We start from the raw sequence: 54,686 nt of genomic DNA, 5'->3' as shown, positions 1-54,686 counted from the left end.
ACCGGACCGATCGAAGTCGTGGCTTACTTGCTGGACGCCCTGTCGCATCAGCCGTCCGCGCTGGCGGTGGACCTGATGCTTTGCGTCGGTAATATCGGCGCCATCCGCGCCGGCAAGCGCTTCATCGACGCGGACCTGAATCGCATGTTCCGCGAAAAGCGCGGCACGCTGGAAGGCACGGCGGAAGCTGCACGCGCCGACGTGATGATCGCCGCCACCACCGCGTTCTTCCAGAACGCCGGCCCGGCGCGCTGGCATCTCGACCTGCATACCGCGATCCGGCCATCCGTTTATCCCACCTTCGCCATCGTGCCGGAATTGATTGCCGATCAACCGCGCGCGCAACTGATCGACTGGCTGGGACTTGCGGGTATCGGCGCCATCATCATGAACCCGGCCTCGGTGGGTACTTACAGCTACTACTCGGCCGAGCACCATGCGGCGGCCGGCACCACCATTGAACTGGGCCGCATCGGCACGCTGGGTCAGAATGACCTGGCGCAGTTCAAGGACGCATCGCAGGCGCTCGATGACCTGCTGCGCGGCGCGGCCAGGCGTGACGGCACGCAGCGGCCGCACATCTTCAATACCGCGCGCCAGATCATCAAGTTGAGCGACCAGTTCCAGATGGCGTTCGGCAAAGAGACGCATAACTTCACCGCCATGAAACAAGGAGAAGAGATTGCGCGTGATGGCGACACCGTCTACACCGTGCAGCATGCGGAAGAACTGGTGGTATTCCCCAATCCCGATGTGCGTGTCGGCTTGCGGGCAGGGCTGATGGTGGTGCGCGTCGATTGATCTTTACCCGTCTTTACACTCTGCGGGGTCATGGATACATGGTTTAGTTCGTTAATAGAATAGCGTCCTTAACCACGGAGTAAGAACCATGAGCACAGCAATCAGCAGCGTTTCCAGCAGCACCACCACCGCCCCAACTTTCGATCCAGCCAAAGGCGCAGCGCGTCTGGCGACCAAGATGTTCGACGATATGGATGCCGACACCGACGGTTCGGTCAGCAAAGACGAGTTCGTCAAGGGCCTGGAATCCAAAGGCGTCTCGTCCGACGACGCCACCAAGCAGTTCGACGCCATCGACAAAGAAGGCACCGGCTCGATCACCAAGGATGACCTGACCTCGGCCATCAAGAGCGGCGACTTCAAACCGCCGCGTCCGCAGGGCGGCGGTGAGGGCGGCTCGCAGGGCGCGAGTGGCGTCAGCGGCGCCGGCGGCGCAAAAGGCGCTGGCGGCGCAGGTGGCGCCAGCGCGGCCGGTGGCAGCAGCAGCGCCACCAAAACCTACGACGCAGCCGACAAGAACGAAGACGGCACCGTGACCCAGCAAGAGCAACTGGTCTACGACATCGCGCAAGCCAGCAAAGCCGCCGCCGCCAGCAATACCAGCCAGATCGGCAATAACATCGACGCATTGGCCTGACCGCCGGCAGCCTTCAAGCCGTTGCGCTACACTCGGAGTTTTCTTTCGGGGAGATGATGATGGCGCTATCGATGGATCAATTGACGGTGCCCGCGTTCGTGCGCGGGTTGAAAGTGTTGTCGGCGTTGCTGAAGAAGGCGGAAGCACACGTCGAGCAGCAGGGCTCGGTACCGGATGCGATGATTTCGGCGCGGCTGGCCGATGATATGTTGCCGCTGACGGGCCAGGTGCAGCGCGCCAGCGATACGTCGAAGATGACGGTGGAACGCCTGACCGGCGTGCCGGCGCCTAAGTTTGAAGATAACGAAACGTCATTCGATCAGCTGCAACAGCGGATCGCCAACACCATCGCCTTCCTGGAAAGCGTGACGCCGGAGCAGTTCGCCGACAGCGAAGAACGCACTATCCGCCTCAATTTCGGCGGCTTCCCGGACTTTACCGGCGCCAGCTACCTGCTGACCTTCGCGCTGCCCAATTTCTACTTCCATGTCGCCACCGCGCACGACATCCTGCGCAATCAGGGTGTCAAGATCGGCAAGCTCGACTATCTGGGCGCTTTCGCTTAGTGGTGGATGATCAGCGCCGTCAGGGTAATGGCCAGGCCAAGCAGGACCATGGCGGCGCCGGTCACGGCGGCGGGATGGATGCGGCGAGATACGGTAGGGATCTTTTGAATCGGCATGGCTGGCTCTCCTTCTTGGCTTTGAGTAACACTTGCCTCAAGAGTAAGCCATCGCCTGTTTGCAATCTATACATGCCCCTGTATCAAAAGTAAGCACTTGTAACGCAGGCCATATGGCGTAAGGGTCAAAGTTGTATTTGTGGCACAAAATACCTGTAGGGGAGCCGGACGGAAAGCCCTATAATCGCTGTGTTTTTGCCCCGACATCATCTCCCACAAGGATAGCCTGTGAACCAAACGCTGGTCCAGAAACTGACCCGTACCAAGCTGGTCAACCATCAAAAAGCAGAAGACCCAAGCAGCAGCAACAGTTTGCACCGCTCTGTAGGCCTGTTCCCCCTGACGATGATCGGTGTCGGCGCCACGATCGGCACCGGCATCTTCTTTACGATGGTTGAGGCCGTACCCAAGGCTGGCCCATCCGTCATCCTGTCGTTCCTGATCGCCGCCATTACCGCCGGCCTGACCGCGCTGTGCTATGCCGAGCTGTCGTTCCGCATTCCGGCCTCCGGCTCGTCGTATTCGTTCGCTTACGCCACCGTGGGTGAGTTCCTGGCCTTCATCATGGCCGCCTGTTTGCTGCTGGAATATGGCCTGGCCGCCAGCGCGGTGGCGATCGGCTGGTCGGACTACTTGAATAATTTCCTGAATAACGCGATCGGCTGGCATATTCCAGAGATGCTGCGCTCGCCGACCATCGTCTCGACCGCGCACGGGATCGAAGTGCATGGCGGCCACATCAATTTGCCGCCGATCATCCTGGTGTGCCTGTGCTGCCTGCTGCTGATCCGCGGCGCCAAGGAATCGGCCACCACCAACGCCATCATGGTGATGATCAAGCTGGCGATCCTGATCTTCTTCGTGGTGATCGCCTTCAGCGGTTTCGACATCAACAACTTCCACCCGTTCTTCAGCCCGGACGGCGGCGTGCACACCACCGGCATGGCCGGCGTGACGGCGGCGGCGGCGACCGTGTTCTTCTCCTTCATCGGCCTGGACACTGTGGCCACTGCCGGCGAAGAAGTGCGCAATCCTACCCGTAATGTGCCGATCGGCATCCTGTCCGCGCTGGTGATTGTGACCGTGTTCTACATGCTGGTGGCGGTGGCCGCGATGGGCGCGCAGCCGGCGGCCAAGTTCGCCGGGCAGGAAGCCGGCCTGGCCGTGATCCTGCAAAACGTCACCGGCAAGACCTGGCCGGCGCTGGTGCTGGCGGCGGGCGCCGTGATTTCGGTATTCAGCGTAACGCTGGTGACCATCTACGGCCAGACCCGCATCCTGTACGCGATTTCCAAGGATGGCCTGATTTCACCGGCGTTCCAGAAAGTCAGCCCGCGCACCGGTTCGCCGGTGCACAACACGCTGATCGTCTGCATCGTGGTGGGCCTGGTGGCCGGTTTTGTCGATGCGACCTTCCTGTGGGATATGGTCAGCATGGGTACGCTGACGGCGTTCAGCGTGGTGTCGGTGGCGGTGCCGGTGATGCGTCGCAAGGAAGGCCCATCGGCCGTCAAAGGCTTCCGCGTGCCGGGTGGTCCTTACCTGGTGCCGGGCCTGAGCATCGCGGCCTGCCTGTACCTGATGTTTGGCCTGTCGATGACGACCTACACCATCTTCGGTATCTGGATCACCGCCACGGTGCTGACCTACTTCCTGTACGGCATGCGCAACTCGCGCCTCAACCGTCAGTAATACGGTAGCCAATTAAAAAGCCCCGGCCGCTTGCGCGTGCCGGGGCTTTTGCCATTTTGACGGTGTAACTTATTCAGCGCTGTTGTTTTCAGGCTTGTTGCCCAGGTACAGGCGCAGCACCAGGCCGGACAGAGCGATTGCAGCAGGCAGGTTTTCGATAATGGTCAGCATAGTATTTCTCCTTGAGTGAATTCGATTAACCGCGCGATGCGAAGAAGCGCAGCTCGGCGGACAGGCTAGGGGAGTGGCGCTCGCAGTCATTCGCCATGCGAGTGAGCCACCAGATGGTTTCTTCTTTGTTGCGCTGCGACATACCCGGTTGTACGGCGAACACGGCTGCGAACAGCTGGCGTACTGCGGTGGCAACATTGGCGAAGTAGCCAGTGTCATTGGTCGTGGTGTAGGTCATTGCGCTCATCGGAAACTCCATCAATATTCGTTTGTTGCGTTGCAGTATGCGCGCATTTCAGTAATAAGAAAACTTTCGATTTATGATACGAGCCATAAGCAATGTATATAACTTGGGATTTTCCCTATGAAGAGGTGGTGCTTTGGAGTAAGTTGAAGTAGTGTAATTTTTTTGTGTAGCCGCTGCCTTCAGGTATGATTACTGTCCTTTTAGCAATAATCTGATGGGGTGGGAATGTCTCTGCGCACGAAATTCATGCTGGCGTTGCTGTTGACCGGACTGGCTGCCGTGGCGATGGTAGGCGGCCTGGCCTATGCCGGCATGACCAAGAAGGTCGACGGCATGCGGCGCGAGCGAGCGGCCGAGCATTTTCATGAGTCCGTCACCGCCTATCTGGCGCAATATGGCAGCTGGGAGGCCAATCACGGCAAGGAAGGGTTCGACGCCTTCATGCAGAGCCGCAGGCCGTCCGCCGGGGATCGTCCGCCGCCGCCGGCGGATGACCGCGAGCGTCCGCCACCGCCGCCCGGCGAGGGCCGGCCGGAGCATCGCGGCGAGCCGCCGTATCACTTCATTCTGGCCGACCAGGATTACCGCGTGCTGCTCGGCGCCGGCGTCTACAAGCATGGCGAACTGCTGTCGGAGGCGGCGCGCAAGGATGCGCGGGCAGTCGAGGTGCACGGCCGCGTGGTGGCGTATGTGTCGCCGGAAGGCGTGATCACGCCGAGCAGGCAGGAACTGCAATATCTGGCGGCAATGCGCGATGCGCTCTGGTTTGGTGTCAGCGGCGCGGCGGTGCTGGCGCTGGTGCTCGGCGTGCTGCTCAGCCGTGGACTGGGCCGCACGCTGGGCCATCTAACCGGCGCGGTGCGCGCCATGCATGGCGGATCGCTGTTGCAGCGGGTGCCGGTCGAGGGCAAGGACGAAGTGGCCGAACTGGCTGCCGCATTCAACGCCATGAGTGAAAAGCTGGCGCGCACGCACGAGGAGTTGAGCGAATCGCACCAGACCATTCTGGCGCAGGCGGAGCAGATGCGCGAGCTGAGCGTGCGCGACGCGCTGACTAAGCTGCATAACCGCCGCCATTTCGATGAACAGGCTTGTACCTTGTTCAGCCACGCGGTGCGCCACAAGCGGCCGCTCAGCGTGGTGATCGGCGATATCGATTTCTTCAAGAAGATCAACGACCAGTTCTCGCACGCCACCGGCGACACGGTGCTGCGCCAGGTCGGTGAGATCCTGCGCAGCCATATGCGCCTGAGCGATCTGGTGGCGCGCTATGGCGGCGAGGAATTCGTCATCGCGTTTCCGGAGACTGAACTGCCGCAGGCCGCCGCACTGTGCGACAAGCTGCGCGCGATGATCGAGGCCTTCCCGTGGCATCAGGTGCATCCGGAACTGAAGGTGACCATGAGCATGGGCGTGTACGCCGACCTGGCGGCCGGCACGGCGGAAGCGATGCTGCAAAAGGCCGATGCACTGCTGTACCGCGCCAAGGAGACGGGCCGCAACCGCGTCTGCTTCGCCGGCTGATCAGGCCTGGCGGTCCAGCCAGCGGCCGCCGAACATGGTGCAGACCAGCGCCGCGACAATCAAGGCGGTGCCGGCCCACTGCCACGCGCCGATGGTATCGCCGAGCATCAGCATGCCGGAGGCGATGCCCACCACCGGTACGCCCAAACTGAACGGCGCCACGCGGTTGACCGGATGGCGCTTCAGCAAACGGGTCCACATCGCGTAGCCGGCGATGGTGGAAATCCAGCCGATGTACGCGACCGCCACCCAGGTGACCGGCGGCGCAGCCATCCAGATCCAGCGGGTGGAAGGAGCGTCAAACGCCAACGACAGCAGCACGAAGGGAATAATCGGCACCGCGCCGCACCAGACGATAAAACTGATGACGTCAAAGTTGGGCGTGGCCTTCTGCGCGCGGCGCACAACGATATTCGACACGGCCCACATCGCGGCACCGGCCAGGCATAGCACGAAGCCGCCTGGCGTGATGTCGATGGCGTGGCCCGATTGCATGGCGCTGGTGGCGAAGCAGCCCAGGCCCACGGCCGCCAGCAGCAGCCCGGCCATCAGCGCGCGGCTGGTGTGCTCTTTCAGCAGCATGAAGCTGAAGATGGCGGTGAAGAAGACCTGCGTCTGCAAAATCACCGAGGCCAACGAGGCCGACATGCCGACCTTGAGCGACAGGAACAGCAGTCCGAATTGCCCCACGCCCTGGCTCAAGCCATAGGCGATCACCCACTTGGGCGCCAGCTTGGGCGGGCGCACGAAGAAGATCAGCGGCAGGATGGCGAAGACATAACGCGCGGCGCCCAACTGGAACGGCGTCAGGTCGCGCAGACCGACCTTCATCGCGACAAAGTTGGTGCCCCAGATGATAACGACCAGGAGGGCGGACAGCAGGTCGCGGGTGGTGAAGGCGGAGATGTTCATCCGCCCATACTAGCAGGTGCGCTAGGCGATGTCTCGCAGGATGGCTTCGCGGTGGACGATGATTTTGACGGCGTCCGCTTGCAGCAGCCGGATGCGGCGCTGGACCAGCGGCCAGCCGGACCACGGCACGCTGCTGGTATCGGCAGCGATTGGCGTCATCAACGGCGCCTGGTCGGCCTTGTGCGGATCGAGCGCGCGCGTGAGCGTCTCTACCACCTGGTCATGGCTGTCGGCCAGCATGGCGTTGACCGGTTCCGCCGGCAGCTCCCTGGTATGCCGGCGCAGGATCGCGCGCAGCGCCGCCACGTGCGCCACCAGCAGGTAATTCTGCACGATGAACAGGTTGATATCCTCCACCGCGCGCTGCTTGCTGGACGGTTCGTCGAGCATGCGCACCAGCGCGGAACTGAGCATGGCCAGGCTGTCCATCAGGCGTTTGCGTTCAATGCGGTAGGCGAAATCATCCTTGCCTTTGCCTTGCAGCAGATCGAAGCTGGCCTGCATGTAGCGCAGGTTAACCGCCAGCACTTCCCGCACCAGGCGCGGCAAGGTCTGGTACTCCCAGCTGGCCAGCACGAAGCTGAACACCGTTGCCACCGCCGCGCCGATGAAGGTGTCGATCAGACGCTCCATGATCAGGTTATGGTTGCCCGGTGCGATCAGGTGCATCTGCAGCAGGATCATGATCGACACCGCAATCGCCGCGTAGCGGTACCGCAGGTAAATGAAGGTGGGCGTGGCCACCGTCGACAGCACCAGGATGGCGAGAATCAGCGCCGGATAGTTGAGGAACTTGATGACCAGCGCCGTGATCACGCAGCCGATGATGGTGCCGATGATGCGGTCGCTGCGGCGCTGCTTGGTCATGCTGAACGATGGCTTGAGGATGATCACAATCGTCAGCACGATCCAGTAGCTGTGTGCCGCATACGGCAGCAGCGCCGCCACCGCCAGGCCGACCGCAATCGCCATCGCCACCCGCAGCGAGAAGCGGAAGATCGGCGAATCGAGCCGCAGGTGCGACAGGATCATGCGGAATTCGTACTTCTGCTGCGACAGGAACGGCCCCATGTCGGCATCGACCCAGAACGGCGTGGTGTCGTAGGCCTTCTGGCTGGCCTGATGCAGTTCGCCGATCATCTTGATGATGGCGCGGATCTTGTTGCGCTGTGCGCGCAGCACCGCCAGCGCTTCGTGCTGCGGCTTGCCGTCGTCGATGCGCTGCTGGATGGCGGCCAGCTCCGCTTCGATCGCATCCAGCTCGGGCTCGTAGCTGATCTCCGGATAGGACGACTTCTTGCGCGTGACGTCGTAGGCCACCGATTCGATATCGCGTGCGGCCTTGTAGGCCAGGTCGTGCAGCGTGGTCATCACCGGCGAGTCGGCCAAGTGCGCGCGCAGCAGCGCGTAGTCGGTGTGGGTGGACAGGATCAGTTCATACAGGTCCAGCATGCAGACGTGGACCTGCACCACAATGGCGTCGCGGGCGTTGTTATGCGCACGCAGGATCAGGTCACGCGAGGCTTGCTGACGATCGGCCAGCAGGCTTTGATGGCGGATCAGTTTATTGAATTGTTCGGTGAGGTTGTGGCGCGTATCGTAGAAGTCGGCCTTGATGTCGATGTAGGCCGCCAGTTCGAACAGCGCTTCGGCCAGCACCTGCTGCTTGATGCGGTGACGCAGTATCCACGAGATGCCCATGGCGTAGGCCAGATAAGCCACGGCGCCGAGCGTGAACAGGCCGGTGTGGATGAAGGACTGGCGCACCGTCATGTCGTGTTCCATCGACATGGTCATGATGAACAGCGTGGCCAGTTGCAGCGGCATCGACTTCTTGCCGTAGACGACCATCATGCAGGCGCCGAAGCTGACCACCACCAGCATGATCATCAGCAGCCAATGCAGTGGCGCGCACAGGCTGATTAACAGGGTGACGGCGCTGCACAGCAGCACCGAGGCGCTCATCTCGTTGAACTTGTGGCGCAGGGGGCTGGGCATGTCCATCAGCGCGGTGCACAGCGCGCCGATACAGACCGTCATGGCGGTGGCCATGTCGGCAAATTGCAGCGTGATCAGGGTAACGCCAACCAGGCCGGCGGCAAAACGCAGGCCAAGATAAAAGTAGTGGCTGTAAAAGAAGGTGCGCAGATTGAGTGCGTAATGCATGGCTATGGCCTTGTGGGCAGCTTGCATGCGCACCGCAGGATCGCCACGGTGCGCATGTTGAATGACGCGGTTTAAATTCTAGAAGACGGACAGCACCGGGTAGCGGCGCCACTCCGGCTCCGCATGGCGCTTGCCGTTGGCGAAGATGAAGCCCAGCACCGCATCCTGATCCGACAGCAGCGCCGGATTGGCCGCCTTCCACGCTTCAAATTTGGCTTTCAGTTCCGGTTCGGTTTCCAGCATTTCCAGTGCCAGGTCTTCGAACACGTAGTCCGAGTAAGCTTCTTTCTTTTCCAGCACGCTGTTGAAGAAGCCCCAGCGGAAGAAGGAGTCGTGGCCTTGCGGTTCCAGCGTCTCGACGGCGTAGCGGGCGTTGCCCTGCTTGAGCGGGATGAACCAGTCGCCCGGCTGCACGGTGAAGCTGGCGGTGCGCGCTTCCAGCTGCACATCGTCATGGTACATATGGCCTTCGTAGGCGTTGGTGCGCGAGGTCACGGAGGCGATGTGATAGTACTGCGCTTCCACCGTCTGTGCTTCGTCGAAGCGCGCCATCTCCACGCCGTTCCATTGCAGGCGTTCGATCACTTCGCGCCAGGCTTGCGGCACGATGTAGCCTTTTGGCGCTGGTACCGTCACGGCCGGAACAAAGCTGTTGTAGTAGGCGATGTCCTTTTCCCACGGCTTGCTGCGGTCGTACGACAGGCGCTGGTAGTTACCCAGCAGGCTGGCGCTGCGTTGCGCTTCGTAGCCTTTGAAGCGGAAGGTGGATGGATTGGTTTCGTCCATCTTCCAGTTGACGGTCCACTCTTGCGCGTTGGCCGCCTGCTCTTTGGCGTCGGCGCGCAGTTGCTGGATTTGCTCGCCATGCGACACGGTGAAGGCCATGGTCACGTCCAGCAGGGCGCGCATCGAATCGTAGCGGTCCTTGAAGGGCTTGAGCATGTGCGTCTCCGGCATGAAGCCGATCACGTGGTGCAGGGCGGCGAAGCCGGTCGAGAAGCGCGGCACTTCGAGGAATTCGGCCAGGCCGTCGTCCGGCGTGTCCTTGACCGGATTGACGTATGGGCAGGTCGGCCAGCCTTTGGCGTCCATCTCTTTGTAGATGTGCGGCAGCATGGTCTCGCGCAGGAAGGGGCCGAGGCCGTAACCCAGCTTGTCCGCTTGCGTGTGGATCAGCGTCATGGTGTATGGATAGTCGGCGCCGTTGGAGGTGTGGGTGTCCACCATCACGTCCGGGTCCCAACTGGTCAGCAGCTGGTTGAACAGTTGGGCGTTATATGTGTCGCATTTGATGAAGTCGCGGTTCAGGTCGAGGTGGCGGCTGTTGCCGCGGAAGCCGAACAGCTCCGGGCCGTCCTGGTTGACGCGCGAGGTGTTGGCGCGGTTCAGCGCGCCGTCGACGTTGTACAGCGGGACGAACAGCAGCACGGTCTTGCCCAGTGCGGCCAGCTTGGCCGGATCGAAGCACAGGTCGCGCACGATGGCCATGCAGGCATCCACGCCTTCGGGTTCGCCGGGGTGGATGCCGTTGTTGTTGAAGAACACCGGACGGCCTTCGGCCTTGATCTGGCTGCGGTCATGCACGCCATCGGCGCTGACCACGCCGGCGTGCAGCGGAACGCCGCCGTCGGACAGGCCGATCTGCTCAAAGCGCAGCACCTGCGGGAAGCGCTGGGCTAGCTCTTCGTAGAAAGCGATGCATTCGCTCCACGTCGTGGTTTGATTTTGGTTGCCTTTTTCATAAGGCGTCGGCATGTCAGCGTGCATGGTCTTCTGGATCTCAGCGGGATAGGGTAATAGGGTGCCAGGATGAGCGCAGGCTGGGTAAGCCTGCGGTCGAGGGCAGAATTGTATCATCGTGCCCGTTTTTTGAGCGCCCGCAGGCCGGGCATTGAGTTGCTTCAAGGTAAATCCACGCGGCCGGTGATCTACTGGACTTCTGATCTTCGAAGGGAGGCTGCGATGCGCAACAACTATGGTTTGCGGGCGGTAGGCGTGGTGTTGCTGATGGCGCTGGGCTGCCGCTGGGGCGTGGCGCAGGTCGGGCCGCGCTATGTGATCGAGCTAAACGGGAAGGGTGGCAGCAGCATTGCGCAGGGGCGCATGCAGCCGGTCGGCAGGGGCATGGTGCTGATCAGCTTTCAGGGCCTAACGGTGTTGACGGTCGATGCGGATGCCGAGGCTTACAGCCAGGATCTGGTCAGCAATTGGCCGGCGGCCGATCTGCTGCTGGTGACGCCGGCGACTGCGGGTCGCTATGACGGGCTGGCGCCGTTGCATGCGCTGCGTGACGGTTTGCCGGTGGTGGTGGCGGAGCCCAGCGACAGCGGCGTGCCGCCCAGAACCGGCGGGCCGACGCTGTATCCTATGCAGCCGTGGAATGCGCTGGAGCTGCGCAAGCAGAAAACGCGGCTGCGGGTGACCGCCATGCCGGGCAGCTCCGGCACGACGGCGGTGGCCGGCTACTTGCTCGACATCGGCGACAGCCGCGCTTCGTACCGTGTATATCTCAGCCGGGCAGGAACGTCGGACGGCGCGTTGCAACTGGCGCAGCGCCTGCCTGGCGCCGATGTCGCGCTGCTGCCGGGCCGCGACGGCCCGCACCTGCTGGCGCTGAACCGTGGCGCGCCGCGCGCGTGGATGCCGGCCGCGCTGAAGGAGAACGGCTATGCCTTCACGGCGATCCGGCGCTGATTACTTCTTCTTGCCGTTGGTTTCGACCCAGGCGGCGTAGGTGTCGATGAACTTCTTCAGGAATTCCTTGGTGCTGTCGTTGTTGAGCTTACCGTCGTCGCCCAGCAGCTTGGCGGCGCCGCCGATGTAGGCTTCCGGCTGCAGCAGCGTCGGCATGTCGAGGAACACCAGCGACTGGCGCAGATGGTGGTTGGCGCCGAAGCCGCCGGTGGCGCCCGGCGACACGCTGACGATGCCGGCCGGTTTGCCACTCCACACGCTGCTGCCGTAAGGGCGCGAACCGACGTCGAGCGCATTCTTCAGCGCGGCGGTGGTTGAGCGGTTGTATTCCGGCGTGAAGAACAGCACGCCTTCATATTCCTTGAGGCGGTCGCGGAACTGCGTCCATGCCTGCGGCGGCGTCGCGTCCTTGGCGTCCAGATCCTCGTTATAGATCGGCAACTCGCCGATCTCGACGATGTCCAAGGCCAGCGAGGCTGGCGCCAGTTCCATCACGGCGTGGGCGAATTTACGGTTGAGCGAATCCTTGCGCAGGCTGCCGATGATTACGGCGATTTTCTTCGCGGACATGGAATCTCCTTACAGTGGTTACGTTGATTCTTACTGTACCTGATTCTTCTTCCGCGTGGCACTTGCTACAACTTTCGGTGGGAGGCGCTGTAGCTCTATACGGGTCTTTTTAATCCTCGCCTGCCCTTTGCGCTCCGCTTCCAATGTATCCAATGCTTCCATCAGTTCACTGAACAGATCACGTTTCTTCATCTTTTTGCCCCCGTTCCTGGAGTTCATATTTGAGGCGGTTTCGCAGTATCTTTAGCTGTTCAGGAGAAAGGTTCATTGCCTCGTCTTTTCCATAGATAGAAAACAACCAGAACTCATGTGCAGACAGGCGCCAAAAATAGATGACACGGATGCCGCCACGTTTTCCTCTGCTCTTGGCCGGATTGATGTGGCGTAATTTCCTTAGCCCACCGCTGCCACGGATGACCGCGCCAATCGTCGGGTTACTCATCATTTCGATCTGCAATACGCGATACTCATCGTCGTCGAGATACTTTTCCCGATAGCGGGCAAAGGATGGTAGCTCCCAGAACACTGCGTGCATTTGAGTATGCTCTTGATGAAGACCGCTTGCAATTGGATTTCCCCGGCTCTTATCCTAAGCAGGCTGCCCTCCAGGCAGCATCGGCTACATCAACTACCGGCGAAAAAAAACCACGCCGCTTTACAGGGGCGTGGCTTCCGGCTTAAGGATGAGGCGCTTATTCGGCGTTCATTTCTTTCAGCAGGTTGTCGGCGTGGTCCACGTATTTCATGTTCCACAGGATGTAGCGCAGGTCGACCTGGATGTCGCGGGTCATCTTCTTGTTGAAGTCCCAGTCGGAGATGATGGAATCCAGCGTGCCGTCAAACGCCAGGCCGATCCACTCGCCCTTGGCGTTCAGCGCGGCCGAACCGGAGTTGCCGCCCGTGATGTCCAGCGTGGCCAGGTAAGCCACCGGCACCGATTTCAGCTTCGGATCCATGTACTTGCCGTATTCCTTGGCCTTGATGGCTTTCAACTGCGCGGCTGGTGCGTTGAACTCGCCCTGGCCGGTGGCCTTGGCGGCCACGCCTTCGACCGTGGTGAAGGCCTTCCAGGTGGTGCCGTCGGCGCCCGGATCGCGGCCGGCGATTTTGCCGAAGGTGACGCGCAGGGTGCTGTTGGCGTCAGGATAAACCGCCTGGCCCTTGCTGTGCATGTAGGCGATCTTGGCCTTCATGTAGTTGGCGTAGGCTTGTTGCAGCTTGCCGCCCAGCTCTTCCTCTTGCGCTTCGTCTTTCAGGTCCGGTTCGTACAGCGCCACGGCGGCCTTGATGAAGGCGTCGTCGCTGGCCTTGAAGTCGGCCGGCTTGCGGTCCAGCCAGGCTTTACGCTCGGCCAGGTCGCCCAGCTTGCTGCCGGCGTACAGCTTGTCCAGCGCGGCTTGCAGGTCGGCTTTGCTCATGCCGTCCTTGATGCCGACCACCGAGTCAAACGCGGCGTTGCGTTCGGCTGCCGGCTGCGCGGCGTACTTGATCAGGCTGTTCAGCACCAGCGCCTTGTCGACCTTTTCGTCGTAGTTGCGCACCAGCGCGTCCACCGACGATTTCAGGCGCGGCACGTCGCGTACCTGGTAGCCGGCTTTGCGGTCGGCGTCCGGCTTGGTGTTTTCGTTGGCCAGGCGGTACAACATGCGCGCGGTGTTCAGCAGGCGCGGTTTCGACGAACCGAAGTAGTAGTCACGCTTGATTTCTGCATCGCGCTGGGCGATCAGTTTTTCCACCAGCTCGATGTCGCTGGCGTACTCGGCCTTGCGCTTGGCGTCGGCGTTGATCCACTGCTTCAGCGCTTCGTGCTCGGCGGTCTTACGCTGCAGCATATCGCTGCCGGCGTAGGAATCCAGCATGCCCTGGCGGTTCTTGTAGTAGTTGTTGATGCCGGCCACTTGCGACGCATACTTCAGCGCGGTGTCCTTGTTGTCCTTGGTGGTGTCGGCAATGATGGCCAGGCTCTCGGCCGATTGCTTCACAAACGCCGGATAGTTCCAGTCGAAGGTGAAACCGACTTCCGACGGCAGGCGGTGACGGTTGGTGCGGCCCGGGTAGCCCAGCACCATGATGAAGTCGCCTTCCTTGACGCCTTCCTTGGCCAGCTTCAGGTAGTGCTGCGGCACGTAAGGGACGTTGTCCTTGCTGTAGTCGGCGGCCTTGCCGTCCTTGCTGACGTAGGCGCGATAGAAGCCGTAGTCGCCGGTGTGGCGCGGCCACATCCAGTTGTCGGTGTCGCCGCCAAACTTGCCCACGCCTTCCGGTGGTGCGTGCACCAGGCGGACGTCGCGGATTTCCAGTTGCTTGATCAGGTAGTACTCCAGGCCGCCGTAGTAGGACGATACGGTGCAGCGGTGGCCGGCGTCTTTTTCGCACTCGGCCTGGATGGATTTCTGGTTCTTCTCGATCGCGTCGACGCGCGCCTTGCCGCTCAGCTTGGCCACTTCCGGCGTCACCACTTGCTTGCTGACGTCGGTCACGGCCTTGGTTACCCAGATGCGGCTGCCCGGCGAGGCCGGCAGTTCTTCGCCCAGGTTGTGGGCCAGGAAACCGTTGGCCAGCAGATTGCGTTCCGGCGTCGAATTATGGGCGACGCTGCCGTACACGCAGTGGTGGTTGGTGGCGACCAGGCCTTGCGGCGATACGAAGGATGCCGAGCAGCCGCCCAGGCTGACGATGGCGCCCATCGGGAACTCGGTCAGCTTGGTGAGGGTGGCGGGATCCAGCTTGAGGCCGGCGGCTTTCAGTTCCTTGGCTACTTGTGGCAGCTGTTGTGGCATCCACATGCCTTCGTCCGCATAGGCGGAGGTGCTCAGGATGGCGAGCGCGATCAAAGTTTTTTTCATGTCTCTTCTTGAAGTGGTTGAACGGCGCTCAAGAGTATAACAATGAAATCCCATAAAAAAACCGGGGTTGCCCCCGGTTTTTTTAGTCAGCCTTGATGGCTTCGATCTGGATCGCCAGCTTCACTTCCGGCGAGAAGTTGGGGAGACCGTAGTTGAGACCGAAGTCGCTGCGCTTGAACTCGGCGCTGGCGTCGGCGCCGCACGCTTCCTTCTTGTAGCGCGGGTGCATGATGCACTTGAACTTGTTGACCTTCAGCGTCACCGGCTTGGTCACGCCCAGCATGGTCAGTTCGCCGTCCACCGCCACCAGCTGGTCGCCGTCAAACTTGAACGACTTGCTGGTGTAGGTGATGGTCGGGAACTTGGTCACGTTGAACATGTCCTCGCCACGGGCGTGCTTGTTCATCGCTTCCAGGCCGAAGTCGATCGAGGCCGGGTCGATCTTGATGTCGAGACCGCCGGTTTTGGCCGCGCGATCCATGGTCACCGTGCCGCTGGTTTTGTCGAACTTGCCGCGCCATACCGACAGGCCCATGTGATCGGCCTCGAAGCTCGGGTACGTGTGCGTCGGGTCGATGTTATAGGTGGCGGCGATGGCCGATGTGGCCGAGGCGGCCAGCAGCGTGGCGATCAGGATCTGTGCTTTCATCTTCGGTGGTCTCCGTGGGTAAAATTATTGTGCTGCGACGACGTGGAACTTGATGGCGACATCATCGGCCACCATGCTGGTGTCTTTCCATTCGCCTTCGCCGATGTTGTAGGTCAGGCGTTTGATCGGCAGCACGCCGTCAAACACCTGGTTCTTGCCGTCGGCCTTGACGGTCAGCGGGAAGCTGACGTCGGTGGCCTTGCCCTTGATGGTCAGCTTGCCGGTCACGGTCAGCTTGCCGGCGCCGGCGCTCTTGATCGACGACGACACGAAGGTCGCTTTCGGGAACTGGGCGGCGTTGAACCATTCTTTCTTGGTCACTTCCTTGTTGTACTCCGGATCGCCCAGGTCCATGCTGCCGGTTTCGACTTCCACGGTGGCTTTGGCGGCGTCCGGCTTGGCGGCGTCGTAGTCGATGTTGGCGGTGAATTTCTTGAACTTGGCATCGACCGGCACGTTCATTTGCTTGAAGGTGGCGGTAACAGTGCTCTTGGCCGGATCGGTTTTGAGGGCGGCGGCGCTGGCGGCAAAGGCGATACCCAGCATGGATACGAGGGCGATTTTTTTAATGGTGTTCATGTAAGGCTCCAGTGGATGAATGGGATTACAGCGGCAACATGCGTTTTAGCGTCACGTCGCGGTCGATGAAGTGATGCTTCAGTGCGGCCAGGGCATGAGCGACCACCGCGGCCGCCATGGTCATGGTCAAAATATAATGGACATTTTGTAAGACTGGCTTAAGTTCGGGATTGGCTGCCATCACGGCCGGCATCTGCCACAGGCCCAGGTACACCACCGGCACGCCGGCCGCATAGGTGTAGAAGTAGCCCGACAGCGGCACCGCGAAGATCAGGAAGTACAGCAGGTAATGCATGCCTTCGGCGATCATGTGCTGCCAGTCCGGAATCGACGCCAGCTTGGCTGGCGGCTTGTGCGTGACGCGCCACAGCACGCGCAGCACCGCCAGCGCAAACACCGTCACACCCATCCATTTGTGCCAGGAGAAGTATTTGAGCTTGGTCGGCGAAAAGCCGTGGATCGCGACCATGGACAGGCCGAGGAAGAAGGTAGCGATGATGAGCAAGGCGACCAGCCAGTGCAGCAACATTGCGGTTTTGGTATAGCGTGGCATAAAGCGGCTCCGAGGAAATAGTACGTGTTAGGACTAAATATACCAAAGAAATCCGATGTGCGCTTGACCAGGGTAAAAAAAAGCCCCGCGACGTGGAAGCCGGCGGGGCTAGTGTAGAACAAATTTCCTATCTACATCAGATGGCTTTGGCCAGAGCTGCGGCGATGCCGATGTAGTTGGCCGGGGTCATGGCCAGCATCAGGTCCTTGGCTTCCTGCGGCACGGCCAGGCCGTTGATGAACTCCTGCAGCGCCACTTTCGAAATGCCTTTGCCGCGGGTCAGCTCTTTCAGCTGCTCGTACGGGTTTCCGATGCCGTAGCGGCGCATCACGGTCTGCACCGGCTCGGCCAGCACTTCCCAGTTGGCGTCCAGGTCGGCTTCCAGGCGGGCCGGATTGACTTCCAGCTTGTTCAGGCCGCGCAGGCAGCTGTCGTAGGCCAGCAGCGTGTAGCCGAAGCCGACGCCGATGTTGCGCAGCACGGTCGAGTCGGTCAGGTCGCGTTGCAGGCGCGATACCGGCAGTTTTTCCGACAGGTGCTTCAGCACGGCGTTGGCCAGGCCCAGGTTGCCTTCCGAGTTTTCGAAGTCGATCGGGTTGACCTTGTGCGGCATGGTCGACGAACCGATCTCGCCGGCCTTCAGCTTCTGCTTGAAGTAGCCCAGCGAGACGTAGCTCCAGATGTCGCGGTTCAGGTCCAGCAGGATGGTGTTGGCGCGCGCGAAGGCGTCGAACAGTTCGGCCATGTAATCGTGCGGTTCGATCTGGATGGTGTATGGATTGAACACCAGGCCCAGGCGCTGCTCGATCACGGCCTTGGAGAACGCCGGCCAGTCGAACGATGGATAGGCCGACAGGTGGGCGTTGTAGTTGCCGACCGCGCCGTTCATCTTGCCGAGGATCTCGACTTGCTCGATGCGCACGATGGCGCGCTGCAGGCGGGCCACAACGTTGGCCATTTCCTTGCCCAGGGTGGTCGGGCTGGCGGTCTGGCCGTGGGTGCGCGACAGCATCGGCAGCTCCGCGTTGGCGTGGGCGATCTCGGTCAGGCGGGCGATCACTTTGCGTAGCGACGGCAGCATGACGGTGTCGCGCGCGGCCTTCAGCATCATGCCGTGCGAGGTGTTGTTGATGTCTTCCGAGGTGCAGGCGAAGTGGATGAACTCCGACGCGGCCACCAGTTCCGGCACATCCTTGACTTGCTCCTTCAGCCAGTACTCTACCGCCTTGACGTCGTGGTTGGTGACGGCTTCGATTTCCTTGATGCGGGCAGCGTCGTTTTCGGTGAACTCGGCGGCGATCTTGTCCAGCAGCGCGGTGCCTGCGGCCGAGAACGGCTTGATTTCGTCGAAGCCGGCCAGCGACAGCGCTTGCAGCCAGGAGATTTCTACTTTGACGCGGTGGTGCATGAAGCCGGATTCGGACAGGATCGGGCGCAGCAGATCGGTTTTACCGGCGTAGCGGCCGTCCAGCGGCGACAGCGCCGACAGCGTGGAGTAAGGAGTAGTGGTCATGATGGAAAGAGCGAAGTTGAAAAAGCAGAGACCGTGATTTTACCATTGGCGGCCGCCCAAGCCGCCGATGTTATACTGAAGCCTGTTCTTCCTCTATAAGTGTCTATGAAACTCATCGGTTCCCTCGCCAGCCCTTATGTCCGCAAGGTTCGTGTCGTGCTCGCGGAAAAAAAGCTCGATTGCCAGTTCGAACTGGAGAATGTGTGGGCGGCCGACACCATCATCAACCAGTTTAATCCGCTGGGCAAAGTGCCGAGCCTGATCATGGAAGACGGCACGGTGATGATCGATTCGCGCGTGATGGTCGAGTATCTCGATACGCTGACGCCGGTCTGCAAGCTGCTGCCGCCGAACGGCCGCGACCGCGCCGACGTCAAGTGCTGGGAAGCGCTGGCCGATGGCATGCTGGACGCCGCCGTCAGCGTGCGCCTGGAGCGCACCATGCGGCCGCCGGAGCAGCAGAGCGAAGAGTGGATGGCGCGCCAGATGCGCAAGGTCGAACTGGGCCTGAAGACGCTGTCCGACAAGCTGGGCGAGCAGGCTTACTGCAACGGCATCCATTATTCGCTGGCCGACGTGGCGGTCGGCTGCACCTTGGGCTGGCTGTCGTTCCGCTTCCCGGACATCGCCTGGCGCGACGATTACGCCAACCTGGCCAAGCTGTATGACAAGCTGTCCGAACGCCAGTCGTTCAAGGACACTGTCCCTCAATAAGCAAAACGCCCCGCGAGGGGCGTTTTCATTTTCAGTCGTCGACGCTCATCTGGCTTTGCAGGTAGTTCTGGATGCCCACTTTGCCGATCAGGTCCAGCTGGGTTTCCAGCCAGTCGATGTGTTCTTCGGTGTCTTCCAGGATCATCAGCAGCAGGTCGCGCGACACGTAGTCGGCGGCTTTCTCGGCTGCGGCGATGCCTTCCTTGACGGTGATCTGTGCGCCTTTTTCCAGCTTCAGGTCGCAGTTCAGCATCTCTTCGGTGTTCTCGCCGACCATGACTTTGTGCATGGCTTGCAGGTTCGGCAGGCCATCCAGCATCAGGATGCGGTCGATCAGTTTATCGGCATGCTTCATCTCGCCGATCGATTCTTCGTACTCTTTCTTGCCAATCTTTTCCAGGCCCCAGTGCTTGTACATCTTGGCGTGCAGGAAGTACTGGTTGATCGCGGTGAGTTCGTTGGTCAGCTGTGCGTTGAGCAAGCGGATGACTTCTTGGTCGCCCTTCATGGCATGTCTTTCTGTGATGATTGCGAATGGCGCCATTGTGCCACGAATTGTCGATTGATGTGAGGTGAATGTCTGATAATTTCGGCGAAATACCCACTAAGTTCGGTGATTGAGAGCACTGGCGCAAATGAAAACTATTAGCATTCGTAGTAGGGGCAGTGTGCGGCATCTCACGGTGCCGGCGCGCCGTCGCCGCTACCATGGAAGCTCAACCTTCAGGAGCTAAGCCATGGATTCCATCAACGCCAATCAACCCGAAAATAATCATCAAGACCTGATCGGCGAAGACGCCGTTCACAAGATCCGCGACTTCGTCGACAGCACGCCCGGCTGCTTCTTCTGCACCAACGATGGCGACGGCGGTCCCGGCGACGCGCGGCCGATGACGGCGCTGCAGGTCGATGAGCTGGGCAATCTGTGGTTTATCTCCGCCAGCGACAGCCTGAAGAACCAGGAGCTGGCAGCCGATCCGTCGGCCACGCTGTACTTCCAGGGCTCGGCGCATTCCGAGTTCATGCACCTGGAGGGCATCGCCACGGTGTCGCGCGATCCGGTGAAAATCAAGGAGCTGTGGAGTTTTACGATGAAGACCTGGTTCACCGGCGGCGAGGATGATCCGCGCGTGACGTTGATCAAGTTTGCGCCGACCTACGGCTACTACTGGGATACCAAGCACGGCAAGGCGGTGGCCAGCGTCAAAATGCTGATCGGCGCCGTGATCGGCAAAACCCTCGATGACTCCATCGAGGGCCGGCTGGATCTGTAAAGCCTAGCCGAGCTGGAAGTTAATCGGCACCAGCACGTACACGGGGACGGCCTTGCCGTCCTCGATAAACGGCTTGTACAGCGCGCGCAGCACGGCCTGGCGGCCGGCTTCATCCAGATTGCTGGAACCGGATGATTTCTGCACCGTCACCTGTTCCGCATTGCCTTTTTCCCCAATCAGCACGCGCAGCATCACGGTACCGGTCTCGCCCATGCGGCGCGACATGCTCGGGTACACCGGTGACGGCGCGCGGACGTATTCCACGCCCGATACAGTCTTCGGCGTCGATGGCGCTGGCGGCGCCGGCGGCGCGACCTGTGCGGTGGTTGGCGCGGCGTGCGCCGTGGTCGGTTCTGCCGGACGCGGTTGCGGCGGCGGCAGCGTGATGGTCGGCTCGGTCTGCACGATATTCACCAGCGGCAGCGGCGGCACAAAAGTTTGCTTCGGCTGCACCAGCGGCACTTCCTTCGGCTGCGGTTGCGCTTTCAGCGGCTCTGGCGAGGCCACGAACGTCACCGTCACCACCTGCGGCATGATCGCATGCGTCACCGACCGCAGCATGCCGGAATACGCCAGATAAAACACGACAACATGACCCAGCACAATCGCGGCGAGCGGGGTGAGCTTGCGGGTGCGGCGCTTGAATTCCTGCACGCGGCCGTTGTCATCCGCGGACAGCGGCGACGCCGTCCGGCTGTAGGTCATTGTATTCATGATTAGTTAGAGAAGACCGGGCGTTTCAGCACAGTTTCCTGGAGGTTGGCGGCAGCGGCTTGCGCAGCCAGTTGTTCGGTGAGGATTTCTTCCGCGCAGGAGAAGCATTGGCCGCAGCAGGTGGCTACGCCCAGCGCGTCGCGCAGTTCGTCCATCGAAGTGATTCCCAATTCCATTGCTTGACGGATTTCGCGATCGGAGATGTTGTTGCAGACACAAACAATCATTGATGCACCTTCTGGCTAGGCTATAAAAATCGAATAAGGCTTGATTAAGACTTTTCTGACATGATTGCCAGCAACTTAATGCGAATCATTATCATTAAACGTATACTGCCCGATTTTTCTACAGTATGCAAGCTAAATAGAAGTCATTCGCATTACCGTTTATAATGCTAGTATCTGATTCCGGCAGGAACGCAACGTTGCGGCCTTGCCGGTCGCGCCGCAGCCACCTTGCCAGCGGCCTCTCGACTGGACTTTGCCATGACGCACGCTGTTTCCCTGACTACCCTCGACACCCTGACGGTCGGCGCCACCGCCACCGTGGTGCATGTCTCTGCCGGCGCGGACGCCGATGGCGGCGCCGCCCTGTCGCGCCGCCTGATGGAACTGGGCTTTGTGCCCGGCGAAAAAATCCGCATGCTCAAGCGCGGCATGCCGGGCGGCGAACCGCTGGCGATCAAAGTCGGCAACTCCACATTTGCATTGCGCCGCTTTGAAGCCGCGCTGGTCTCGATTCAACCGGAATAAAAACATGGGTGCAGTAGATAAGCAGGTGTCGCAGGCGCCGATCACGGCGCGCACGCCGATGGTGGCCTTGCTGGGCAATCCAAATTGCGGCAAGACCGCCTTGTTCAACCGGCTGACCGGCGCGCGCCAGAAAGTGGCCAACTACGCCGGCGTGACGATCGAACGCAAGGAAGGCGCGTTCACCACCACCGCCGGCAACGCCTTCCGCGTGCTGGACTTGCCGGGCGCTTACAGCCTGAACGCCCACACGCCGGACGAGGAAATCACCCGTGACGTGGTGGCCGGCCTGCGCAAGGGCGACGCCGCGCCGGACGTGGTGGTGTGCGTGGTCAACGCCACCAACCTGCGCCTGAACCTGCGCCTGGTATTGGAAATCAAACGACTCGGCCTGCCGATGATCCTGGCGCTGAATATGGTGGACGTGGCCAAGAAGCGCGGCGTCATCATCGACGCCGACCGCCTGGCGCAGGAACTGGGCATGACGGTGGTGGAAACCGTGGCGGTGCAGGCGGGCGGCGAGAAGTCGCTGCTGCGCGCGCTGGACCAGATGCTGCCACTGGCGGTCGGCACGCCGCAGCCACTGTCGGCCATCGACGCCGTCAGCGTGGAAGACACGCAGCGCGAAGTGCGCCGCATCCTCGACCTGACCGTCAAGGCGCCGGCCGCCACCGACGATGCGCTGTCCGAGAAGCTGGACAACGTAGTGCTCCACCCCGTGCTCGGCCCGATCATTCTGGCGGTGCTGATGTTCCTGGTGTTCCAGGCGGTGTTCACCTGGGCCACGCCGGTAATGGACCTGATCAAGGACAGCGTCGACCAGCTGGGCGCCGTGGTGCGCGAGGCGATGCCGGACGGCGTGCTGCGCGGCCTGCTGGTGGACGGCATATTGAGTGGCGCCGGCAGCGTACTGGTGTTCCTGCCGCAGATTCTGATCTTGTTCTTCTTTATTCTTGTGCTGGAAGACTGCGGCTACCTGCCGCGCGCGGCCTTCCTGCTGGACCGCCTGATGGGCGGCGTCGGCCTGTCGGGCCGCGCCTTCATTCCGCTGCTGTCCAGCTTTGCCTGCGCGATTCCGGGCGTGATGGCGGCGCGCACGATTCAGAATCCGCGCGACCGCCTGGTCACCATCATGATCGCGCCGCTGATGACGTGCTCGGCGCGGCTGCCGGTGTATGCGCTGATCATCGCCGCCTTCATTCCCGAGCGCGAAGTGTACGGTTTCCTCAGCCTGCAAGGGCTGGTGCTGTTCGTGCTGTACTTCGCCGGCATCTTCTCGGCGATGGCGGTGGCTTACTTCTTCAAGCGCACGCTGGGCGCCAACCAGCAGCAGCCGCTGATGCTGGAACTGCCGGCTTACCACTGGCCGCATTTGCAGAACCTGGCGCTGGGCCTGTGGGAGCGCGCCAAGATCTTCCTGACCCGCGTCGGCACCGTGATTTTGACGCTGATGGTGCTGCTGTGGTTCCTGAGCTCCTTCCCGGGCGCACCGGAAGGCGCGACCCATCCGCCGATCTACTACAGCCTGGCCGGCCTGCTGGGCCGCGGCCTCGAATATATTTTTGCGCCGATCGGCTTTAACTGGCAGATCTGCATCGCGCTGGTGCCGGGTCTGGCTGCGCGGGAAGTGGCGGTCGGCGCGCTGGGCACGGTGTACGCGCTGTCGCAGAGCGGCGAGGCGCTGGCGCAGTCGCTGGAGCCGATCATCTCGGCCTCGTGGACCTTGCCGACCGCGTTGTCGCTGCTGGCCTGGTACGTGTTTGCGCCGCAGTGTCTGTCGACGCTGTCGGTGGTGCGGCGCGAGACCGGCAGCACCCGTTACGCGCTGCTGATGGCCGGCTATATGTTCGCGCTGGCGTACATCGCATCGTTCCTGACTTACCGGATTTCGCTGGCGCTCCTGGGAGGCTAATATGTGGCAAGAGATGACTGTGGCGTTGATCGTGGCGGCAGCGCTGCTGCATTTCAGCACCAAGTACCTGCCGGTGGCGTGGCGCCGGCGGATTGTCTACACGCTGGGCAAGCGCGGTTTCAACGAGACCAGGCTGGCCAGGTTCTTCAAGACGCAGGGCGGCGGCGGTTGCGGCGATGACGGCGACGGCGGCTGCTCCAGCTGCGGCTCGTGCGACACCACGCCGACCAAGACCAACACTACCAGCGGCGCAGCGCAACAGCGCGTGATCAAGCTGCACGTGCAGCGCTAAGCCCGTCCCACCTGCGGCGGCGCAAAGCCGCCCACATCACACCTTTGGGCTGATCATTGGTCCGGAACCACTGCAACATGTGATATGTCTAATCAGCTGGTGCAAAAGCCAGTTCTGAGGAGGCATGGCGTTATGTTGGACAAAAGTAAAATTATCCTGCCGACTCCGGAAGAGTCGGCCATCATCACTGCGGCGGCACTGTCCGATCCGGACGCGCAGCCTTTGACCGAGGAAGAGCTGGCACAATTCCGGCCATGGCGGGCGCGCTTGTTGGCGCCGCCGGGTCCGCCGACCGTGACGCTGACGATGGCGTTTGATGCCGCCACTATCGCGGCTTTCCAGCGGCAGGGCGATGACTGGCAGCAGGGCATTAATGCCGTGCTGCGCGAATGGGCGATCCGGCGCGGTTACGTGCCGTTCCCCAAATAAGACTCAGCCGCAGTAAGGATCGAACGACTCGGCTTGCGCCATCGGCCAGTATTGGCCAAATACCGGCGGCAGGCGCGACAGCTGGCTCGGGTCCAGCAGTTCGCCTTTCTCCAGGTACGGCAGCAAGGCCGAGGCCAGCTTGACCTGGTTTTCCGAGATGCGCCGCACCAGGTGGCGCGGCCGCAGTTGCGATGGATGCGTCATGCCGGCGGCGGCGATCAGCTGCGCCAGCGCTTCCATGGTGTTCTTGTGGAAGCTGGCCACGCGCTGGATTTTGTCCGGCACCACCAGCGCGCGCTGGCGCCCCGGGTCCTGGGTCGCCACGCCGGTCGGGCAGCGGTCGGTATGGCAGCTTTGCGACTGGATGCAGCCCAGCGCAAACATGAAGCCGCGCGCCGAGTTGCACCAGTCCGCCCCCAGCGCCAGCGTGCGGGCGATGTCGAACGCGGTGATGATCTTGCCCGAGGCGCCGATCTTGATCTTGTCGCGCAGGTTGGCGCCGACCAGCGTGTTATGCACCAGCAGCAGGCCTTCCTGCAGCGGCGTGCCGACGTGGTCGGTAAATTCCAGCGGCGCGGCGCCGGTGCCGCCTTCGCCGCCATCGACCACGATGAAATCCGGTACGATGCCGGTCGCCAGCATGGCCTTGACGATGCCGAAAAATTCCCAAGGGTGACCGATCGCCAGCTTGAAGCCGGTCGGCTTGCCGCCCGACAGATTGCGCAGGCGGTCGATGAATTCCAGCATTTCAATCGGCGTGCTGAAGGCCGAGTGGCGCGATGGCGAGATGCAGTCGCGGCCGACCGGCACGCCGCGCGTCTGGGCGATTTCGATGGTGACCTTGGCGCCCGGCAGCACGCCGCCATGGCCCGGCTTGGCGCCTTGCGACATCTTCAGCTCAATCATCTTGACCTGCGGCGCGCTGGCGTTGGCGACGAAGCGTTCCTCCGAAAAGGTGCCGTCGTCGTTGCGGCAGCCGAAGTAACCGGAGCCGATTTCCCACACCAGGTCGCCCCCGTTCTGGCGGTGGTAGGGACTGATGCTGCCTTCGCCGGTGTCGTGCATGAAGCCGCCCTGCTTGGCGCCGCCGTTCAGTGCCAGGATGGCGTTGGCCGACAGCGCGCCAAAGCTCATGGCCGAGATGTTGAACACGCTGGCCGAGTAGGGCTGGGCGCGCGGGCAGTCCGGGTGGTTGCCGATCTCGATGCGGAAGTTGGGATCTTGTTCCGGCGCCGGCGCGATCGAGTGGTTGATCCATTCGTAGCCGGGGCGTAGACGTCGAGCTGGGTGCCGAACGGGCGCTTGTCGCTGTCCTGCTTGGCGCGCTGGTAGACGATGCTGCGCTGGTTGCGCGAAAACGGTTCGGCCACCGTGTCATCTTCCAGCAGATATTGGCGGATTTCGGGGCGGATCGATTCGAAAAAGAAACGGAAGTGCGCCAGGATCGGGTAGTTGCGGCGCAGCGCGCGCCGGGTTTGCAGCAGGTCGCTGATACCGACGACGGTCAGCGCGGCTGCGACGGCGGTAATTTCCCACGGCGCCTTTAACGCCAGCGAGGCCAGCAGGGTGATGATCGATGCGTTGAAGGCGAGATAACGTGGTGACAGCAAATTCATGAATACTCCGGCGGCGGCTGTGGAGCTGTCGAGTGTACTGCTGTTTCTCGTAGGAATCCATCCCGATCAGGGGGAGGCCCGTGTCGGCGCGGTTAGTGCTAAGCTAGCGGCGTTACGGCGCACGGCCGTTCTTTTTTCTCGGGATAAGTCACATGATCGTCGTTCATCACTTGAATAATTCGCGCTCGCAGCGGGTGTTGTGGTTGCTGGAGGAACTGGGCCTGGAGTACGAGATCGTGCGCTACCAGCGCGATCCGAAGACCATGCTGGCGCCGCCGGAATTGAAGAAGATCCATCCGCTGGGCAAGTCGCCGGTGATCAGCGATAACGGCGTCGTCGTGGCCGAGTCTGGCGCGATCGCCGAATACCTGATCGACACCTATGGCAATGGTCGCCTGATCCCGCCGGCCGGGACCGAAGAGCGCCGTCGCTGGACCTATTTCCTGCACTACGCGGAAGGCTCGGCAATGGCGCCGCTGCTGATGAAGCTGATCTTCGACCGGGTCGAGACCAGTCCGGCGCCGTTCTTCGTCAAGCCGATCGCGCGCGGCATTGCGCAGAAGGTCAAGGGCAGCTACATCCTGCCGCAGATTGCCACCCACCTGGATTACCTCGAAGCCGAGTTGGGCAAGAGTGAATGGTTCGCCGGCAGCGAGTTCACGGCCGCCGACATTCAGATGAGCTTCCCGCTGGAAGCCGCCTCCGCGCGCGGCGGCCTGGACGAGTCGCGTCCCAAGCTGGCAGCCTTCCTGAAACGCATCCACAGCCGCCCGGCCTTCCAGCGCGCCCTCGAACGCGGCGGTCCATATGAACTGCTGAAGTAAGCTTCTTGATGCGGCGCATGCCGCCGCATCAGTCCAGTCGGGTAGAATGGCGGCTTGATCAAAGCCCGGATGAAGTTGAACATGGGTAGACTCCTTGCCATCGACGGCCTCAATATTGTGCGCCGCGTCTACGAAGCCAGTCCCGAACCTGATAGCCCCGAAAAGGCCGACATCGCGCTGCGCCACGCGCTGTCTTCGCTGCGCACGCTGGTCAACGACCACGAACCCTCCCACCTGTTGCCGGCCTTTGATTTCGGCGGCAACACCTGGCGCCACGATTTGTACGCCGGCTACCGCGAAGGCCGCGCGCCGATGCCGTCGCCGCTGCGCGAGGCGCTGCCGGCCTTCTACGACAAGCTGCGCGGCTTCGGTATGCACGTGGTGTCGGTGCCCGAAGTCGAGGCCGACGATGTGATCGGCACCGTGGTGCTGCGCTGGCTGGCCGAGGGCCGCGGCGAAGCCACCATCGCCTCTACCGACAAAGACCTGCATGGCCTGATCGCCCATGGCGCCCGCGTGTGGGACCATTTCAAGAGCGAATGGCACGACCACGCCTGGGTCGAAAAGAAGTGGGGCGTGCCGGCCGAGCAGCTGCCGGACCTGCTGGCGCTGATGGGCGATGTCACCGATTCGATCCCCGGCGTGTCCAAAGTGGGCGTCAAAACCGCCGCCAAACTGTTGCGTACATACGGCACTCTGGACGCCATCATGGCCGGCGCGGGGATTCTTAAAGATTCCTTGGGGGAAACGCTACGAAAAGAACGTGAAATGCTGTATCTTTCTCGACAACTGGTGGCGTTGAAAACGGACGTGCGGGTTGGCGTTACGTGGAACATGCTGGCCTGGTCCCATTTATAACAAGGTTTGCAAGATGTTAAAAGCAGTCATTATCGACCCTAGCGCCGTGGCGCGCGGCCTGCTCAACACGGTGCTGCTGGACGGCGGCTACGACGTGGTCGGCGCGACCCACACCTGCGCCAGCGCCATGGTGCAACTGATCAAGCACCACCCGCACATTGTGTGCGTGGCCCGCGAGCAGATTGAAAAAGAGGATGAGGCGATTCGCGAAATCCGCACCAACTGGCCGAAGACCTTGATCTTCATGGTGTCCAGCGAGCTGGATGCGGCCACTATTCAGGCGGCGCATGCGATGGGCGTGAGCGGCTTTATCGTCAAGCCGTTCAAGGCCGATACGGTGCTGAATACGATACGGAATGTGGTGATCGCGATGGTCAAGCGCCAGCGCGCGGCGATGGAAAAAGCTGCCGGCGATACTCCGCCGGCGGAGGGCGGAGAGCCAGCTGCTCCTTAAACCCGGGGCCTGCGGCCGTCAGGGGTCTGACCCCGTGCGGGGTCAGACCCCGCGTGCGGGTTCAGGCAATGATGCCACCGCCCAGGCAGACGTCGCCGTCATACAGTACGGCCGACTGGCCGGGCGTGACGGCCCACTGGGCTTCCATGAACTTCAACGCGAAATCCGATGCGCCTTCCGGCGCGATTTCGCACGCTACATCGGCCTGGCGATAGCGGGTCTTGGCTGACAGCGCACGCGCTTCTGGCGCCTCGCCCGCCACCCAGCTGGCCTGGTCGGCGCGCAGCGCCGGCGACAGCAGCCACGGATGGTCATGGCCCTGCACGATGTACAGCACGTTGTTGACGATATCCTTCTTCGCCACATACCAGGCATCGCTGCTGCCATCCGGATTCTTGTACTCCTTCATGCCGCCGACGCCGATGCCCTTGCGCTGGCCGAGCGTGTAGAACGACAGGCCCACGTGCTCGCCCACCACCTTGCCCTCCGGCGTCATCATCGGGCCCGGTTTGTACGACAGGTAGCGGTTCAGGAACTCGCGGAACGGCCGCTCGCCGATGAAGCAGATGCCGGTCGAATCCTTCTTGGCCGCATTCGGCAGCTTGAGTTTCTCGGCGATCTTGCGCACTTCGGTTTTCGGGATTTCGCCCAGCGGGAACAGCGTCTTCGACAACTGCGCTTGGTTTAAACGGTGCAGGAAGTAGCTCTGGTCCTTGGTGTGATCGATTGCCTTCAGCAGCTCGCTCTTACCGCCGTCGTGGCGCACGCGCGCATAGTGGCCGGTGGCGATCAGATCCGCGCCCAGCGTCATCGCGTGGTCGAGGAAGGCCTTGAATTTGATTTCGGCGTTGCACAGCACATCCGGGTTCGGCGTGCGGCCGGCCTGGTATTCGCGCAGGAAGTCGGCGAACACGCGGTCCTTGTATTCGCTGGCGAAGTTGACCGCTTCGATATCCACGCCCACCACATCGGCCACCGAGGCGGCGTCGATCCAGTCCTGGCGCGTCGAGCAGTATTCGGAGTCGTCATCGTCTTCCCAGTTCTTCATGAACAGGCCGACCACGTCGTAACCCTGTTCCTTCAGCAGCCACGCCGAGACCGAGGAATCCACCCCGCCCGACATGCCGATGACGACTCTTTTTTTGCCCGACCCGTTACTCATTACTTATCCATTCGCAGTGCTAATCGCTTCCTTGTAGACGGAAGCATGTGTTTGTACCAGTTCCAGGGGGCGCGGCGGCCCTCCAGATATTCGTCGACGCATTGCAGCACCGTCGGGCTGCGGTGACGGTCGGCGCAGGCGGCCAGTTCGTCGCGCGTCAGCCACATGGTGCGCAGGATGCCTTCGTCCAGCGGGCGGTCATGCTTTTCGCCGGGATAGCCGCAGAAGGTGAAGCGCAGATACGTCACTTCCTCGCCGGTGCGGTTGGAGGTGTAGCGCGACATATACATGCCCACCAGCGCGGTCGGCGTGAAGTCGTAGGCGGTTTCCTCCAGCGTTTCACGGATCACGGCCTGCTGTAGCGATTCATACGGGTCGAGATGACCGGCAGGCTGGTTGATGCGGATGCCATCGCTGGTCTCTTCTTCGATCAGCAAGAACTTGCCATCTTTTTCGACAATTGCGGCAACAGTAACAGAGGGTTTCCAGATACGCGGCATGAGTCATCCTTGAAAGAGCCGACATTTTAGCTTGTTCCGGGCTTTTGGTTTGCGCTGGAACAAATTTAGCGGGTAATTAATGACAAATAGTTATACTTGAATTGACGAAACCATTATGTATAAGGAATGCATTGTTCCTTATGATTGTGCCCAAATGAGGGGCGCTCCGCCCAAAGTTCCATGTTAGATTGTAGTCAGTTTATTAATCGAATGGAGGCACCATGAGAATAAGCGTACCGGCCGAAACACGGCCGGGGGAGACCCGGGTAGCAGCCACCCCGGAGACCGTCAAAAAACTTGCCGCGAAGCACCAGATCCTGGTGCAGGCCGGCGCCGGCCTGGCCGCCTCCGTCACCGACGACGCCTATGTTGCAGCTGGTGCACAAATCGTGCCTGCCAGCGAGGTCTGGTCGGCCGAAGTGATTCTCAAGGTGCGTGCCCCGAATGCCGAGGAACGGGCGCAGATCAAGCCGGGCACGGTGGTGATCGGCATGCTCAACCCCTTTGATGCAGACAACAACGCCGCCATGGCGGCGGCCGGGCTGCAGGCGTTTGCGCTGGAAGCCGTGCCGCGCATCACGCGCGCGCAGTCGATGGACGTGCTGTCGTCGCAGGCCAACATCGCCGGCTACAAGGCGGTGATGGTGGCGGCCAATCTGTATCAGCGCTTCATGCCGATGCTGATGACGGCGGCCGGCACGGTGAAGGCGGCGCGGGTGCTGATCATGGGCGTCGGCGTGGCCGGCTTGCAGGCGATTGCCACCGCCAAGCGTCTCGGCGCGGTGATCGAGGCGTCCGACGTGCGGCCGCCGGTCAAGGAGCAGGTGGAGTCGCTGGGCGCCAAGTTCATCGACGTGCCGTATCTGACCGACGAAGAGAAGCAAATCGCCCAGGGCGTGGGCGGCTACGCGCGGCCGATGCCAGCCGACTGGATGCGCCGCCAGTCCGAACTGGTGCACGAACGCGCCAAGCTGGCCGACATCATCATCACCACCGCGCTGATTCCGGGCCGTCCGGCGCCGGTGCTGATTTCCGAAGAAACGGTGAGGGCGATGAAACCGGGTTCCGTGATCGTCGACCTGGCCGTGTCGCAAGGCGGCAACTGCCCGCTGTCGGAGCTGAACAAAACGGTGGTCAAGCATGGTGTGCATATCGTCGGCGAGCCGGATCTGGCGACGCTGGTGGCGGCCGATGCTTCGGCGCTGTACGCGCGCAATGTGCTGGACTTCCTCAAGCTGATCATCGACAAGGAAGACAAGCTGGTGATTGACCGCGAGGACGAGATCATCAAGGCCACGCTGCTGAGCAGCGGCGGCGAATTGCTGCGCAAATAAACCGGGGAGACACTATGGAAGTCAGCCACACCATTATTAATCTGATTATTTTTGTCCTGGCCATTTACGTCGGCTACCACGTGGTCTGGACCGTGACGCCGGCGCTGCATACGCCGCTGATGGCGGTCACCAATGCGGTATCGGCCATCATCATCGTCGGCGCCATGCTGGCGGCCTCGCTCACCGAAGGACTGGTCGGGCAGATCGCCGGCACGGTGGCGGTGGCGCTGGCCGCCGTCAATGTATTCGGCGGATTCCTGGTCACGCAGCGCATGCTGGAGATGTTCAAGAAGAAGGAACCAAAAGCCAAACAAGGAGATAAAGCATGAGCTTCATCTCCATGAATCTGGTGACGATGCTGTACCTGATCGCATCGGTGTGCTTTATCCAGGCGCTGAAAGGCTTGTCGTCGCCGGCTACCGCGCGCACCGGCAATGCGTTCGGCATGTCGGGGATGGCGATTGCGTTTGTGACGACCATTGCGCTGATCCTCAAGCTGCAGTCGGAAGCTGCGGCTGCGGCAGCGGCGGGCCACGGCAGCGGCCTGGGACTGGGGCTGGTGGCGATCGGCGTGATCGTCGGCGGCGGCATCGGCGCGGTGCTGGCCAAGAAGGTCGAGATGACCAAGATGCCGGAGCTGGTGGCGGCGATGCACTCGCTGATTGGTCTGGCGGCGGTGTGTATCGCGGTGGCTGCGGTATCTGAGCCGCATGCGTTTGGCATTGTGCCGGCAGGCGAGCCGCTGCCGTTCGGTAATCGCATCGAGCTGTTTATCGGTACCTTCGTCGGCGCCATTACGTTCTCAGGTTCGGTGATCGCGTTCGGCAAGCTGTCGGGCAAATACAAATTCCGTTTGTTCCAGGGCGCGCCGGTCAGCTTTGCGGGCCAGCATTGGCTCAATCTGATCCTGGCGCTGCTGATGGTTGGCCTGGGTCTGGTGTTTGTGGCCGATAGCGGCAGCGCGCCGGCCTGGGTGCCGTTCCTGATCATGACCGCGATTGCGTTCGCGCTGGGCGTGTTGATCATCATCCCGATCGGCGGCGCCGATATGCCGGTGGTGGTGTCGATGCTGAACTCCTATTCCGGCTGGGCGGCGGCGGGCATCGGCTTTTCGCTGAATAACGCGATGCTGATCATCGCCGGTTCGTTGGTGGGATCGTCGGGCGCCATCCTGTCGTACATCATGTGTAAGGCCATGAACCGCTCGTTCTTCAATGTGATCCTGGGCGGCTTTGGCGGTGCGCCGGCGGAGGCGGGCGGCGGCGGCGCGCAGGAGCAGCGGCCGGTCAAGTCGGGTTCTGCGGATGATGCGGCGTTTATCCTGGCGAATGCGGAGAGCGTGATCATTGTGCCGGGCTACGGCCTGGCGGTGGCGCGCGCACAGCATGCGCTGAAGGAGCTGGTGGCCAAGCTGACCTACAACGGCGTCAACGTGAAGTATGCGATTCACCCGGTGGCGGGGCGCATGCCGGGGCATATGAACGTGCTGCTGGCGGAGGCCGAAGTGCCGTACGATCAGGTGTTCGAGATGGAGGATATCAATGGTGAATTCGGGCAGACCGACGTGGTGCTGATTTTGGGCGCCAACGACGTGGTCAACCCGGCCGCCAAGGACCCGAAATCGCCGATCGCCGGCATGCCGATCCTGGAGGCGTACAAGGCCAAGAGCATCATCGTCAACAAGCGTTCGATGGCGTCCGGCTATGCGGGTCTGGACAATGAGCTGTTCTACCAGCCCAACACGATGATGGTCTTCGGCGACGCCAAGAAGGTTATCGAGGATATGGTCAAGGCTGTCGAGTGATTCTGCGAAAACTGCTATGCATGATATTGGCGGCAGCATCGATGCAACTCGCATCCGCTGCCGATGCTGAAACGGCGACGCCGCACTTCCTGGATGGGAATTGGGAGGGGACGTTGAATTGGGCGCCGCCACCAACGGAGCACAATGAACCCGCAGGAATGAAAGTGCGGCTGCACCTTTATGGGGAAAAGGCAGAAGTTTTCACGCTGGGTGAGGATCGGCGTTGGAAAGAGATCAAGCCAGGAAAATTCAAGGCAGTTCAATATAATTTCGATGCCGTGATCTTTGCCATCGACTCATCGCAGGGCGATTGCTGGGACGAAACCTGGTCGTTTGCGACGGCCTTGGATAACTCGAACCGGCTGATCACGCGGTTCAGCCGCGTGGTGTCGAACGTCCGCTGCATGAAGCCGGACTACGAAAGTTTTGGCGCCCAGGCTGCTGGACTGATGACGCAGCAACCGGCGGAATCCGCATACACGGCTCACTGATCGATATCGTAAATCTTCTTCAGGAAGCCCTTGGCATCTGTATTGCCTTGTGCTGCCGCGCGGCGTAGCCATTGCTGCGCCAGTTGTGAATCGTTGGGCACGCCCAAGCCAAGACTGTAAGCGCGGCCTAGCCGCATCTGGCCCACGGCGTTGCCTTTTTCTGCGGATCGCCGGAGCATCGCTACCGCGTTCTCCGCCAAGTGCATGTGGTCTGGGGTAACTGCGTTGAGCATCAGCAGTCCCCAATCCGCCACGGCAGTCTGGTTTCCCTGTTCGATAGATTGCCTTAGGTACTTGGTGTATTCCTCGGCGGTGACATCCCCCGCATTACCGCTTTGATAGAGCATCGCCAGTCGTCGTTGCGCTTCGTCGTTGCCTTGATCTGCTGCGAGGCGTAGCCATTTTGCGGCCGCCGTGTAATCTTTTTTGACGACGACACCATCCTCGTACGCCGCGCCGAGTCGCATCTGTCCATAAGCATCGTCGGCTTGCGCTGCCTGCATATACAGGGAGAATGCCTTGGCTTTGTCGATGTCGACGCCTTGTCCCAATTCAAAATGCTTGCCCAGCCACGCGAGCGCGGTGTCGTCGTCCGCTTGCGCCGCGCGCTCGAACCAGATGTGGGCCTGGCGATAGTCCTGTGGCATGCCCTTGCCTTCTTCGTGCATGATGCCGACATTGAACAGTGCAGTGCTGTTGCCAGTAGCGGCAGACAACATATACCAGCGTCGCGCTTCGGTGTAATCCTGCTGCACGCCATAGCCGGAATCGTACATGTAACCCAGTGTGTTCTGAGCCCGAGAATCATGGGCTGCGGCGGAACGGCGCAGCCATTCGAGCGCTTGCTGGTAATCCTGCTTGGCGCAAGTGCCTTTGACGTAGCATTGTGCGAGATGAAACTGGGCCGATGCATTGCCTTGTTCGGCGGCCGCGCGATACAACTCGGCCGCGCGCTCAAGATTGACCGGCACGCCTTTCCCATACTGGTTCATCCAGCCTTGCTCTAATTGCGCTTCGGCGTTGTTGGCTGCTGCGGCCTTCGCAAACCATTGGTATGCCAGCAGGCTGTCCTGCTTCACACGCTTCCCCGCCTGATACAACTGACCAAGCTGCAATTGCGCCTCCACATTGCCTTGCTCCGCCAGCGCGGTGAGGTCGCGCACGACGACCGGCGCGAACGGATCAGCGGCAGCTGGCGGCCGTTCGGCCGCATTGGTCATGAAACAAAGGCTGATACTCAGGATGGCAATCAGATGTTTCATGGTGGTGAATGGTTTGGTTAGCGACGGCCGTACATCATCAGTTCGGCCAGCAGGCTGCGCGCGGGGCCGACCATGTCGATGGCGGCCAGCGAGAGGCCGAGCAGTCCTTGCAGTGGCGATTCGTTGGCGAAGACGCGGGCCATGGTGTCAGTCAGGCGCACCGTTGTGCTGCGGTCGCGCTGCCGTAGCTCGGTGTATTGCGCCAGCTTCTCCGGCGTGGCGCCTTGGGCCAGCAGGCGCGCCAGCACGGTGACGTCGCGCAGGCCAAGATTCAGGCCCTGGCCTGCCACCGGATGCAGCGTCTGCGCGGCGTTGCCGATGGTGACGGTGCGCGCGGTGCTGTGCGCTGCGGCGTTCAATCCCAACGGGAAGCCGAGGCGCGGCGTGGCGTGCGTGAAGCTGCCAACTCGGTCGCCAAAGGCCTGGCCCAGCGCCGACAGGAAGTCCTTGTCGTTCAACGCCATCAGCGCGTCGGCATTCTGCGGACGCACGCACCACACCAGCGAGTATTCGTCATTCTGTGGCAGCAGCGCCAGCGGGCCTTGTTCCGTGAAGCGTTCGTAGGCGCGGTGCGGCGGCGGGGTGCTGCTGCGCACCTGCGCGATGATGGCGGTTTGCTGGTAGTCGCGGTTGACGGCGCGCACCAGCTGCTCGTTAAACAGGCCGCCTTCGGCCTGCACCACGATGGCGGCGCGCAGCGTTTGCGGTGCGCCGTTGGCGTCCAGGATCAGGGTGACGGCGTCGCTTTGTTCATCCAGTGTCAGCACGCGCGCGGGGCGCAGCGAGACGATGCCGGCGCGTTCGCATTCGGCGCCCAAGGCGGTGACGATGGCGCCGTAGCGGGTGACGTAGCCCAGTGCCGGCAGGTCGTAGTCCTTGCGGTCGATCAGGCTGCGGCCGAATTGGCCGCGACGGGAGACGTGGATTTGTTCGATGGCGGTGGCGGCGGTCGGCCAGGCGCTGATCTCTTCGAGTATCTGCCGGCTGCCCCAGGACAGCGCTAGTGAGCGCGGGTCGGTGCTGGCTTGCGCCAGCGTCTTGGCGTCGATCAGGGCGATGCGGTGAGCAGGCACGCCGCGCTTGACCAGCAACGCCGCCAGCGCCATGCCGGCCGGCCCTGCGCCGCAGATGGCCATGTCGTAGTCGGGCGCCACGCTGGTCGGCGCTGCCACTGTCGCAGCAGCGATATCGGTGGTGCGGTTGCTGGTGTCTGTCATGGTTGCTGCATCAGTTGTTCTATCTCGTCCACGGTCTTGGGCGCGGCGGCGCTCAGGATGGTGTGGCCGTCGGCGGTCACCAGTACGTCGTCTTCGATGCGGATGCCGATGTTCCAGTATTCTTCCGGCACCCCGGCGGCCGGCCGCACGTAGATGCCCGGTTCCACCGTCACCACCATGCCCGCTTGCAGCGTGCGCGATGGCTTGTCGGCCAGCGTGACGTCGCGGTACTGGCCGACGTCGTGCACGTCCATGCCCAGCCAGTGGCCGGTGCCGTGCATGTAGAACTGCGTGTAGCGCTTGCCGGCGATGACGTCGTCCAATGTGCCGCTCAGCAGGCCCAGATCCAGCATGCCCTGCGCCATTACCTGCACCGCCGCTTCGTGCGCGCCGGCGTAGGGCAAGCCGGGGCCGATGGCCTTCAGCGCGGCGGCTTGCGCGGCAAGTACCAGTTCGTACAGGCGCTTTTGCGGCGCGCTGAAACGGCCGTTGACCGGGAAGGTGCGGGTGATGTCGGAGGCATAGCCATCCAGTTCGCATCCGGCGTCGATCAGTACCAGGTCGCCATCGCGCGATTGCGCGTTGTTGGCGCTGTAGTGCAGCACGCAGGCGTTCGCGCCGGCCGCCACGATGGAGTTATAGGCTGGTGCTTGCGCGCCATTGCGGCGGAATTCATACAGCAGCTCCGCTTCCAGTTCGTATTCGTGGACGCCGGCGCGGGCGGCGCGCATGGCGCGGATGTGCGCTTGTGCCGAGATGTTGGCGGCGCGCTGCATGATGGCCTGTTCGTGTGCGTCCTTCAGCAGACGCATGTCGTCCAGCAGCGGCAGCAGGTCGGCGGCGACGGCCGGCGCGGTGACGCCGGTGCGGGCCTTGGCGCGTACTGCGGACAGCCAGCCGGCCACGCGCGTGTCGAGCGTGCCGCCCAGCGCGTAGTACAGCGCCGGCGCATTCGACAGCAGCGCGGCCATGCGTTCGTCCAGCGCGTCGATGGTGTGGGCTTCGTCAAAGCCGAAGGCTGCGCGCGCGGCTTCCGGGCCGTAGCGGAAGCCTTCCCAGATTTCGCGTTCGAGGTTTTTTTCGCGGCAGAACAGGATGGCGCGCGCCGGCGTGTCGCCGTGTGCAGCGACCAGCACCACGGCCGCTTCCGGCTCGGTGAAGCCGGTCAGGTAATAGAAGTAGCTGTCGTGGCGATACAGGTATTCGCTGTCGGCGTTGCGCGTGACTTCGGGGGCTGTGTGCAGCACGGCCACGGCGCCGGCCGGCAGTTGCGCCAGCAGGCGCGCGCGCCGATCAGCGTAGCGGACCACGTCGGCGCCTGTGGTCATGGGCTGCATCACTGCCGGCCCTTGCCGGCCGCCGCCAGCGCGGCGCGCGGCGCGTTGAGCAGATCGAGCTGCTGCACCGTGCCGACGTTGTGCCATTCGCCTTCGTACACTTCGCCGCCCACCTGCTTCTTGTCGGCGTATTCGCGCAGCAGCGGGCCAAGCTTGGCATACTCGCCGGCGGCGATGCGGTCGAACATCTCCATGCGGTAGACGCCGATGTTCCCGAAGGTCCATTTCGGCGCACCGTCATTGGTCAGCGAGTACATGGTCAGGCCGAAGTCGCCGTCCGGATGCCAGTCTGGATTGGGCACCATGTACAGCCAGCAGATGTCGCGCTTGTCGGCCGGGTAGGGATTGCCCCACATGTCCTTGTCGTGCAAGACGTCCTTGACCTGCTCGAAGTCGAAGTAGGGCACGTAGATGTCGCCGGAGATGGCGACGAACGGTTCTTCGCCCAGCAGCGCGCGCGCCTGGGCGATGCCGCCGGCGGTTTCCAGCGCCTTTTCTTCGCGGGAGTACAGCAGCTTGGCGCCGAACTGGCTGCCGTCGCCGAGGGTCTGCTCAATCTGGTCGCCCAGGTGGGCGTGGTTGATGACGATCTCGGTGATGCCGGCCTTGACCAGGTTGAGGATGTGCCAGACGATTAGCGGCCGGCCGCGCACTTTGAGCAGCGGCTTGGGCGTGGTGTCGGTCAGTGGACGCATGCGTTCGCCGCGTCCGGCGGCGAAGATCATCGCTTTCATGCGCGCCGCCTCAGAAGGTGTAGCCGACTTGCGGCTGGCTGTCTTCCAGCAGGTCGAGCAGCCTGACCAGCGGACGCAGGTCCTTGTAGCGGCCGGCCGTCTTGCGCACGTAGTCCATCACGGTCGGCAGGTCGTCCAGGTATTGCGCCTTGCCGTCGCGGTAGTTGAGGCGGCAGAACAGACCGAGGATCTTCAGGTGGCGCTGCAGGCCCATGTACTCGAAGTCCTTGTAGAACGCGTCGATGTCCTGGTTGACCGGCAGGCCCAGCGAGCGGGCGTGCTGCCAGTAGCGGATCGCCCAGTCGAGCACCAGTTCTTCGTCCCACTGCACGTAGGCGTCGCGCAGCAGCGAGGCGAGGTCATAGGTCATCGGGCCGTACAGCGCGTCCTGGAAGTCCAGCACGCCGGGATTGTTGGCGTCCACCACCATCAGGTTGCGCGAGTGGAAGTCGCGGTGCACGAATACCTGCGCCTGGGCGGTGACGTTGGCCAGGATGGCGTCGAACACGGCTTGCAGCTCGGCGCTCTGCTTGTCGGTCAGCGTGGCTTTCAGGTGCTGGCCGATGTACCACTCGGGGAACAGGCTCATTTCGCGCTGCAGGAAGGCGCGGTCGTATTCCGGCAGCACGTCGGGACGGCTGGTGATCTGGAACTTGACCAGCGCTTCCAGCGCCTCGGCGTACATGGTCGAGGCGTTGTCGTGGGTCAGCGCCGACAGATAAGTGGTGTTGCCGAGGTCGGACAGCAGCATGAAGCCGGCTTCATAATCGGTGGCGACGATGCGCGGCACGGTGACCCCGGCGTGCGTGAGCATTTCGTCAACTTTGACGAAGCCCAGTACATTTTCGCGTTCGGGCGGAGCGTCCATGACGATCAGGGTCAGGCCCAGCGCCGCTTGTTGTTCGGGCAAGACGTTGACACGGAAGTAACGGCGGAAGCTGGCGTCGGCCGACGCCGGACGAATACTGTCGACATCGACCACCTTCAGGCCGCGCAGCCAGGTTGCCAACAGTGCCAGACGTGTATCGGAAGTTAAATTCTGTAATAAAGACATTGAAGCATGCCGAGGAAACCGGCGTCAGGTGAAGATTCCCATATAATAAGGGATTCAAATCAAAAAATCGCCTTTCATGGTGCTTGGTCCCTTCTTTTCATGACACGCATGCCCAAATTGCAGCGCTTGGCGTATGCCTTGTCCGCTATCTTCACTGTCTCGGCGTTGCCTTCGGTCGCCTATGCCCAGAGCGCGCCGCCCAAGCAGCGCGCGCCGCGCGTGGAAGACAAGGACGCCGTCACCATCGTCAAGGCCGAGGACCTCAGCGGCCGTCCAGAGCGGGAAGTCAACCTGGAACGGAATGCCGAGATCGTCAAGGACAAGACCAAGGTCAACGCCGATAGCGCCTGCTACCGGCAAGTCGAAAACGAGGTCGAGGCCAAGAGCAACGTCAAGATCTGGCGCTTCGGCGACTATTTCACCGGCGACGAGCTGAAGCTGAATATGGACAGCGGCAAGGGCTATATGCTCAACCCGACCTACAAGCTGGAAGCCAACCACGCGCAGGGCAAGGCCGAGCGCCTCGACTTCATCAACGAAGACGAGGCGGTGATCGTCAATGGCACCTACAGCACCTGCCAGGGTTTCGACCCGGACTGGTACCTGAAGTCGGACACGCTGAACCTCGATTCCGGCCGCGACGTCGGCACCGCCGGCAAGACGCTGATTTATTTCAAGGACGTGCCAATCCTGGGCACGCCGGCGATGTCGTTCTCGCTGTCGGGCGCGCGCCGCTCCGGCTGGCTGTCGCCGACGCCCGGCTTCGGTTCCAAGAACGGCGCCGAGCTGGTGGTGCCGTACTACGTCAACATCGCGCCAAACCGCGACCTGACGCTGTACCCGAAAGTGATTGCCAACCGCGGCATCCAGTTCGGCGCGCTGGGCCGCTACCTGGGCGAGACCGACGGCGGTTTCTACCGCGGCGAAACCTATCTCGAATTCATGCCGCATGACCGCGAGTATGCGCAGGCCAACCCGGATGAAAAGAGCGACCGTTGGATGGTGCGCTCGAGCCACACCCAGGACATCACCAAGCGGTGGGACTTCAGCTGGAACTTCAACGCGGCGTCGGACGACAACTATCCGAATGACTTTTCCAAGACCGTCACCAGCTCGACCGACCGGCAGCTGCTGCGCGAACTGCGCACCGACTACCACGGCGATTTCTGGACCCTGACCGCGCGCGTGCAGAAGTACCAGGTGCTGCAGGACCCGGAATCGGTGGTGGACCCGTCGCTGTTCGTGTCGCGCCCGTATGACCGCCTGCCGGCGATCAACTTCAACGCCGCGCAGTACGACGTGGCCGGCGGTTTCGACTGGGCCTTCAACGCCGAGCTGACCCGCTTCTACCACCCGACGCTGATCAACGGCACCCGACTGGTGGCGATTCCGCAGCTGAGCTACCCGATCATCGGACCGAGCTATTTCATCACGCCGAAGGTGATGCTCAACGCCGCCACCTACCAGCTTGACTCCTACCAGGGCGCCGGCGCCGAGAACCTGTCGCGCGCGGTGCCGACCTTCTCGCTGGACTCCGGCCTGGTGTTCGAGCGCGACATCAAGTGGGGCGGCAAGAGCATGACGCAGACGCTGGAGCCGCGCCTGTTCTATGTCAACACGCCATACCGCGACCAGAGCAAGTTCCCGACCTTCGACACCGATGCGGCCACCTTCAACTTCAGCCAGATCTTCAGCGAAAACCGCTTCGTCGGCTCGGACCGGATCGGCGACGCCAACCAGCTGACCGCCGCGCTGACCTCGCGCTTCCTGGACGCCAACGGCGCCGAAGCGCTACGCCTGGCGTTTGGCCAGCGCTTCTACTTCCGCGACCAGCGCGTGCAGCTCGATTCGTCGACGCCGGTGGGCGACAGCCGCTCCGACATCCTGCTGGCCGCCACCGGCCGCATCTCGGACACCTGGATGTTCGACAGCGCGGTGCAGTACAACCAGGGCGAGCGCCGTGTGGTGTCGGAAAGCTATACCGCGCAATGGATACCGGGGTCGAAGAAGGTGCTGAACCTGGGCTACCGCTACCTGCGCGACAGCTTCAAGAATATCGAGTTGTCGAGCCAGTGGCCGATCTTCCAGCGCTGGTATGGCGTCGGCCGCATCAGCTACTCGCTGCAGGGCAAGAAAATCCTGGAAAGCCTGGTCGGCCTCGAATATAACGCCGATTGCTGGGTGTTCCGCACCGGCGCGCAGCGCTTCGTGACCACCTCGACCAAAGCGTCGACCCAGATCTTCTTCCAGCTGGAGCTGAACGGCCTGTCGCACCTGGGCGTCGGCAGCCCGCTGGAGGCCATGAAGGCCAGCATTCCGGGCTATCAGCGCCTGAATGAGGGCTATGGCCGCTAACTCGATGTACACTTGGCGCCGCCGCGCAAAAAACGCGTCGGCGCCCCTTGTCTTTTTTACACCTGACTCTTGAGCGTTCTACCATGCGTAATGCCAGTAAGTACCAGATGAAAGTCCTCGCAGTCCTGTTGTGCACGGCCGCCTTGAGTGGTTGCAGCCTGTTCTCGTCGAAGAAGAAAACCGAGCCGGCGCCTGCGCCTGCTGCGGCCGCAACGGCAGCCTCGGCCGCCAACGCCGCGCCGGCCAAGCCTGCTGCCGACAAGAAAGACGGCGCCGGCTTCCTGCCGCCGGGTGAATCGGGCAATGTAGCCATCGATTCGATCGTGGTGGTGGTCAATGACGACGTCATTACCCAGCGCGAGCTGGCCAACCGCATCAAGACCGTGACCGCCCGCATGAAGGCGCAGAACGCGCAGATGCCGGACCCGGCCGACTTGCGTCGCCAGATGCTGGAGCGCATGATCGTCGAGCGTTCGCAACTGCAACTGGCCAAGGAAATGGGCGTGCGCGTCGACGACCTGCAACTCGACCGCGCCATTCAGCGCATCGCCGAAGCGCAGAAACTGTCGGTACAGCAGCTGCGCGACCAAATGGAAAAGGACGGTACGCCGTTCGCCTCGTTCCGCGAAGAGATTCGCGAAGAAATCATCATGCAGCGCCTGCGTGAACACGAAGTCGACGGCAAGATCCAGATTTCCGACGCCGAGGTGGACAGCTTCATCGCCGCCGAGAAAGCCGCCGCCGCCGAGCAGTTCGAGATCAACATCTCGCAGATCATGGTGCGCATCCCGGACAACGCGTCGGCCGAAGTGATCGCCCAGCGCCGCGCGCGCGCCGAAGAAGTGATGCGCCAGCTGCGCACCGGCGCCGACTTCGCCAAGATGGCCGCCACCTACTCGGACGCCAGCGATGCGTTGCAGGGCGGCGCGGTGGGCTGGCGCCAGCCTGAGCGCCTGCCGCCGGTGTTTGCCGAAGCGCTGGTCAAGCTGCAACCGGGCCAGGTGACGCCGATCATCAAGAGCGTGGGCGCGTTCCACATCCTGAAGGCGGTCGACCGCCGCAGCCTGGCCGACGCGCAAGCGGTGGCTGCGGTGCAGCAGACCCACGCCCGCCACATCCTGATCAAGGTGACGCCGACCATGAGCGCGGCCGACGCCAAGCGCAAGGCGCTGGAATTGAAGGAGCGCCTGGACAACGGGGCCGCCAAGTTTGAAGACCTGGCGCGCCTGGTGTCGCAAGACGGTTCGGCGGCCAAGGGCGGCGATCTGGGCTGGCTGCAACCGGGCGACGTCATGCCGGAATTCGAAACCGCGATGAATGCGCTGAAGATCGGCGAAGTGAGCCAGCCGGTGGAAACCAGCTTCGGTATCCACCTGATCGAAGTGCTGGAGCGCAAGACCGACGACCAGTCCAAGGAGCGCGAGCGTAACAATGCGCGCCAGGCGCTGCGTGAACGCAAGCTGGAAGACGCCACCGACAGCTGGCAGCGCGAAGTGCGCGACCGTGCCTACGTCGAGTACCGCAACGACGACGACAAAGCCGCCAACGCCAACGCCAACAAGTAAGTGAAACAGTAAGCAGAAAGGGGAGCACGCATGAGCGCCACTTCATCCAGACGGCGCCCGGGAGTGCGCCCCGCCATTGCGGTGACGGTCGGCGAGCCGGCCGGCATCGGGCCGGAAATCTCGCTGCGCGCGGCGTGGGCGCGGCGGCACGACGTCAATTGCGTGCTGCTCGGCGACGCCGCCTTCCTGGCCATGACGGCCGCCGATCTCGATCCGGCCATCCGTGTGTCGTCGCTGTCGTTGATGGCGGTACGCAACGGCGGCCTGCCGCACTTCGGCGCCGACCGCATCACCGTGATCGACGTGCCGCTCGACGCGCATGTCGTGCCCGGCAAGCTGGACAAGGTCAACGGCCGCGCCGTGCTGGCCACGCTGGACGCCGCCATCGAGGGCGTGCAGGCCGGCTGGTTCGAGGCGGTGGTCACCGCGCCGCTGCAAAAGAGCACCATCAACGACGCCGGCGTCAAATTCTCCGGCCATACCGAATACTTTGCCGACCAGACCTGCACGCCGCAGGTGGTGATGATGCTGGCTGGGCCGCAAGCCATTGAAGGCGAGCAGCACGGTCAGCCACTGCGCGTGGCGCTGGCCACCACCCACCTGCCGCTGAAGGATGTGGCGGCGGCGCTCAGCCAGGACGGCCTGGCGCGCATCCTGGACATCATCGACGCCGACCTGCGCGCCAAGTTCGGCATCGCCCAGCCGCGCATCCTGGTGTGCGGCCTGAACCCGCATGCGGGCGAGGGCGGCTACCTGGGACGCGAGGAAATCGAGATCATCACCCCGGCCATCGCGGCGGCGCAGGCGCGCGGCATCGATGCGCGCGGCCCGTATCCCGCCGACACGCTGTTCCAGCCGAAATACCTGAAAGACGCCGACTGCGTGCTGGCCATGTACCACGACCAGGGCTTGCCGGTGCTGAAATACGCCACCTTCGGCAACGGCGTCAACATCACGCTGGGGCTGCCGCTGATCCGCACCTCGGTCGACCACGGTACGGCGCTGGACCTGGCCGCGCAGGGCTTCGGCAAGGCCGACTGCGGCAGCATGGAACAGGCGATCAACACGGCGCTCGCCATGGCAAATCATTCTTTGGACAATAAAATATGAAACACGTAGCCCGCAAACGCTTCGGCCAGAACTTCCTGCATGACCAGCACGTGCTGGGCAGTATTACCGAGGCCATCGATCCACACGTCGACGACACCATGGTGGAAATCGGCCCCGGCCTGGCCGCCATGACCGACCAGCTGCTGCGCACGCTCAAGCACATGCATGTGGTCGAACTGGACCGTGACCTGGTGACGCGGCTGGAAAAAGCCTACCCGCGCAACAAGCTGACAGTGCATTCGGGCGACGCCCTGAAGTTCGACTTCAGCGCCATCCCGGTGCAAGGTGCGGCCGAGGGCAAGAAGCTGCGCATCGTCGGCAACCTGCCGTATAACATCTCCAGCCCGCTGCTGTTCCACCTGGCGACCTTTGCGCCGCTGGTGCAGGACCAGCACTTCATGCTGCAAAAAGAGGTGGTGGAACGGATGGTGGCGCCGCCGGGCAGCAAGGTGTATGGCCGGCTGTCGGTGATGCTGCAATGGCGCTATGACATGTCGCTGCTGTTCGTGGTGCCGCCGGAAGCGTTCGATCCGCCGCCGCGCGTGGAGTCGGCCATCGTGCGCATGATTCCGGTCGCCAAGCCGCTGGCTTGCGACGGCCCGACCTTGGAGGCGGTGGTGCTGAAAGCCTTCTCGCAGCGCCGCAAGGTGATCCGCAACTGCCTGGCTGGCATGTTCACCGAAGAGCAGATCATCGAAGCCGGCATCAATCCGACCGACCGCCCGGAAACCGTGGGCCTGGCGCAGTACGTCGCGCTGGCGAATCTGTTGAAGTAACAGCAAGCGGCACCGCAGCAACCCGCACACCACTGCGGCCAGGGTCGGACCCCGTACGGGGTCCGACCCTTTTGTTTGGGGTAAAAAAAAGCCCGCTAAAGCTAGCGGGCTTAAATCCATTTCCTTTGCAAGAAGTGGAGGAGACAAGTGCAGTATGGTGCGTCGCGCCATATCACGCCACTTTATTTTCCGAATATCAATTATTTTGATATCGCATATCTCCTCGTCACTACCCTGCGCCGCTGTTCGGCGGCGCAGCTTGCTTCTTACTGGCAGGTCAACACCAGGTTGGTCACGGCGGCGTCGTGCATGACGCCGGTGCCGTTGGTCAGCGTGCAAGTCAGGCCGTTGGTTGGCGGCACGATGGTGACGCCGTAAGCCTGGCCGTCGGCCACAAAGGTGCCGAAGCTGAAGTCGCCGCTCGGGGTCAGCGTGCTGGCGGTGGTGGAGGTGGCGGCGACGCCGCTGGTCAGCACGGCGGTACCGCCGGTCGAGCCGTTCAGCAGGGTCACGGTGCGCGCGGTGCCGTCGGCAGCCGGGGTGATGCCGCTGTACTGGCCGCCCAGCGAGTAGCTGTTCTGGGTGCAGGACACCAGCGCCTGGATGGCGACGTTGTAGCCGGCCGAGCCGGTGGCGCCCGAGACCGCGCAGGTCATGTGGTCAGGCTGCTTGATGATGGTGATGTTGTAGTCGGTGCCGTAGCTGATCTGCTTGGTGAAGGCGAAGCTGGTGGCGCCGGACGCCACGCTCAGCTGCTCGCCGCCGTTGCCCAGGATCAGGCCGCTGTTGTTCAGGCTGCTGATCGAACCCTGTACGGTGAACTGCTGCTTGCCGCCGCAAGCGGCGATGGTGGCCACCACGGCCAGCGCCGCAACGGCGCGTACTAACGAAAATTTCATGTATTTCTCCAAAGATTAGAACGGCGGCAGCTTATTTGCAGGTTACGCCCAGGCCCAGCTGGTCGGCGTTCGGCATCGTGCCCGGATTCAGCGTCGAGTCGACGGTGCAGGTCTGGCCGGTTGGCTGGGTCAGCACGGTGACGCCATACTGGGCAGTATTGCCGACCTTGGTTGGGAAGGTGAACTTGACGTCGGCGCCGCCGGCTGGCAGTACGGCGGTGGTGTCGGCGCCGTTGGCCAGCACCAGGCCGGTGGTGGTCAGGCCTTTGACGGTGCCGCCCAGGACGTAAGGGTTGGCGACACACGCAATGGTGACATAGTAGACGGTATAGACGCTGGCAGTGCCGGTGTTGGCCGACGGCGTGCAGACTGCGCCGGCTGGCGAGGTGGCGACTTCGACGTCGAATTTCTCGTCGACGGCCAGCAGTTTGGTGAAAATGAAGCTGGTGGCGCCGGCATCGATGGTGACTTTTTCACCATTGCCGTTGTTGACCAGCGTCAGACCGGTAATGGTCGCTCCGGTAGGGCTGTAAGTAATAGTGCCGGACAGTGCCAAGCTGCCATTATTGCCGCCGCACGAGCTCAGGATAACGGCACACAGCAGGGCGAAACCCGCACGCAGAAACGAACTTTTCATAAAACTCTCTCTCCAAAACGAATAGGGACCGGCAGCACGCACGGGAGGCAGCATATTACACTTGTGCGGCGTATTTTAGTGCATTTGGTAATACAGCCCATGCAAATGGATGTAACAGCGTGTGTCCCTGGCGGCTGGCCTTACAATATGCGTGTTTGCCATTTTCCCTCGCCATCATGACGCCACGCCGCCCGCTTGCCCTGCTGTTCGATCTGGACGATACCCTGTGGCCGATCGGTCCGGTCATTCTGGCCGCCGAAGTCAGCTGGCACGCCTGGCTGGCCGAGCATGCGCCGCGCGTCGCCGAAGCCTTCAGCGTGGCCGAGCTGCGGGTGCGTCGCATGGCGCTGCTGGAGCGCCGGCCCGCGCTGGTGGCCGACCTGTACCAGCTGCGGCGCGAGGCGCTGGCCGAGGTGTTTGCCGAAACCGGCGAAGACCCGGCCCATATCGAAGGCTCGATGCAGCACTTCGCCGTCCAGCGCAACATGGTGGCGCCGTACGCCGACGTGCTGCCGGTGCTGCCGCTGTTGCAGGGCATGCTGCGGCTGGGCGTGATCACCAATGGCAACGCCGACCTTGAAGTGATCGGCATGGACCACCATTTCGAGTACACGCTGTCGTCCTCGCAGTTCGGCCGCGCCAAGCCCGATCCCGGCATTTTCCATGCCGCCTGCGCGGCGATGGGGGTGGCGCCGCAGGATGCGGTCTACGTCGGCGACGACCTGCGGCTGGACGTGCAGGGGGCGCAAGCGGCCGGGCTGCGCGCAGTGTGGATGAATCGTCACGGCAGCCAGGCGCATCTGGAAGCGGGCGTCACGCCGGACGCCATTTGCGCCACGTTTGACGAGCTGCTGGCCTGGATTCATGGGCAGATGCAGCATAGCCGTGCATAATAGGCACAACTCTTACCTGTAATCACTGAAAATCAGCATGCAACTCGACACACGCGCCCAAACCCTGCTCAAGGCCCTGGTAGAACGCTATATCGCGGACGGCCAGCCGGTGGGATCGCGCGCGCTGTCCAAGATCTCCGGACTGGACCTGTCGCCGGCCACCATCCGCAACATCATGGCGGACCTGGAGGAGCTGGGCTATGTGGCCAGCCCGCACACCTCGGCCGGCCGGGTGCCGACGCCGCGCGGCTACCGCATCTTTGTCGACACCCTGCTGACGGTGCAGCAGCTCGACGAGCAAGCCATGGGCGCGCCGCTGCGCCTGCAGTCGCCGCAGCCGCAGAAGATGATCACCAATGCGGCGCAGATGCTGTCGTCGCTGTCGCAGTTTGCCGGCGTGGTGCTGAGCCCTCGGCGCGAATCGGTGTTCCAGCAGATCGAATTCCTGCGGCTGGGCGAGAAGCGCATTTTGCTGGTGATCGTGGCGCCGAATGGCGACGTGCAGAACCGCCTGCTGCTGACCGATGTCGACTACAGCCCGGCGCAGCTGGTGCAGTCGGCCAATTACATCAATCAGAATTACGGCGGGCTGGCGTTTGACGAGGTGCATGCGCGCCTGCAGAACGAGGTGCGGCAGCTGCGCGACGACATGGGCCGCCTTATGCAGGTGGCGGTGGAAGCCGGCAGCGAGGCGATGAAGGATGATTCGGACGACATGGTCATCTCGGGTGAGCGCAACCTGCTGTCGGTCAGCGATTTGTCGTCGAATATGACGTCGCTGCGGCAGATGTTCGATATGTTCGAGCAGAAGACCGGCTTGATGCAGCTGCTGGACGTGTCGGCCAAGGCCAGCGGCGTGCAGATTTATATCGGCGGCGAATCCAGCCTGGTGCCAATGGACGACATGAGCGTGGTCACCGCGCCGTACACCGCCAACGGCAAGATCGTCGGCACGCTGGGCGTAATCGGCCCGACGCGCATGGCCTACGAACGGGTGATACCGATTGTCGATATCACCGCGAAGCTACTGTCGAATGCCTTGAGCCACAGTTAGGCTGGGCGGTGCGGGCAGGCGGTCTTGGTGCAGTTGCCGTAGATCGCCAGCGCATGCTCGGCAATCTTGAAGCCGCGCTCATCGGCGATGGCGTGCTGGCGCTCTTCAATCGCCTCGTCGTAAAACTCTTCCACGTGGCCGCAGTCCAGGCACACCAGGTGATCGTGGTGCGAACCGGCGTTCAGCTCGAAAATCGCCTTGCCGCTTTCAAAGTGGTTGCGGTTGAGCAAGCCAGCCTGCTCGAACTGGGTCAGCACGCGGTACACCGTGGCCAGGCCCACATCCATGTTGTCGGCCAGCAGGATCTTGTACACATCCTCGGCGGTCAGGTGGCGCACTTCGCTATTCTGGAAAATATCCAGGATTTTGATGCGTGGCAGCGTGGCTTTGAGGCCGCTGGCCTTCAGATCGGTCGGATTGTTACCCATGGTCGAGACTCTTAATGTGGTTGGCGATAGCTAGCCGCTAGTTTAACGCACTCCGGGGCCGTCCGGAATTTTGCATTTACAAAGATTTGCACTTGTTTTGGCGGATAATGCCCCATCCCGCAGCGAGTGCTTTATGATATAGCGTTTTTCGGCACTTACGCTTGACCAGATTGAGGACATTTATGCGCGTCACCCAGGCTTTTTCGCAGTCTTTGTTGCACCGTTTCACTCCTATCGCCACCGCATGCGTGGCGCTGGCGCTGGGCGGCTGCGCGACCAAAACCACCCTGGGCGAGAAATCCACCGAGGTTCAAGACGCCGCACCGACGCTGGACGCCAGCAAAGGCGCGCAAACCACCACCACCACCAAGCTGCAACGCTTCATGTGGTTCTTCTCTCCGTATCGCCCGGATATCCAGCAGGGTAACTTTGTGTCGGAAGAAATGTTGTCGCAGTTGAAAGTCGGCATGACGCAGGACCAGGTCCGCTTCATCTTCGGCACTGCGCTGCTGACCGACCCGTTCCACGGCAACCGCTGGGATTACGCCTTCCGCCTGTCGCGCGGCAATGGCGAAGTGACCACCAGCCGCGTGATCGTGTTCTTCGACAAGGACAACAAGGTCGCGCGCTGGGAAGGCGGCAACTTGCCGACCGAAAAAGAATACATCGCCCGCATCGCCGGTCCGGTGCGCAGCGCCAAGAAAGAAGCGGCGGACGAAGCCGTGCTGGCCAAACCGGCGCCGGCTGCACCGCTGCCGTCCGGCACCGACAATCCGGCCGCTGCGGCGCCAGTGGGTGTGACGATTGGCAACGACAAGAAATAACAAGGATTTGAGCATGACCCAGATGAACATCGCCATCGCCGGCGCCGGCGGCCGCATGGGCCGTATTTTGATCGAAGCCGTGCAGAACGCCGACGACGCCCGCCTGTCCGGCGCGCTGGACCGTGCCGGCAACGAGCAGGCCGATGCCGCCGCCTTCCTGGGTACGCCGGCCGGCGTGCCGGTGGAATCGGCGTTCGACAAAGGTCTGGCTGGCGCGCAATTCCTGATCGACTTCACCCGTCCGGAAGCGACGCTGGAACATCTGCACTACTGCGCCGAGCACGGCATCAAGCTGGTGATCGGCACCACCGGTTTCGACGACGCCGGCAAGGCGGCGATCGCCGCCGCGGCCAAGAAAACCGCCATCGTGTTCTCGCCCAATTTCTCGGTCGGCGTCAACGTCACGATGAAGCTGCTGGAGCAGGCCGCCAAGGCGCTGTCGACCGGCTACGACATCGAAATCGTCGAAGCCCACCACCGCTTCAAGGTTGACGCTCCGTCCGGCACTGCGCTGAAAATGGGCGAGGTGATCGCCGATGCGCTGGGCCGCGACCTGAAGGACTGCGCCGTCTACGCGCGCGAAGGCGTGACCGGCGAGCGCGATCCCTCGTCGATCGGCTTTGCCACCATTCGCGGCGGCGACATTGTCGGCGATCACACCGTGCTGTTTGCCGGCATCGGCGAACGCATCGAAATCAGTCACAAATCCAGCAGCCGCGTGACCTACGCGCATGGCGCACTGCGCGCCTGCCGCTACCTGGCCGACAAGCCGACCGGCCTGTTCGACATGTACGACGTGCTGGGCCTGAAAGACCAATGACACCGGCCGCCAGCCAATTCACCCTGTCCCGTTTCTGGGAGCAAGGCGACGCCATCAGCCACGCGGTAGCGTTTGTGCTGCTGGCGATGTCGCTCGTCAGCTGGTTCTTCATCCTGGCCAAGGCCTATGCGGCCTACCGCATCCGCCGCAGCGCGCCGGCGGTACAGCGCTTCTGGGATGCGCCGACCATGCAGGATGGCGTCTCCGTCCTGACGCTGGCCGATCCCGAAAAGATTTTCCTGCCGCTGGCCGAGCAAGGCGCGACGCAGCTGCGCGCGTCCGACCGCCCGTCACTGGGCGGCGAGATGGACCGCGCGGCGCAAGTCACGCGGGTACTGCGCGGCGCCATCCAGCGCTCGACCAACCGGCTGGAAGGCGGCCTGACGCTGCTGGCGTCGATTGGCGCCACGGCGCCGTTTGTCGGCCTGCTGGGCACGGTGTGGGGGATTTACCATGCGCTGGCCAATGTGTCGTCGCACGGTTCGGTGCAGATCGATAAAGTGGCCGGCCCGGTGGGCGAGGCGCTGGTGATGACTGCGATCGGCCTGACGGTGGCGATTCCCGCCGTGCTGGCGTACAACGGCTTCAACCGCGTCAACCGCCTGACGCTGGCCGAGCTCGATGCGTTTGCGCACGACCTGCACGCCTACCTGACCAAGTAAGCAACCCAAAGATCATGGCCTTCGGCTCCTTCAACCATCATCGCAATCCGGGCCCGATGGCTGACATCAACGTCACGCCGATGGTGGACGTGATGCTGGTGCTGCTGGTGATTTTTATCCTGGCCGCGCCGATGTTTACCGGCTCGGTGCAGCTGGAACTGCCGAAGGCGCAAGCGCCGGCCACACCGTCGGCGCCGGCCGCCACGGTCACGCTGTCGATCGACGGCAAGGGCAAGATATTCTGGAATAACGATCCGGTCGATCAGGCCGCGCTGGAAGCGCGCTTCGTCACTGCGGCCAAGCTGGACCCGCAGCCGGAACTGCAACTGCGCGCCGACAAGGACACCCGCTACGAAATCGTGGCGCAGGTAATGGCCGCCGCGCAGAGCAATGGATTAACGAAATTGGGCTTCGTCACCGATCCCAAGAAAGAGCAAAAATAATGGCAACCGCAGAACTGAATGGCGCAGCCATCACCGATTTCCCCAGCTTCCACGCCGCCTGCAAGGCCGCGATGGGCTTTCCCGACACCTATGGCAACACCATGGATGCGTGGGTCGATTGCCTGAGCTATCTGCGCGATGAAGACGGCATGAGCAAGTTCCGTCTGAAGCCGAATGAAGTGCTGGAAATCGTCATCAAGGACGCGCCGGCCATGCAGGCCGCCGTGCCCGATATTCTGGAAGAATTGACGTACTGCGTGGCCGGCCTCAACGAGCGCTATGAAGATTACGGCGAGAAGCCGGCCCTGAAGCTTACGCTGCGCTAGCAGGCTCGGCGCCGGCCGGCACGGCGTTCGGGATCTGCGACTTGGCGCCGGTTTCGCCGGGCGCCAGCGTCAGCACCTCAAAGCCGGTTTCGGTCACGTGCACCATGTGTTCCCATTGCGCCGACAGCGATTTGTCGCGCGTCTCGACGGTCCAGCCGTCGCTCAATTCCTTCGTCGCCGCCTTGCCGGCATTGATCATCGGCTCGATGGTGAACAGCATGCCCGGCTTGAGCACCATGCCCTGGCCGGGACGGCCGTAGTGCGTCACCTGCGGATCTTCGTGGTAGACCTGGCCGATGCCGTGGCCGCAGTAATCCAGCACCACGCTGTAGCCGGCCTTTTCGGCCACGGTCTGGATCGCAAAGCCGACATCGCCCAGCGTGGCTTTCGGCTTGACGGCGCGGATGCCGGCCCACATCGCCGCGTAGGTGGTTTCCACCAGCTTGCGGGTTGGCTTGGACGGCTCGCCAACGTAATACATGCGACTGGTATCGCCATGCCAGCCATCCTTGATGACGGCGACGTCGATGTTGATGATGTCGCCTTCTTTCAGCACCTGCGTGGCCGACGGAATGCCGTGGCACACCACGTGGTTGACCGAGCTGCACACGGTGGCCGGGAAGCCGCCGTAGCCGACGTTGGCCGGAATCGCATGCTGCACGTTGACGATGTAGTCGTTGCACAGCTGGTCGAGGTAGGCCGTGGTCACGCCCGGCTTGACGTGGGGAGCGATCATGGTCAGCACGTCGGCCGCCAGTTGGGCGGCGACGCGGGCCTGGACCATTTGCTCAGGCGTTTTGATGAGATTGGCGTTGCGGCGGGTGGCGGACATGGGGGCGACCTCTTTATTTGCAGAGGCAGTATTTTCCCACAATCGCTAGCGCACCGCTTTCAAATCGAAGTGGGGTTGTAGATCAGCCCCAGGATGTTGCCGAACGGGTCGGCCAATTCCACCGTCCTGATGCTCTCGCCGACGTCCTGGATGGCGCCATGGATGGTGGCGCCGAGCGCGGTGATGCGGCTGACTTCCGCTTCGATATCATCCACGCCCCAATAGACGGTGCTGCCGGCGGTGCCGGGCGTGCCGTCCGGGATCAGGCCCAGCTCAAAACCGCCGATGTTGAAGCCGACGTAGAACGGCTGGTCGAAATAGGGCGCGGCGCCGAACACTTTGGTGTACCAGTCCTTGGCGGCGGTCAGGTCCGCCACCGGGTAAGCGACGGTGCGTAATCCGTTGATCATGAGTGTCTCCGGTTGATAAAAACATCATCTTGGCACATCAGGCGGCGGGGCGATTGGAAAAATGGAATCGTTCGGGCGTGGTGGCGGCCAGCGCCTGGAAATCGTGGATCAGGTGGGACTGGTCGAAGTAGCCGCACTCCAGCGCCAGTTGCGCCCAGTCGGGCGAGCCGGCCGGCGCGGTCTTGAGGGCGGCGGTGGCCAGGCGGAAGCGGCAGATCCGCGCAAACAGCTTGGGCGACAGGCCGACATGCTGGCGAAACTGCACCGCCAGATGCTGGCGCGACACGCCCAGCTCGGCCGCCAGCTGTTCGACGCGCAAGGCGCCGCCGCTACCATCGAGCGCCGCTACCGCCCGCTGCACCAGCGCCAGCGCGCCGGCCGGCCGCATCGCATCCGCTGAATCTCCGTTGGCCGTCCGCAAGCGCTGTAACAATTCCTGCTCGATCAGGGCCAGCCGCGCGCGCTCCGGCGCCGCGTCGGTCCACAGCGCATCGGCCAGCCGATCGGCATCGCTGCGACCCCACAGCAAATCGATATCGGCGCGCTGATCGGTCAGCGCCTGCAGCGGCGCGGCCAGGAACACCCCCGCCATGCCCGGCTTGAAACGCACCGCCAACGTCAACACCGGCCGCGCGCTGGCGACGAGGATGGACGACGACATCATCCCCACCGCAAATCCCTGCTGGCCGCCGTCCTGCCAGAGAATATCGACACAATTGTCCGGCAACACCCGGTGCGTATGCGCTGCAGCCGGCGCCCGCGCCGCCCACACGCATGCCACATGTGCCGCCAGCAGCGGATGAGGCGGATATTCGCGATAAAACATGGTAGATCAGTATCCTTTTTTCAACCCCGCAGGGCCACAAAGGGGTCCGACCCCGTACGGGGTCGGACCCCGACGGCGGCTCGCCGCTTGAGGGGTAAAGCACGCGCGGGCATATTTTATCGAATCAGCCGGCCTTCACCCTCCGCCGGTGCGTGAAACACTCGGCCTCAAGGTATAATGTCCGGTTCATATTCACTAATTGGCCGTACACCATCATGCAAGATAAATATAGTCCCGCTGACGTAGAAAAAGCCGCCCAATCCCACTGGAAGGCGATCGATGCCTACAAGGCCGTCGAACACGACCCGCGCTTCCCGAAAGGTAAATACTACGCCTGCTCGATGCTGCCTTACCCATCGGGCAAGCTGCACATGGGCCACGTGCGCAACTATACGATCAATGACGTGATGTACCGCTATCTGCGCATGAACGGCTACAACGTGCTGATGCCGATGGGCTGGGACGCCTTCGGCATGCCGGCCGAGAACGCGGCGATGGCCAACAACGTGCCGCCGGCGCAATGGACCTACTCCAACATCGCCCACATGCGCTCGCAGATGGAGCTGATGGGTCTGGCTATCGACTGGTCGCGCGAAATGACCGCGTGCAAGCCGGAATACTACAAGTGGAACCAGTGGATGTTCCTGAAGATGCTGGAAAAAGGCATCATCTACAAAAAGACCGGTACTGTGAACTGGGACCCGATCGACCAGACCGTGCTGGCCAACGAACAGGTTATCGACGGCAAGGGCTGGCGCTCGGGCGCGGTGATCGAGAAGCGCGAAATTCCGATGTACTACGCGCGCATCACCGATTACGCCGATGAACTGCTGGGCTATGTCGACGACAAGCTGCCAGG

At 62.4% G+C, this 54,686-nt stretch carries 58 protein-coding genes and 2 pseudogenes (2 of these 60 cut by a window edge); 31 read left to right on the top strand and 29 right to left on the bottom strand.

Annotated features, from left to right (window positions below; all coding sequences use genetic code 11):
- From HH213_RS09010 to HH213_RS08995, 4 genes are all read left to right on the top strand, one after another.
- Window positions 1–801, top strand: the 3' portion of a protein-coding gene (locus HH213_RS09010; protein WP_169112038.1) for a succinylglutamate desuccinylase. Its footprint begins 219 nt before the window's first position; the window shows 801 of its 1,020 coding nt (coding positions 220–1,020); its start codon lies off the left edge, out of view; its stop codon occupies window positions 799–801.
- A gap of 88 nt (window positions 802–889) precedes the next feature.
- Window positions 890–1,438, top strand: coding sequence for an EF-hand domain-containing protein (locus HH213_RS09005; protein WP_110845545.1), 549 nt, complete (start codon window positions 890–892; stop codon window positions 1,436–1,438).
- A 59-nt stretch (window positions 1,439–1,497) separates the two neighbouring features.
- Window positions 1,498–2,004, top strand: coding sequence for a DUF1993 domain-containing protein (locus HH213_RS09000; protein ID WP_110845707.1), 507 nt, complete (start codon window positions 1,498–1,500; stop codon window positions 2,002–2,004).
- A 344-nt stretch (window positions 2,005–2,348) separates the two neighbouring features.
- Window positions 2,349–3,812, top strand: a complete 1,464-nt coding sequence (locus HH213_RS08995) for an APC family permease (protein ID WP_169112037.1) — start codon at window positions 2,349–2,351, stop codon at window positions 3,810–3,812.
- A gap of 196 nt (window positions 3,813–4,008) precedes the next feature.
- Here the strand turns inward: HH213_RS08995 and HH213_RS08990 are convergent, their stop codons facing one another.
- Window positions 4,009–4,230, bottom strand: a complete 222-nt coding sequence (locus HH213_RS08990) for a hypothetical protein (RefSeq protein WP_110845543.1) — start codon at window positions 4,228–4,230, stop codon at window positions 4,009–4,011.
- Between the two features lie 225 nt (window positions 4,231–4,455).
- Here HH213_RS08990 and HH213_RS08985 point away from each other — a divergent pair, with 225 nt between their 5' ends.
- A complete protein-coding gene (locus HH213_RS08985) occupies window positions 4,456–5,754 on the top strand; it encodes a GGDEF domain-containing protein (protein ID WP_169112036.1) in 1,299 nt (432 codons plus the stop codon).
- On the opposite strand, the gene HH213_RS08980 is transcribed toward HH213_RS08985, so the two are convergent.
- The 3 genes from HH213_RS08980 to HH213_RS08970 form a co-directional block, all read right to left on the bottom strand.
- A complete protein-coding gene (locus HH213_RS08980; protein ID WP_169112035.1) occupies window positions 5,755–6,666 on the bottom strand; it encodes an EamA family transporter in 912 nt (303 codons plus the stop codon).
- Between the two features lie 21 nt (window positions 6,667–6,687).
- Window positions 6,688–8,832 (bottom strand): FUSC family protein, encoded by a 2,145-nt coding sequence (locus HH213_RS08975; RefSeq protein ID WP_169112034.1) that lies wholly within the window; start codon window positions 8,830–8,832, stop codon window positions 6,688–6,690.
- Window positions 8,833–8,910: 78 nt separating this feature from the next.
- On the bottom strand, window positions 8,911–10,599 hold the full coding sequence (locus HH213_RS08970) for a M14 family zinc carboxypeptidase (protein ID WP_169112033.1): 1,689 nt from the start codon (window positions 10,597–10,599) through the stop codon (window positions 8,911–8,913).
- A gap of 195 nt (window positions 10,600–10,794) precedes the next feature.
- On the opposite strand from HH213_RS08970, the gene HH213_RS08965 reads away from it, so the two are divergent.
- Window positions 10,795–11,526: a hypothetical protein gene (locus HH213_RS08965; protein ID WP_169112032.1), complete on the top strand. Its 732-nt coding sequence runs from the start codon at window positions 10,795–10,797 to the stop codon at window positions 11,524–11,526.
- Here HH213_RS08965 and HH213_RS08960 read toward each other — a convergent pair whose 3' ends face one another.
- From HH213_RS08960 to purB, 8 genes are all read right to left on the bottom strand, one after another.
- Complete coding sequence (locus HH213_RS08960; RefSeq protein ID WP_169112031.1) at window positions 11,527–12,096, bottom strand: NADPH-dependent FMN reductase; 570 nt, start codon at window positions 12,094–12,096, stop codon at window positions 11,527–11,529.
- Between the two features lie 30 nt (window positions 12,097–12,126).
- Entirely contained in the window at window positions 12,127–12,288 is a 162-nt protein-coding gene (locus HH213_RS08955) for a hypothetical protein (RefSeq protein WP_169112030.1), read from the bottom strand.
- Window positions 12,275–12,631 carry a toxin gene (locus tag HH213_RS08950; protein ID WP_169112029.1) on the bottom strand — a complete coding sequence of 119 codons (357 nt, stop codon included), beginning with the start codon at window positions 12,629–12,631 and terminating at the stop codon, window positions 12,275–12,277. Before HH213_RS08950 ends, HH213_RS08955 begins: the two co-directional genes overlap by 14 nt.
- A 157-nt stretch (window positions 12,632–12,788) precedes the next feature.
- Window positions 12,789–14,942, bottom strand: a complete 2,154-nt coding sequence (locus HH213_RS08945) for a S46 family peptidase (protein WP_169112028.1) — start codon at window positions 14,940–14,942, stop codon at window positions 12,789–12,791.
- Between the two features lie 82 nt (window positions 14,943–15,024).
- Window positions 15,025–15,591, bottom strand: a complete 567-nt coding sequence (locus tag HH213_RS08940) for a YceI family protein (protein ID WP_110845536.1) — start codon at window positions 15,589–15,591, stop codon at window positions 15,025–15,027.
- A 24-nt stretch (window positions 15,592–15,615) separates the two neighbouring features.
- Window positions 15,616–16,170, bottom strand: a complete 555-nt coding sequence (locus HH213_RS08935) for a YceI family protein (RefSeq protein ID WP_110845535.1) — start codon at window positions 16,168–16,170, stop codon at window positions 15,616–15,618.
- 25 nt (window positions 16,171–16,195) lie between these two features.
- A complete protein-coding gene (locus HH213_RS08930; RefSeq protein WP_161049139.1) occupies window positions 16,196–16,723 on the bottom strand; it encodes a cytochrome b in 528 nt (175 codons plus the stop codon).
- A 136-nt stretch (window positions 16,724–16,859) separates the two neighbouring features.
- Entirely contained in the window at window positions 16,860–18,236 is a 1,377-nt protein-coding gene (gene purB, locus HH213_RS08925) for an adenylosuccinate lyase (RefSeq protein ID WP_169112027.1), read from the bottom strand.
- Between the two features lie 105 nt (window positions 18,237–18,341).
- Here purB and HH213_RS08920 point away from each other — a divergent pair, with 105 nt between their 5' ends.
- On the top strand, window positions 18,342–18,950 hold the full coding sequence (locus tag HH213_RS08920) for a glutathione S-transferase N-terminal domain-containing protein (RefSeq protein WP_169112026.1): 609 nt from the start codon (window positions 18,342–18,344) through the stop codon (window positions 18,948–18,950).
- A 31-nt stretch (window positions 18,951–18,981) separates the two neighbouring features.
- Here the strand turns inward: HH213_RS08920 and bfr are convergent, their stop codons facing one another.
- Window positions 18,982–19,458: a bacterioferritin gene (bfr, locus tag HH213_RS08915; RefSeq protein WP_169112025.1), complete on the bottom strand. Its 477-nt coding sequence runs from the start codon at window positions 19,456–19,458 to the stop codon at window positions 18,982–18,984.
- A 229-nt stretch (window positions 19,459–19,687) separates the two neighbouring features.
- Here bfr and HH213_RS08910 point away from each other — a divergent pair, with 229 nt between their 5' ends.
- The gene (locus HH213_RS08910) at window positions 19,688–20,224 is read left to right on the top strand and encodes a pyridoxamine 5'-phosphate oxidase family protein (RefSeq protein ID WP_110845526.1); all 537 of its coding nucleotides are present in this window, start codon (window positions 19,688–19,690) and stop codon (window positions 20,222–20,224) included.
- Window positions 20,225–20,227: 3 nt separating this feature from the next.
- Here the strand turns inward: HH213_RS08910 and HH213_RS08905 are convergent, their stop codons facing one another.
- Together HH213_RS08905 and HH213_RS08900 are read right to left on the bottom strand one after the other, a co-directional pair.
- On the bottom strand, window positions 20,228–20,938 hold the full coding sequence (locus tag HH213_RS08905; protein WP_169112024.1) for an energy transducer TonB: 711 nt from the start codon (window positions 20,936–20,938) through the stop codon (window positions 20,228–20,230).
- A gap of 2 nt (window positions 20,939–20,940) precedes the next feature.
- Window positions 20,941–21,165 (bottom strand): (2Fe-2S)-binding protein, encoded by a 225-nt coding sequence (locus tag HH213_RS08900; RefSeq protein WP_110845524.1) that lies wholly within the window; start codon window positions 21,163–21,165, stop codon window positions 20,941–20,943.
- Window positions 21,166–21,423: 258 nt separating this feature from the next.
- On the opposite strand from HH213_RS08900, the gene HH213_RS08895 reads away from it, so the two are divergent.
- The 4 genes from HH213_RS08895 to HH213_RS08880 all read left to right on the top strand — a co-directional run bounded on the left by HH213_RS08895 (window position 21,424) and on the right by HH213_RS08880 (window position 24,320).
- Window positions 21,424–21,690 carry a FeoA family protein gene (locus HH213_RS08895; protein WP_110845523.1) on the top strand — a complete coding sequence of 89 codons (267 nt, stop codon included), beginning with the start codon at window positions 21,424–21,426 and terminating at the stop codon, window positions 21,688–21,690.
- 4 nt (window positions 21,691–21,694) lie between these two features.
- On the top strand, window positions 21,695–23,599 hold the full coding sequence (gene feoB / locus HH213_RS08890; RefSeq protein WP_169112023.1) for a ferrous iron transporter B: 1,905 nt from the start codon (window positions 21,695–21,697) through the stop codon (window positions 23,597–23,599).
- Between the two features lies 1 nt (window position 23,600).
- Window positions 23,601–23,891: a DUF6587 family protein gene (locus HH213_RS08885; protein ID WP_169112022.1), complete on the top strand. Its 291-nt coding sequence runs from the start codon at window positions 23,601–23,603 to the stop codon at window positions 23,889–23,891.
- A gap of 132 nt (window positions 23,892–24,023) precedes the next feature.
- Entirely contained in the window at window positions 24,024–24,320 is a 297-nt protein-coding gene (locus HH213_RS08880) for a BrnA antitoxin family protein (RefSeq protein ID WP_169112021.1), read from the top strand.
- A 3-nt stretch (window positions 24,321–24,323) separates the two neighbouring features.
- Here HH213_RS08880 and HH213_RS08875 read toward each other — a convergent pair.
- Window positions 24,324–25,936, bottom strand: a pseudogene (locus tag HH213_RS08875) (FMN-binding glutamate synthase family protein).
- A 152-nt stretch (window positions 25,937–26,088) separates the two neighbouring features.
- Between HH213_RS08875 and HH213_RS08870 the strand changes: the two are divergent.
- The 3 genes from HH213_RS08870 to HH213_RS08860 all read left to right on the top strand — a co-directional run bounded on the left by HH213_RS08870 (window position 26,089) and on the right by HH213_RS08860 (window position 28,072).
- Window positions 26,089–26,760 (top strand): glutathione S-transferase, encoded by a 672-nt coding sequence (locus tag HH213_RS08870; RefSeq protein WP_110845519.1) that lies wholly within the window; start codon window positions 26,089–26,091, stop codon window positions 26,758–26,760.
- A gap of 81 nt (window positions 26,761–26,841) precedes the next feature.
- Window positions 26,842–27,618 carry a 5'-3' exonuclease gene (locus HH213_RS08865; RefSeq protein ID WP_110845703.1) on the top strand — a complete coding sequence of 259 codons (777 nt, stop codon included), beginning with the start codon at window positions 26,842–26,844 and terminating at the stop codon, window positions 27,616–27,618.
- A 13-nt stretch (window positions 27,619–27,631) separates the two neighbouring features.
- Complete coding sequence (locus HH213_RS08860) at window positions 27,632–28,072, top strand: response regulator (RefSeq protein WP_169112020.1); 441 nt, start codon at window positions 27,632–27,634, stop codon at window positions 28,070–28,072.
- Window positions 28,073–28,133: 61 nt separating this feature from the next.
- Here HH213_RS08860 and mnmA read toward each other — a convergent pair whose 3' ends face one another.
- Both mnmA and HH213_RS08850 read right to left on the bottom strand, forming a co-directional pair.
- Window positions 28,134–29,234 (bottom strand): tRNA 2-thiouridine(34) synthase MnmA, encoded by a 1,101-nt coding sequence (gene mnmA, locus HH213_RS08855; protein WP_169112019.1) that lies wholly within the window; start codon window positions 29,232–29,234, stop codon window positions 28,134–28,136.
- Window positions 29,235–29,237: 3 nt separating this feature from the next.
- Window positions 29,238–29,734: pseudogene (locus HH213_RS08850) on the bottom strand (NUDIX hydrolase).
- Window positions 29,735–29,955: 221 nt separating this feature from the next.
- Between HH213_RS08850 and HH213_RS08845 the strand changes: the two are divergent.
- From HH213_RS08845 to HH213_RS08830, 4 genes are read left to right on the top strand one after another with little or no spacing between them, the layout of a single operon-like run.
- Window positions 29,956–31,068, top strand: a complete 1,113-nt coding sequence (locus HH213_RS08845) for a Re/Si-specific NAD(P)(+) transhydrogenase subunit alpha (RefSeq protein WP_169112018.1) — start codon at window positions 29,956–29,958, stop codon at window positions 31,066–31,068.
- Between the two features lie 14 nt (window positions 31,069–31,082).
- The gene (locus HH213_RS08840; protein WP_110845514.1) at window positions 31,083–31,397 is read left to right on the top strand and encodes an NAD(P) transhydrogenase subunit alpha part 2; all 315 of its coding nucleotides are present in this window, start codon (window positions 31,083–31,085) and stop codon (window positions 31,395–31,397) included.
- The gene (locus HH213_RS08835; protein WP_169112017.1) at window positions 31,394–32,872 is read left to right on the top strand and encodes an NAD(P)(+) transhydrogenase (Re/Si-specific) subunit beta; all 1,479 of its coding nucleotides are present in this window, start codon (window positions 31,394–31,396) and stop codon (window positions 32,870–32,872) included. The genes HH213_RS08840 and HH213_RS08835 overlap by 4 nt, the downstream gene beginning before the upstream one ends.
- 41 nt (window positions 32,873–32,913) lie before the next feature.
- On the top strand, window positions 32,914–33,363 hold the full coding sequence (locus HH213_RS08830) for a hypothetical protein (protein ID WP_169112016.1): 450 nt from the start codon (window positions 32,914–32,916) through the stop codon (window positions 33,361–33,363).
- Here HH213_RS08830 and HH213_RS08825 read toward each other — a convergent pair.
- The 5 genes from HH213_RS08825 to HH213_RS08805 form a co-directional block, all read right to left on the bottom strand.
- Complete coding sequence (locus HH213_RS08825) at window positions 33,357–34,625, bottom strand: SEL1-like repeat protein (RefSeq protein WP_169112015.1); 1,269 nt, start codon at window positions 34,623–34,625, stop codon at window positions 33,357–33,359. The genes HH213_RS08830 and HH213_RS08825 overlap by 7 nt on opposite strands.
- A gap of 17 nt (window positions 34,626–34,642) precedes the next feature.
- Entirely contained in the window at window positions 34,643–35,761 is a 1,119-nt protein-coding gene (locus HH213_RS08820) for an FAD-dependent monooxygenase (protein WP_229263456.1), read from the bottom strand.
- A gap of 77 nt (window positions 35,762–35,838) precedes the next feature.
- Window positions 35,839–37,179 (bottom strand): Xaa-Pro aminopeptidase, encoded by a 1,341-nt coding sequence (pepP, locus tag HH213_RS08815; protein ID WP_169112013.1) that lies wholly within the window; start codon window positions 37,177–37,179, stop codon window positions 35,839–35,841.
- A complete protein-coding gene (murU, locus tag HH213_RS08810) occupies window positions 37,179–37,913 on the bottom strand; it encodes an N-acetylmuramate alpha-1-phosphate uridylyltransferase MurU (RefSeq protein WP_169112012.1) in 735 nt (244 codons plus the stop codon). Before murU ends, pepP begins: the two co-directional genes overlap by 1 nt.
- A gap of 10 nt (window positions 37,914–37,923) precedes the next feature.
- On the bottom strand, window positions 37,924–38,967 hold the full coding sequence (locus HH213_RS08805) for an aminoglycoside phosphotransferase family protein (protein WP_110845508.1): 1,044 nt from the start codon (window positions 38,965–38,967) through the stop codon (window positions 37,924–37,926).
- A gap of 108 nt (window positions 38,968–39,075) precedes the next feature.
- Between HH213_RS08805 and HH213_RS08800 the strand changes: the two genes are divergently transcribed.
- The 4 genes from HH213_RS08800 to rsmA all read left to right on the top strand — a co-directional run bounded on the left by HH213_RS08800 (window position 39,076) and on the right by rsmA (window position 44,773).
- The gene (locus tag HH213_RS08800) at window positions 39,076–41,322 is read left to right on the top strand and encodes an LPS-assembly protein LptD (protein WP_229263359.1); all 2,247 of its coding nucleotides are present in this window, start codon (window positions 39,076–39,078) and stop codon (window positions 41,320–41,322) included.
- Between the two features lie 83 nt (window positions 41,323–41,405).
- Entirely contained in the window at window positions 41,406–42,887 is a 1,482-nt protein-coding gene (locus HH213_RS08795) for a peptidylprolyl isomerase (protein ID WP_229260863.1), read from the top strand.
- A gap of 30 nt (window positions 42,888–42,917) precedes the next feature.
- Window positions 42,918–43,997 carry a 4-hydroxythreonine-4-phosphate dehydrogenase PdxA gene (gene pdxA, locus HH213_RS08790; RefSeq protein WP_169112011.1) on the top strand — a complete coding sequence of 360 codons (1,080 nt, stop codon included), beginning with the start codon at window positions 42,918–42,920 and terminating at the stop codon, window positions 43,995–43,997.
- The gene (gene rsmA / locus HH213_RS08785) at window positions 43,994–44,773 is read left to right on the top strand and encodes a 16S rRNA (adenine(1518)-N(6)/adenine(1519)-N(6))-dimethyltransferase RsmA (RefSeq protein ID WP_169112010.1); all 780 of its coding nucleotides are present in this window, start codon (window positions 43,994–43,996) and stop codon (window positions 44,771–44,773) included. The genes pdxA and rsmA overlap by 4 nt, the downstream gene beginning before the upstream one ends.
- Before the next feature lie 266 nt (window positions 44,774–45,039).
- Here rsmA and HH213_RS08780 read toward each other — a convergent pair whose 3' ends face one another.
- Window positions 45,040–45,672, bottom strand: a complete 633-nt coding sequence (locus HH213_RS08780) for a hypothetical protein (protein WP_110845504.1) — start codon at window positions 45,670–45,672, stop codon at window positions 45,040–45,042.
- Window positions 45,673–45,703: 31 nt separating this feature from the next.
- Window positions 45,704–46,309 carry a hypothetical protein gene (locus tag HH213_RS08775; protein WP_110845503.1) on the bottom strand — a complete coding sequence of 202 codons (606 nt, stop codon included), beginning with the start codon at window positions 46,307–46,309 and terminating at the stop codon, window positions 45,704–45,706.
- A gap of 176 nt (window positions 46,310–46,485) precedes the next feature.
- On the opposite strand from HH213_RS08775, the gene HH213_RS08770 reads away from it, so the two are divergent.
- Both HH213_RS08770 and hrcA read left to right on the top strand, forming a co-directional pair.
- Window positions 46,486–47,202, top strand: a complete 717-nt coding sequence (locus tag HH213_RS08770; RefSeq protein ID WP_169115049.1) for an HAD family hydrolase — start codon at window positions 46,486–46,488, stop codon at window positions 47,200–47,202.
- A gap of 37 nt (window positions 47,203–47,239) precedes the next feature.
- Window positions 47,240–48,256 carry a heat-inducible transcriptional repressor HrcA gene (hrcA, locus tag HH213_RS08765; RefSeq protein WP_174864401.1) on the top strand — a complete coding sequence of 339 codons (1,017 nt, stop codon included), beginning with the start codon at window positions 47,240–47,242 and terminating at the stop codon, window positions 48,254–48,256.
- On the opposite strand, the gene fur is transcribed toward hrcA, so the two are convergent.
- Window positions 48,253–48,684 (bottom strand): ferric iron uptake transcriptional regulator, encoded by a 432-nt coding sequence (gene fur / locus HH213_RS08760; protein WP_110845500.1) that lies wholly within the window; start codon window positions 48,682–48,684, stop codon window positions 48,253–48,255. The genes hrcA and fur overlap by 4 nt on opposite strands.
- Window positions 48,685–48,866: 182 nt before the next feature.
- On the opposite strand from fur, the gene HH213_RS08755 reads away from it, so the two are divergent.
- Genes HH213_RS08755 through HH213_RS08735 form a run of 5 tightly spaced genes read left to right on the top strand, consistent with a single transcriptional unit; the run spans window position 48,867 to window position 51,759 of the window.
- Entirely contained in the window at window positions 48,867–49,508 is a 642-nt protein-coding gene (locus tag HH213_RS08755) for an outer membrane protein assembly factor BamE (protein WP_169112009.1), read from the top strand.
- Window positions 49,509–49,521: 13 nt separating this feature from the next.
- A complete protein-coding gene (gene dapB, locus HH213_RS08750; protein ID WP_169112008.1) occupies window positions 49,522–50,328 on the top strand; it encodes a 4-hydroxy-tetrahydrodipicolinate reductase in 807 nt (268 codons plus the stop codon).
- Window positions 50,325–50,990, top strand: coding sequence for a MotA/TolQ/ExbB proton channel family protein (locus tag HH213_RS08745; RefSeq protein ID WP_169112007.1), 666 nt, complete (start codon window positions 50,325–50,327; stop codon window positions 50,988–50,990). The genes dapB and HH213_RS08745 overlap by 4 nt, the downstream gene beginning before the upstream one ends.
- A gap of 14 nt (window positions 50,991–51,004) precedes the next feature.
- Window positions 51,005–51,433, top strand: a complete 429-nt coding sequence (locus HH213_RS08740) for an ExbD/TolR family protein (RefSeq protein ID WP_110845496.1) — start codon at window positions 51,005–51,007, stop codon at window positions 51,431–51,433.
- Complete coding sequence (locus tag HH213_RS08735; RefSeq protein WP_110845495.1) at window positions 51,433–51,759, top strand: barstar family protein; 327 nt, start codon at window positions 51,433–51,435, stop codon at window positions 51,757–51,759. The genes HH213_RS08740 and HH213_RS08735 overlap by 1 nt, the downstream gene beginning before the upstream one ends.
- On the opposite strand, the gene map is transcribed toward HH213_RS08735, so the two are convergent.
- From map to HH213_RS08720, 3 genes are read right to left on the bottom strand one after another with little or no spacing between them, the layout of a single operon-like run.
- Window positions 51,746–52,591: a type I methionyl aminopeptidase gene (map, locus tag HH213_RS08730; RefSeq protein ID WP_169112006.1), complete on the bottom strand. Its 846-nt coding sequence runs from the start codon at window positions 52,589–52,591 to the stop codon at window positions 51,746–51,748. The two genes, HH213_RS08735 and map, sit on opposite strands and share 14 nt — an antisense overlap.
- Window positions 52,592–52,650: 59 nt before the next feature.
- Window positions 52,651–53,001 carry a VOC family protein gene (locus HH213_RS08725; RefSeq protein WP_169112005.1) on the bottom strand — a complete coding sequence of 117 codons (351 nt, stop codon included), beginning with the start codon at window positions 52,999–53,001 and terminating at the stop codon, window positions 52,651–52,653.
- 37 nt (window positions 53,002–53,038) lie between these two features.
- Window positions 53,039–53,827 (bottom strand): helix-turn-helix transcriptional regulator, encoded by a 789-nt coding sequence (locus tag HH213_RS08720; protein WP_169112004.1) that lies wholly within the window; start codon window positions 53,825–53,827, stop codon window positions 53,039–53,041.
- Between the two features lie 215 nt (window positions 53,828–54,042).
- Between HH213_RS08720 and leuS the strand changes: the two genes are divergently transcribed.
- A protein-coding gene (gene leuS / locus HH213_RS08715; RefSeq protein ID WP_169112003.1) for a leucine--tRNA ligase crosses the window boundary here: on the top strand, window positions 54,043–54,686 show its start. Its footprint extends 1,978 nt past the window's final position; only the first 644 of its 2,622 coding nucleotides appear in the window; it begins with the start codon at window positions 54,043–54,045; the stop codon falls past the right edge of the window.

The sequence above is a fragment of the Duganella dendranthematis genome (genome assembly GCF_012849375.1).
GTDB classification, from domain to species: Bacteria; Pseudomonadota; Gammaproteobacteria; order Burkholderiales; family Burkholderiaceae_D; genus Rugamonas; species Rugamonas dendranthematis.
The sequence above is the reverse complement of the archived record's forward strand: the minus strand, read 5'-3'. Positions and strand labels throughout refer to the sequence as shown.

Coding starts and splice junctions, on each gene's coding strand:
- HH213_RS08990 (WP_110845543.1), bottom strand. CDS start 4,230: ATGAGCGCAATGACCTACACCACGACCAATGACACTGGCTACTTCGCC.
- HH213_RS08840 (WP_110845514.1), top strand. CDS start 31,083: ATGGAAGTCAGCCACACCATTATTAATCTGATTATTTTTGTCCTGGCC.
- HH213_RS08895 (WP_110845523.1), top strand. CDS start 21,424: ATGACGCACGCTGTTTCCCTGACTACCCTCGACACCCTGACGGTCGGC.
- mnmA (WP_169112019.1), bottom strand. CDS start 29,234: ATGAGTAACGGGTCGGGCAAAAAAAGAGTCGTCATCGGCATGTCGGGC.
- feoB (WP_169112023.1), top strand. CDS start 21,695: ATGGGTGCAGTAGATAAGCAGGTGTCGCAGGCGCCGATCACGGCGCGC.
- HH213_RS08825 (WP_169112015.1), bottom strand. CDS start 34,625: ATGAAACATCTGATTGCCATCCTGAGTATCAGCCTTTGTTTCATGACC.
- fur (WP_110845500.1), bottom strand. CDS start 48,684: ATGGGTAACAATCCGACCGATCTGAAGGCCAGCGGCCTCAAAGCCACG.
- HH213_RS08755 (WP_169112009.1), top strand. CDS start 48,867: ATGCGCGTCACCCAGGCTTTTTCGCAGTCTTTGTTGCACCGTTTCACT.
- pepP (WP_169112013.1), bottom strand. CDS start 37,179: ATGCAGCCCATGACCACAGGCGCCGACGTGGTCCGCTACGCTGATCGG.
- map (WP_169112006.1), bottom strand. CDS start 52,591: ATGTCCGCCACCCGCCGCAACGCCAATCTCATCAAAACGCCTGAGCAA.
- hrcA (WP_174864401.1), top strand. CDS start 47,240: ATGCAACTCGACACACGCGCCCAAACCCTGCTCAAGGCCCTGGTAGAA.
- HH213_RS08905 (WP_169112024.1), bottom strand. CDS start 20,938: ATGAATACAATGACCTACAGCCGGACGGCGTCGCCGCTGTCCGCGGAT.
- HH213_RS08725 (WP_169112005.1), bottom strand. CDS start 53,001: ATGATCAACGGATTACGCACCGTCGCTTACCCGGTGGCGGACCTGACC.
- HH213_RS08940 (WP_110845536.1), bottom strand. CDS start 15,591: ATGAAAGCACAGATCCTGATCGCCACGCTGCTGGCCGCCTCGGCCACA.
- HH213_RS08845 (WP_169112018.1), top strand. CDS start 29,956: ATGAGAATAAGCGTACCGGCCGAAACACGGCCGGGGGAGACCCGGGTA.
- HH213_RS08820 (WP_229263456.1), bottom strand. CDS start 35,761: ATGGCCATCTGCGGCGCAGGGCCGGCCGGCATGGCGCTGGCGGCGTTG.
- HH213_RS09005 (WP_110845545.1), top strand. CDS start 890: ATGAGCACAGCAATCAGCAGCGTTTCCAGCAGCACCACCACCGCCCCA.
- HH213_RS08870 (WP_110845519.1), top strand. CDS start 26,089: ATGATCGTCGTTCATCACTTGAATAATTCGCGCTCGCAGCGGGTGTTG.
- HH213_RS08955 (WP_169112030.1), bottom strand. CDS start 12,288: ATGAAGAAACGTGATCTGTTCAGTGAACTGATGGAAGCATTGGATACA.
- HH213_RS08970 (WP_169112033.1), bottom strand. CDS start 10,599: ATGCACGCTGACATGCCGACGCCTTATGAAAAAGGCAACCAAAATCAA.
- HH213_RS08735 (WP_110845495.1), top strand. CDS start 51,433: ATGGCAACCGCAGAACTGAATGGCGCAGCCATCACCGATTTCCCCAGC.
- HH213_RS08805 (WP_110845508.1), bottom strand. CDS start 38,967: ATGTCTTTATTACAGAATTTAACTTCCGATACACGTCTGGCACTGTTG.
- HH213_RS08830 (WP_169112016.1), top strand. CDS start 32,914: ATGCAACTCGCATCCGCTGCCGATGCTGAAACGGCGACGCCGCACTTC.
- HH213_RS08835 (WP_169112017.1), top strand. CDS start 31,394: ATGAGCTTCATCTCCATGAATCTGGTGACGATGCTGTACCTGATCGCA.
- HH213_RS08770 (WP_169115049.1), top strand. CDS start 46,486: ATGACGCCACGCCGCCCGCTTGCCCTGCTGTTCGATCTGGACGATACC.
- HH213_RS08745 (WP_169112007.1), top strand. CDS start 50,325: ATGACACCGGCCGCCAGCCAATTCACCCTGTCCCGTTTCTGGGAGCAA.
- HH213_RS08780 (WP_110845504.1), bottom strand. CDS start 45,672: ATGAAATTTTCGTTAGTACGCGCCGTTGCGGCGCTGGCCGTGGTGGCC.
- HH213_RS08885 (WP_169112022.1), top strand. CDS start 23,601: ATGTGGCAAGAGATGACTGTGGCGTTGATCGTGGCGGCAGCGCTGCTG.
- pdxA (WP_169112011.1), top strand. CDS start 42,918: ATGAGCGCCACTTCATCCAGACGGCGCCCGGGAGTGCGCCCCGCCATT.
- HH213_RS08860 (WP_169112020.1), top strand. CDS start 27,632: ATGTTAAAAGCAGTCATTATCGACCCTAGCGCCGTGGCGCGCGGCCTG.
- HH213_RS08920 (WP_169112026.1), top strand. CDS start 18,342: ATGAAACTCATCGGTTCCCTCGCCAGCCCTTATGTCCGCAAGGTTCGT.
- HH213_RS08975 (WP_169112034.1), bottom strand. CDS start 8,832: ATGCATTACGCACTCAATCTGCGCACCTTCTTTTACAGCCACTACTTT.
- HH213_RS08800 (WP_229263359.1), top strand. CDS start 39,076: ATGCCCAAATTGCAGCGCTTGGCGTATGCCTTGTCCGCTATCTTCACT.
- HH213_RS08720 (WP_169112004.1), bottom strand. CDS start 53,827: ATGTTTTATCGCGAATATCCGCCTCATCCGCTGCTGGCGGCACATGTG.
- HH213_RS08985 (WP_169112036.1), top strand. CDS start 4,456: ATGTCTCTGCGCACGAAATTCATGCTGGCGTTGCTGTTGACCGGACTG.
- HH213_RS08945 (WP_169112028.1), bottom strand. CDS start 14,942: ATGAAAAAAACTTTGATCGCGCTCGCCATCCTGAGCACCTCCGCCTAT.
- HH213_RS08795 (WP_229260863.1), top strand. CDS start 41,406: ATGCGTAATGCCAGTAAGTACCAGATGAAAGTCCTCGCAGTCCTGTTG.
- murU (WP_169112012.1), bottom strand. CDS start 37,913: ATGAAAGCGATGATCTTCGCCGCCGGACGCGGCGAACGCATGCGTCCA.
- HH213_RS08930 (WP_161049139.1), bottom strand. CDS start 16,723: ATGCCACGCTATACCAAAACCGCAATGTTGCTGCACTGGCTGGTCGCC.
- HH213_RS08775 (WP_110845503.1), bottom strand. CDS start 46,309: ATGAAAAGTTCGTTTCTGCGTGCGGGTTTCGCCCTGCTGTGTGCCGTT.
- HH213_RS08900 (WP_110845524.1), bottom strand. CDS start 21,165: ATGATTGTTTGTGTCTGCAACAACATCTCCGATCGCGAAATCCGTCAA.
- dapB (WP_169112008.1), top strand. CDS start 49,522: ATGACCCAGATGAACATCGCCATCGCCGGCGCCGGCGGCCGCATGGGC.
- bfr (WP_169112025.1), bottom strand. CDS start 19,458: ATGAAGGGCGACCAAGAAGTCATCCGCTTGCTCAACGCACAGCTGACC.
- rsmA (WP_169112010.1), top strand. CDS start 43,994: ATGAAACACGTAGCCCGCAAACGCTTCGGCCAGAACTTCCTGCATGAC.
- HH213_RS08880 (WP_169112021.1), top strand. CDS start 24,024: ATGTTGGACAAAAGTAAAATTATCCTGCCGACTCCGGAAGAGTCGGCC.
- HH213_RS08935 (WP_110845535.1), bottom strand. CDS start 16,170: ATGAACACCATTAAAAAAATCGCCCTCGTATCCATGCTGGGTATCGCC.
- HH213_RS08980 (WP_169112035.1), bottom strand. CDS start 6,666: ATGAACATCTCCGCCTTCACCACCCGCGACCTGCTGTCCGCCCTCCTG.
- HH213_RS08740 (WP_110845496.1), top strand. CDS start 51,005: ATGGCCTTCGGCTCCTTCAACCATCATCGCAATCCGGGCCCGATGGCT.
- HH213_RS08965 (WP_169112032.1), top strand. CDS start 10,795: ATGCGCAACAACTATGGTTTGCGGGCGGTAGGCGTGGTGTTGCTGATG.
- HH213_RS09000 (WP_110845707.1), top strand. CDS start 1,498: ATGGCGCTATCGATGGATCAATTGACGGTGCCCGCGTTCGTGCGCGGG.
- HH213_RS08960 (WP_169112031.1), bottom strand. CDS start 12,096: ATGTCCGCGAAGAAAATCGCCGTAATCATCGGCAGCCTGCGCAAGGAT.
- HH213_RS08950 (WP_169112029.1), bottom strand. CDS start 12,631: ATGCACGCAGTGTTCTGGGAGCTACCATCCTTTGCCCGCTATCGGGAA.
- purB (WP_169112027.1), bottom strand. CDS start 18,236: ATGACCACTACTCCTTACTCCACGCTGTCGGCGCTGTCGCCGCTGGAC.
- HH213_RS08910 (WP_110845526.1), top strand. CDS start 19,688: ATGGATTCCATCAACGCCAATCAACCCGAAAATAATCATCAAGACCTG.
- HH213_RS08865 (WP_110845703.1), top strand. CDS start 26,842: ATGGGTAGACTCCTTGCCATCGACGGCCTCAATATTGTGCGCCGCGTC.